Origin of the sequence: Brevibacterium moorei (assembly GCF_024580735.1) — a bacterium.
In the GTDB taxonomy this organism is placed as follows: Bacteria; Actinomycetota; Actinomycetes; order Actinomycetales; family Brevibacteriaceae; genus Brevibacterium; species Brevibacterium moorei.
In genome coordinates this window covers 1-57671 of sequence record NZ_JANIJX010000020.1, presented here as the reverse complement: position 1 = coordinate 57671, position 57671 = coordinate 1, and the positions used below count along the sequence as shown (strand labels likewise).

At 67.6% G+C, this 57671-nt stretch carries 45 protein-coding genes, 5 tRNA genes, 1 other RNA gene and 1 pseudogene (1 of these 52 running past the window's edge); 30 read left to right on the top strand and 22 right to left on the bottom strand.

Annotation, left to right across the window (positions count from 1 at the left end):
• Positions 1-1474, bottom strand: the 5' portion of a protein-coding gene (locus NQ034_RS12665) for an LCP family glycopolymer transferase (RefSeq protein ID WP_257049251.1). It extends 818 nt beyond the left edge of the window; 1474 of the gene's 2292 nt are visible here — the first part of the coding sequence; its start codon is at positions 1472-1474; its stop codon lies off the left edge, out of view.
• A 297-nt stretch (positions 1475-1771) separates the two neighbouring features.
• Here NQ034_RS12665 and NQ034_RS12660 point away from each other — a divergent pair.
• Positions 1772-1860: transfer RNA gene (locus NQ034_RS12660), tRNA-Ser, on the top strand.
• 241 nt (positions 1861-2101) lie between these two features.
• Positions 2102-2422, top strand: coding sequence for an XRE family transcriptional regulator (locus NQ034_RS12655; RefSeq protein ID WP_257049249.1), 321 nt, complete (start codon positions 2102-2104; stop codon positions 2420-2422).
• Positions 2423-2698: 276 nt separating this feature from the next.
• Here NQ034_RS12655 and NQ034_RS12650 read toward each other — a convergent pair whose 3' ends face one another.
• Complete coding sequence (locus NQ034_RS12650; protein WP_257049248.1) at positions 2699-4531, bottom strand: phosphoenolpyruvate carboxykinase (GTP); 1833 nt, start codon at positions 4529-4531, stop codon at positions 2699-2701.
• A gap of 353 nt (positions 4532-4884) precedes the next feature.
• On the opposite strand from NQ034_RS12650, the gene NQ034_RS12645 reads away from it, so the two are divergent.
• From NQ034_RS12645 to NQ034_RS12630, 4 genes are all read left to right on the top strand, one after another.
• Positions 4885-4957, top strand: a tRNA-Arg gene (locus NQ034_RS12645).
• Between the two features lie 98 nt (positions 4958-5055).
• Positions 5056-6378 carry an Nramp family divalent metal transporter gene (locus NQ034_RS12640; RefSeq protein ID WP_373456755.1) on the top strand — a complete coding sequence of 441 codons (1323 nt, stop codon included), beginning with the start codon at positions 5056-5058 and terminating at the stop codon, positions 6376-6378.
• 93 nt (positions 6379-6471) lie between these two features.
• Positions 6472-6544 (top strand) — tRNA-Arg (locus NQ034_RS12635).
• 147 nt (positions 6545-6691) lie between these two features.
• Positions 6692-8698, top strand: a complete 2007-nt coding sequence (locus tag NQ034_RS12630; protein WP_257049247.1) for an acetoacetate--CoA ligase — start codon at positions 6692-6694, stop codon at positions 8696-8698.
• A 122-nt stretch (positions 8699-8820) separates the two neighbouring features.
• Here NQ034_RS12630 and NQ034_RS12625 read toward each other — a convergent pair whose 3' ends face one another.
• Entirely contained in the window at positions 8821-11202 is a 2382-nt protein-coding gene (locus tag NQ034_RS12625; protein WP_257049246.1) for a hypothetical protein, read from the bottom strand.
• A gap of 288 nt (positions 11203-11490) precedes the next feature.
• Between NQ034_RS12625 and NQ034_RS12620 the strand changes: the two genes are divergently transcribed.
• From NQ034_RS12620 to NQ034_RS12610, 3 genes are all read left to right on the top strand, one after another.
• Positions 11491-12960: a malate:quinone oxidoreductase gene (locus tag NQ034_RS12620; RefSeq protein ID WP_257049245.1), complete on the top strand. Its 1470-nt coding sequence runs from the start codon at positions 11491-11493 to the stop codon at positions 12958-12960.
• Positions 12961-13122: 162 nt separating this feature from the next.
• Positions 13123-14751 (top strand): PrsW family intramembrane metalloprotease, encoded by a 1629-nt coding sequence (locus NQ034_RS12615; protein ID WP_257049244.1) that lies wholly within the window; start codon positions 13123-13125, stop codon positions 14749-14751.
• Positions 14748-15962 (top strand): MarP family serine protease, encoded by a 1215-nt coding sequence (locus NQ034_RS12610; RefSeq protein ID WP_257049243.1) that lies wholly within the window; start codon positions 14748-14750, stop codon positions 15960-15962. Before NQ034_RS12615 ends, NQ034_RS12610 begins: the two co-directional genes overlap by 4 nt.
• 42 nt (positions 15963-16004) lie before the next feature.
• Here the strand turns inward: NQ034_RS12610 and NQ034_RS12605 are convergent, their stop codons facing one another.
• The 3 genes from NQ034_RS12605 to upp all read right to left on the bottom strand — a co-directional run bounded on the left by NQ034_RS12605 (position 16005) and on the right by upp (position 18828).
• Positions 16005-16928, bottom strand: a complete 924-nt coding sequence (locus NQ034_RS12605; protein ID WP_257049242.1) for an endonuclease/exonuclease/phosphatase family protein — start codon at positions 16926-16928, stop codon at positions 16005-16007.
• 131 nt (positions 16929-17059) lie between these two features.
• On the bottom strand, positions 17060-17863 hold the full coding sequence (locus NQ034_RS12600) for a winged helix-turn-helix domain-containing protein (protein ID WP_257049241.1): 804 nt from the start codon (positions 17861-17863) through the stop codon (positions 17060-17062).
• 329 nt (positions 17864-18192) lie between these two features.
• On the bottom strand, positions 18193-18828 hold the full coding sequence (gene upp / locus NQ034_RS12595; RefSeq protein ID WP_257049240.1) for a uracil phosphoribosyltransferase: 636 nt from the start codon (positions 18826-18828) through the stop codon (positions 18193-18195).
• A gap of 73 nt (positions 18829-18901) precedes the next feature.
• Between upp and NQ034_RS12590 the strand changes: the two genes are divergently transcribed.
• The 3 genes from NQ034_RS12590 (at position 18902) to NQ034_RS12580 (ending at position 20183) form a co-directional block, all read left to right on the top strand.
• Positions 18902-19462, top strand: coding sequence for a tRNA adenosine deaminase-associated protein (locus NQ034_RS12590; RefSeq protein ID WP_257049239.1), 561 nt, complete (start codon positions 18902-18904; stop codon positions 19460-19462).
• Positions 19463-19497: 35 nt separating this feature from the next.
• On the top strand, positions 19498-19938 hold the full coding sequence (locus NQ034_RS12585) for a nucleoside deaminase (RefSeq protein WP_257049263.1): 441 nt from the start codon (positions 19498-19500) through the stop codon (positions 19936-19938).
• 157 nt (positions 19939-20095) lie between these two features.
• A tRNA-Ser gene (locus tag NQ034_RS12580) sits at positions 20096-20183 on the top strand.
• A 119-nt stretch (positions 20184-20302) separates the two neighbouring features.
• Here NQ034_RS12580 and NQ034_RS12575 read toward each other — a convergent pair.
• From NQ034_RS12575 to NQ034_RS12555, 5 genes are all read right to left on the bottom strand, one after another.
• A complete protein-coding gene (locus NQ034_RS12575) occupies positions 20303-21865 on the bottom strand; it encodes an acetolactate synthase large subunit (protein ID WP_257049238.1) in 1563 nt (520 codons plus the stop codon).
• Between the two features lie 180 nt (positions 21866-22045).
• Positions 22046-22531: a PadR family transcriptional regulator gene (locus NQ034_RS12570; protein WP_373456761.1), complete on the bottom strand. Its 486-nt coding sequence runs from the start codon at positions 22529-22531 to the stop codon at positions 22046-22048.
• A 345-nt stretch (positions 22532-22876) separates the two neighbouring features.
• Entirely contained in the window at positions 22877-24166 is a 1290-nt protein-coding gene (locus tag NQ034_RS12565; protein ID WP_257049236.1) for an aminotransferase-like domain-containing protein, read from the bottom strand.
• Between the two features lie 72 nt (positions 24167-24238).
• Positions 24239-25423, bottom strand: coding sequence for an alpha/beta hydrolase (locus NQ034_RS12560; protein WP_257049235.1), 1185 nt, complete (start codon positions 25421-25423; stop codon positions 24239-24241).
• Between the two features lie 48 nt (positions 25424-25471).
• A complete protein-coding gene (locus NQ034_RS12555) occupies positions 25472-25630 on the bottom strand; it encodes a hypothetical protein (protein ID WP_257049234.1) in 159 nt (52 codons plus the stop codon).
• Between the two features lie 267 nt (positions 25631-25897).
• On the opposite strand from NQ034_RS12555, the gene NQ034_RS12550 reads away from it, so the two are divergent.
• From NQ034_RS12550 to tgt, 3 genes are read left to right on the top strand one after another with little or no spacing between them, the layout of a single operon-like run.
• Positions 25898-27016 (top strand): histidinol-phosphate transaminase, encoded by a 1119-nt coding sequence (locus NQ034_RS12550; protein WP_257049233.1) that lies wholly within the window; start codon positions 25898-25900, stop codon positions 27014-27016.
• Positions 27016-28509: an FAD-binding oxidoreductase gene (locus tag NQ034_RS12545; RefSeq protein WP_257049232.1), complete on the top strand. Its 1494-nt coding sequence runs from the start codon at positions 27016-27018 to the stop codon at positions 28507-28509. The genes NQ034_RS12550 and NQ034_RS12545 overlap by 1 nt, the downstream gene beginning before the upstream one ends.
• On the top strand, positions 28506-29828 hold the full coding sequence (gene tgt, locus NQ034_RS12540) for a tRNA guanosine(34) transglycosylase Tgt (RefSeq protein WP_257049231.1): 1323 nt from the start codon (positions 28506-28508) through the stop codon (positions 29826-29828). Before NQ034_RS12545 ends, tgt begins: the two co-directional genes overlap by 4 nt.
• Before the next feature lie 92 nt (positions 29829-29920).
• Here tgt and NQ034_RS12535 read toward each other — a convergent pair whose 3' ends face one another.
• Both NQ034_RS12535 and NQ034_RS12530 read right to left on the bottom strand, forming a co-directional pair.
• The gene (locus tag NQ034_RS12535; RefSeq protein WP_257049230.1) at positions 29921-30766 is read right to left on the bottom strand and encodes a siderophore-interacting protein; all 846 of its coding nucleotides are present in this window, start codon (positions 30764-30766) and stop codon (positions 29921-29923) included.
• Positions 30767-30869: 103 nt separating this feature from the next.
• Entirely contained in the window at positions 30870-31700 is an 831-nt protein-coding gene (locus NQ034_RS12530; protein WP_257049229.1) for an ABC transporter ATP-binding protein, read from the bottom strand.
• Between the two features lie 98 nt (positions 31701-31798).
• On the opposite strand from NQ034_RS12530, the gene NQ034_RS12525 reads away from it, so the two are divergent.
• The 5 genes from NQ034_RS12525 to NQ034_RS12505 all read left to right on the top strand — a co-directional run bounded on the left by NQ034_RS12525 (position 31799) and on the right by NQ034_RS12505 (position 37743).
• The gene (locus NQ034_RS12525; RefSeq protein ID WP_257049228.1) at positions 31799-32656 is read left to right on the top strand and encodes a helix-turn-helix transcriptional regulator; all 858 of its coding nucleotides are present in this window, start codon (positions 31799-31801) and stop codon (positions 32654-32656) included.
• Positions 32657-32764: 108 nt separating this feature from the next.
• On the top strand, positions 32765-33631 hold the full coding sequence (locus NQ034_RS12520) for an ABC transporter ATP-binding protein (RefSeq protein WP_257049227.1): 867 nt from the start codon (positions 32765-32767) through the stop codon (positions 33629-33631).
• On the top strand, positions 33628-34761 hold the full coding sequence (locus NQ034_RS12515) for an ABC transporter substrate-binding protein (RefSeq protein ID WP_257049226.1): 1134 nt from the start codon (positions 33628-33630) through the stop codon (positions 34759-34761). The genes NQ034_RS12520 and NQ034_RS12515 overlap by 4 nt, the downstream gene beginning before the upstream one ends.
• Entirely contained in the window at positions 34761-37046 is a 2286-nt protein-coding gene (locus NQ034_RS12510; protein WP_257049224.1) for an iron ABC transporter permease, read from the top strand. Before NQ034_RS12515 ends, NQ034_RS12510 begins: the two co-directional genes overlap by 1 nt.
• A 109-nt stretch (positions 37047-37155) precedes the next feature.
• Entirely contained in the window at positions 37156-37743 is a 588-nt protein-coding gene (locus tag NQ034_RS12505) for a hypothetical protein (RefSeq protein WP_257049223.1), read from the top strand.
• Positions 37744-37846: 103 nt separating this feature from the next.
• Here the strand turns inward: NQ034_RS12505 and gnd are convergent, their stop codons facing one another.
• Together gnd and NQ034_RS12495 are read right to left on the bottom strand one after the other, a co-directional pair.
• The gene (gnd, locus tag NQ034_RS12500; RefSeq protein WP_257049222.1) at positions 37847-38854 is read right to left on the bottom strand and encodes a phosphogluconate dehydrogenase (NAD(+)-dependent, decarboxylating); all 1008 of its coding nucleotides are present in this window, start codon (positions 38852-38854) and stop codon (positions 37847-37849) included.
• Positions 38855-38858: 4 nt separating this feature from the next.
• On the bottom strand, positions 38859-39524 hold the full coding sequence (locus tag NQ034_RS12495) for a gluconokinase (RefSeq protein ID WP_257049220.1): 666 nt from the start codon (positions 39522-39524) through the stop codon (positions 38859-38861).
• Positions 39525-39699: 175 nt separating this feature from the next.
• Between NQ034_RS12495 and NQ034_RS12490 the strand changes: the two genes are divergently transcribed.
• The 3 genes from NQ034_RS12490 (at position 39700) to NQ034_RS12480 (ending at position 44270) form a co-directional block, all read left to right on the top strand.
• The gene (locus tag NQ034_RS12490) at positions 39700-41529 is read left to right on the top strand and encodes an ABC transporter family substrate-binding protein (RefSeq protein WP_257049219.1); all 1830 of its coding nucleotides are present in this window, start codon (positions 39700-39702) and stop codon (positions 41527-41529) included.
• Positions 41530-41539: 10 nt separating this feature from the next.
• On the top strand, positions 41540-43444 hold the full coding sequence (locus tag NQ034_RS12485) for an alpha/beta hydrolase-fold protein (protein ID WP_257049218.1): 1905 nt from the start codon (positions 41540-41542) through the stop codon (positions 43442-43444).
• Between the two features lie 118 nt (positions 43445-43562).
• Positions 43563-44270: a FadR/GntR family transcriptional regulator gene (locus NQ034_RS12480; RefSeq protein ID WP_257049217.1), complete on the top strand. Its 708-nt coding sequence runs from the start codon at positions 43563-43565 to the stop codon at positions 44268-44270.
• Between the two features lie 77 nt (positions 44271-44347).
• Here NQ034_RS12480 and NQ034_RS12475 read toward each other — a convergent pair whose 3' ends face one another.
• From NQ034_RS12475 to NQ034_RS12465, 3 genes are read right to left on the bottom strand one after another with little or no spacing between them, the layout of a single operon-like run.
• Positions 44348-45124, bottom strand: a complete 777-nt coding sequence (locus tag NQ034_RS12475; RefSeq protein ID WP_257049216.1) for an SGNH/GDSL hydrolase family protein — start codon at positions 45122-45124, stop codon at positions 44348-44350.
• A complete protein-coding gene (locus NQ034_RS12470; protein WP_257049214.1) occupies positions 45111-45671 on the bottom strand; it encodes a YbaK/EbsC family protein in 561 nt (186 codons plus the stop codon). The genes NQ034_RS12475 and NQ034_RS12470 overlap by 14 nt, the downstream gene beginning before the upstream one ends.
• Entirely contained in the window at positions 45671-47980 is a 2310-nt protein-coding gene (locus NQ034_RS12465) for a M3 family metallopeptidase (RefSeq protein WP_257049213.1), read from the bottom strand. The genes NQ034_RS12470 and NQ034_RS12465 overlap by 1 nt, the downstream gene beginning before the upstream one ends.
• Positions 47981-48050: 70 nt before the next feature.
• On the opposite strand from NQ034_RS12465, the gene NQ034_RS12460 reads away from it, so the two are divergent.
• The 3 genes from NQ034_RS12460 to NQ034_RS12450 all read left to right on the top strand — a co-directional run bounded on the left by NQ034_RS12460 (position 48051) and on the right by NQ034_RS12450 (position 51136).
• Positions 48051-49292: an MFS transporter gene (locus tag NQ034_RS12460; RefSeq protein WP_257049211.1), complete on the top strand. Its 1242-nt coding sequence runs from the start codon at positions 48051-48053 to the stop codon at positions 49290-49292.
• Between the two features lie 72 nt (positions 49293-49364).
• Positions 49365-50483 carry an AI-2E family transporter gene (locus tag NQ034_RS12455; protein ID WP_257049210.1) on the top strand — a complete coding sequence of 373 codons (1119 nt, stop codon included), beginning with the start codon at positions 49365-49367 and terminating at the stop codon, positions 50481-50483.
• Positions 50484-50509: 26 nt separating this feature from the next.
• On the top strand, positions 50510-51136 hold the full coding sequence (locus NQ034_RS12450) for a peroxidase-related enzyme (protein WP_257049208.1): 627 nt from the start codon (positions 50510-50512) through the stop codon (positions 51134-51136).
• A gap of 18 nt (positions 51137-51154) precedes the next feature.
• Here the strand turns inward: NQ034_RS12450 and NQ034_RS12445 are convergent, their stop codons facing one another.
• The gene (locus NQ034_RS12445; protein ID WP_257049206.1) at positions 51155-51895 is read right to left on the bottom strand and encodes an AAA family ATPase; all 741 of its coding nucleotides are present in this window, start codon (positions 51893-51895) and stop codon (positions 51155-51157) included.
• A gap of 213 nt (positions 51896-52108) precedes the next feature.
• Between NQ034_RS12445 and exaC the strand changes: the two genes are divergently transcribed.
• Positions 52109-53632, top strand: a complete 1524-nt coding sequence (gene exaC, locus NQ034_RS12440) for an acetaldehyde dehydrogenase ExaC (RefSeq protein ID WP_257049205.1) — start codon at positions 52109-52111, stop codon at positions 53630-53632.
• Between the two features lie 25 nt (positions 53633-53657).
• The gene (locus tag NQ034_RS12435; RefSeq protein WP_373567211.1) at positions 53658-54146 is read left to right on the top strand and encodes a DUF779 domain-containing protein; all 489 of its coding nucleotides are present in this window, start codon (positions 53658-53660) and stop codon (positions 54144-54146) included.
• Positions 54147-54323: 177 nt separating this feature from the next.
• On the opposite strand, the gene NQ034_RS12430 is transcribed toward NQ034_RS12435, so the two are convergent.
• The 3 genes from NQ034_RS12430 to ffs form a co-directional block, all read right to left on the bottom strand.
• On the bottom strand, positions 54324-55061 hold the full coding sequence (locus NQ034_RS12430; protein ID WP_257049203.1) for an SDR family NAD(P)-dependent oxidoreductase: 738 nt from the start codon (positions 55059-55061) through the stop codon (positions 54324-54326).
• Between the two features lie 190 nt (positions 55062-55251).
• Positions 55252-56622 (bottom strand): L,D-transpeptidase, encoded by a 1371-nt coding sequence (locus NQ034_RS12425; protein WP_257049202.1) that lies wholly within the window; start codon positions 56620-56622, stop codon positions 55252-55254.
• Positions 56623-56893: 271 nt separating this feature from the next.
• An RNA gene (gene ffs / locus NQ034_RS12420) (signal recognition particle sRNA small type) lies at positions 56894-56988 on the bottom strand.
• A 160-nt stretch (positions 56989-57148) separates the two neighbouring features.
• Between ffs and NQ034_RS12415 the strand changes: the two genes are divergently transcribed.
• Both NQ034_RS12415 and NQ034_RS12410 read left to right on the top strand, forming a co-directional pair.
• Positions 57149-57233: transfer RNA gene (locus NQ034_RS12415), tRNA-Ser, on the top strand.
• A gap of 196 nt (positions 57234-57429) precedes the next feature.
• Positions 57430-57606: pseudogene (locus NQ034_RS12410) on the top strand (IS1/IS1595 family N-terminal zinc-binding domain-containing protein); the annotation flags it as partial.
• Between the last annotated feature and the right edge of the window lie 65 nt (positions 57607-57671).

Sequence of the window (57671 nt, the reverse complement as noted above, 5' to 3'; positions counted from 1 at the left end):
CCTTGTTGTCGGTGCTCCAGTCCCAGACCGCGTTGATCAGGTCCTCGTCGGAACTGCCGGTGGGACGGAAGCCCTCGGGCCAGCGCTTGGCCAGCGGGCTGCCCTTGGGGAAGATCGGGAAGGCCAGGTTGCGGGGGATCGAGATGAGCGTCGTATTGCCCGTCTGCGTGTCGATCGAGGCGACCAACATGGTGTCGGGGCGCGTGCCCTCGCGGGTATCCGAGGAATCCCGGCCCATCAGGAAGACGTTGACGTGCTTTTTATCGGCCCACAGATCCTCAGCGCTCATCGCCGGTCCGGCATCGGAGCCGAAGATCTTGCTGTAGGTGGAGGCCGTGACGCGTGAATAATAGGCGCCCACGCCCATGGGCAGGCCGGTGATGAGGATGAGCGAGGCGACCAGCACTCCGCCCAGCAGACGGCGGCTGCGGGTCAGTCGGTGCCCCCGCCGCAGACTGAAGTAGGAGATGAGGATATTGATCGCATAGATGGCGATCAGTCCCATGAGCAGATAGGACAGCACCGTCATATCCGCGGCGCTGCCGATGAAACCGGTCAATGCCCGGGTGGGACCCTTGATGAGTGCATAGGCTGCGATCGCCACCAGAGTGAGGACGAATCCACCGAACAGCACCCAGCCGGTGGGGCTGCGCCGGTTCCGGTGCAATACGCCCAGTCCGGGGACCAGGGTGCCCAGGGCGGTCCACCCGACCAGTCCGGGGAAGCTGGTGTTCGCGCCCGCCCGGTAGCTGGGGTGGCGGCGTGCGTCTGTGTCGTCCTCGGGCCGGATGTGAATGGTGCCGTCGGGATCGCGGGCCGGGATGGGTGCCCGGGCTGCAGCGGTTGCCGCGGCAGCCGCTGCGCCGGTCGTACCCTGTGCAGCGCCGGCTGTCGCACGTGCATTCGTGGCCGCGGCAGCCCCGGCGGCAGTCGTCCCGGCCGTCTCTGCGGCTCCGGCGAGGCCGTTGGGGCCCGGGCGCGGAGTGCTCGACTCGTGTGCCCGGCGGGCGTGCCGTGGATTGCCGCGGCGTGCGCCGGGCCGGTGGTCTTCGGACTCGGCGTCCTCGTCGGTGGAGTCCGTCCCTGTGGCTGCCTCCCACGTGGCGGGTGGGGTTTCGGTGCTCGGCTCCATGGAGAAGGTGGAGGGGATCTGTGAGGTTCCGGGTTGGGCCGTGTCACCAGCCGCGTGCTGCTGGGAGGGCGCCGGGGGGATGCCATCGGCCGTATAGGCGCTTTCGGCCTCGCTGCGCGGGCTCAGATAGCGGTTGCCCATATGGGTCTGCGCCGCACGGGCACGGGCGGCCGCCTCCATGGCCTTGCGTTCGGCCCGGGTGCGCGGTACCTGTGAACTGCCGGGCGTTGCGGGCGCCGAACTCGCGCGCTCCTCGCCGCGGAAGCTGGGTTTGGCCGATGCGCGGCGGGGCTCAGCGGGCGAATCGGGCATCTTATCGCCCTTGTTGTCCTCTCCCGACAATCCGAACTCCTTGAAATCGTGCCCGGCTCCGGACGGGCCCACCGAGTGGGGTGGCCGCCGTAGAAGGCATGGGCGTAGTGCAAAACCATCCCGAGTTTATCGGTTCCGGCTGTGTAAACGTGCAGATCCGGACCCGTAGTGCCTGGACGGTCGGATGAGAGGTCGCCATGTGACCCTGTACAGGGCGTTGTACGGCAGATCCTGTGCGGCAGGGGAGCCGTTCGTTTTGCGAGGCCGTCCGTTTATCTGTAGGCTAGTGCTGGTTGTGTTCCCGCCCTCGGGTGGGAGGCGATCAGTGGAGTCGTGGCTGAGCGGCCGAAAGCACCACCCTGCTAAGGTGGAGTCCCTTGAACTGGGGACCGAGGGTTCAAATCCCTCCGGCTCCGCGTTGTATGAAACCCCCGTTTGCCCAGTGTTCGTCTGGGTGAGCGGGGGTTTCTGCATGCCCGGGGCCCGAACCCCGGATGATCCGAAACCGGGGGTACATCCCCGGTTTCGGGTCTTCTGCCGGGGTGAAGTCATGTGGAATCCACCTGGGGCACGTACGCTGGTGCTGAGGACATATTCTCAGGGCACAGTGACCTCGGATGCCGAGGCCGGCGGCCCACGATTCGAGGAGGAAACGAAATGGCTGCAGCACGACTGTTCTTCGACGGTTCGCTGGCGCGCTCTGCCCGAGCTCTGGTCCAGGTCGGCACCGGCACGGTGGCGGACCGCGCCGGCCTGTCCGAGGCCGAGGTCCTGGGCTTCGAACGGGGCATGCACTCGCTGACCGATGACAAGCGCGAGGCGATGATCTCCGCGCTCGAGGGCCTGGGCGCCCACTTCATCTCCGATGAGGCCGGCGGTTCGGGCCACGGGGTGCGGCTGAAGTTCAGCAAGGCGACCGCCGCCGAAGTCGAGGATATGGAGGGCCAGGGCGGGATCGTCGGCTTCGACGACATCTGATCCATGAACCCGGCGCGGGTCCGGCTCCGGACGGGCCCGCGGCCAACCGGATCGAGAACGGAATGATCGAAAAGAAGAAGGGCACGCACTCTGGCTCAAGAGTGCGTGCCCTTCCGGTTCATTGGCCTACATCGTTGTAGCCGGTTCTGGTGGGGACAATCTGTGGGTATTCGCGGTGCGGGGACACCGCGGGCTTCCCGGCCGAGGCCGCACGGACTCAGAGTGCGTGATGCACGTGGGTCCGTGTCGCCTCGGCCGGAGGTCGCCCGGCTGTGATCAGCGGGCGTTGATGCGTTCGCGCAGCGCGTCGACCTGGGCCTTGAGCTCGGCGGGGACGGCATCGCCGAGCTCGGCGTACCATTCCTCGATCGAAGCCAGTTCGGGCTCCCATTCCTCCGGCTTGACGGCCAGGGCCTTCGCCAGCTGCTCATCGGTGATGTCCAGACCGTCGACGTCCAGGGCGCCGGGGGCCGGAACCAGGCCGATCGGGGTCTGCACGGCCCCGGCCTTGTCGTCCAGGCGTTCGGCGACCCACTTGAGCACGCGGGAGTTCTCCGAGAAGCCCGGCCACAGGAACGAACCGTCCTCATCGCGGCGGAACCAGTTGACGTAGAAGATCTGCGGCAGCTTGGCGCCGGCGGTCGCTCCGATGTTCAACCAGTGCTGGAAGTAGTCGCCCACGTTGTAGCCGATGAACGGACGCATGGCCATCGGGTCGCGGCGGACCACGCCGACCTTGCCGACTGCGGCAGCGGTGGTCTCCGAGCTGAGCACGGAACCCATGAACACGCCGTTGGTCCAGTCCGAGGTCTGCACGACCAGCGGCATCGTCGTCTTGCGGCGACCGCCGAACATGATCGCGGAGATCGGCACACCGTTGGGGTTGTCGTACTCCTTGGCCAGCGTCGGCACATTGGTGATCGGAGTGCAGAAGCGGGAGTTCGGGTGGGCCGCCTTGGTCTCCGACTCCGGAGTCCAGTCGTTGCCGCGCCAGTCGGTCAGGTGGGCGGGGGCCTCATCGGTCATGCCCTCCCACCAGACATCGCCGTCGTCGGTCAGCGCGACGTTGGTGAAGACGTTGCCGCCCTCTTCGATTGCGCGCATCGCGGTGGGGTTGGTGCCGTAGCCGGTGCCCGGCGCCACGCCGAACAGGCCGAACTCCGGGTTGACCGCGTACAGCTGTCCGTCCTCGCCGAAGCGCATCCAGGCGATGTCGTCGCCCAGGGTCTCGGCCTTCCACCCGGGGACGGTCGGTTCGATCATGGCCAGGTTGGTCTTGCCACAGGCGGACGGGAAGGCCGCGGCGATGAACTTGACCTCGCCCTCCGGGCTGGTCAGCTTGAGGATCAGCATGTGCTCGGCCAGCCAGCCCTCTTCATGGGCGATGGACGAGGCGATGCGCAGCGCGTAGCACTTCTTGCCCAGCAGGGCGTTGCCGCCGTAACCGGAGCCGTAGGACCAGATGGCGCGGTCCTGGGGGAAGTGGGTGATGTACTTGGTCTCGTTGCAGGGCCACTTGACGTCCTGCTGGCCCTCGGCCAGGGGCGCGCCGACGGAGTGGACGCACTCGACGAAGCTGCCGCCGTTGCGGTCGATCGCGTCGAGCACGACATTGCCGGTGCGGGCCATGATCATCATGGACAGGACGACGTAGGGGGAGTCCGTGACCTCGACGCCGAACATCGGCTGCTTGGCCTCGGTGTGGCCCATCACGAAGGGGATGACGTACATGGTGCGCCCCGCCATGGAGCCGGCGAACAGGTCGTCGAGGATGGCCTTCATCTCCGTGGGAGCCATCCAGTTGTTCAGAGCGCCGGCGTCTTCCTCCTTCTCGGAGCAGATGAAGGTGCGGTCCTCGACGCGGGCGACGTCATTGGGGTCGGACGCCGCATAGAAGGAGTCCTTCTTCTTGTCCAGACGGACCAGGGTGCCCGCGGCCACCAGCTGGTCTTCGATCGCGTGCCGCTGAGCGGCGTCGCCGGTGATGAATTCGATGCGGGCCGGTTGTGTCTTATCTGCGATCCGGCGCACGAACTCCAGAACGTGGGCGTTCTTGGTCGGCGCACATGCGAGCTGGTCTTCGACTGAGCCAGTGTCGAGGACTGTCATCGGCGTTACTCCAAATCTTTTGACGGACTGCCGGGAACTGGCCCGATCCTGGTGAGGTTCGGCCCGCTGTTCCCGGCGGGTGATAATCACGGTAGGGGAGGGGCGAATGCCGATTCAGCGCGAAACCACCGGTTTTCCCTGTGCATTGACTCACAAGGGATGCAAAGAAGACGTCTTGTTGCAAATAGATGGGCGGATTTTTGTGCATGAAAGACGTATTTTTGATTTACGAGCCCTATGGGTTGCGGGGCGGGCGGTGTGCTTATGTGACGGCCTGTGTGACTCAGTCCATGTTCGCAGGACTGGCGGTACCCGCGGCGCCTGTGTATAGTTGAGTCCTGTCGTTAGGACATGCGCCATTAGCTCAACGGATAGAGCATCTGACTACGGATCAGAAGGTTGAGGGTTCGAATCCCCCATGGCGCACCGAAGGAAGGCCCGGAACTCTAGGTTTCGGGTCTTTTGCATGTGTGGGCATGCCGAGTCTTTCTGAAAAGATTGGTTGTCCGATAAACTTTTGAAGTGTGACTGAGAACACTCCAGACCCCCTGTCAGGGGAGACGACTGCGCATGACACAGCCGCCGCTGTGTCCTCGTCTTCCGAAGAACGACCCAAATGGAAACTGATCGGCCCCGGCCTGGTCGTCGCCGCCACCGGAATCGGTGCAGGCGACCTGGTCGCCACCCTGGTGGCCGGCTCGAAATTCGGCTACGCGCTCCTCTGGGCAGCGATCGCCGGCTGCATTATCAAGATCTTCCTCGTCGAAGGCGCCGGGCGGTGGACCCTGGCGACCGGCCACTCGATCTTCGAGGGGTGGCGGCGGCTGGGCCGTTGGACCTCCATCTACTTCGGTCCCTACATCGTCGTGTGGGGCTTCGTCTACGGTGCCACGGCGATGTCGGCCTCCGCCCTGCCGATCGCCACGGCCTTCCCGATCTGGGGCAACAACTACGACATCGTCCTCTACGGCGCGGTGTCCGGGCTCATCGGCGCGGCGTTGGTCTGGTCGGGGAGGTATCAGGCCTTCGAGAAGCTCGTGGCGGCCCTGGTGGGCCTCATGTTCGTCACCGTCGTGGGCCTGGCCGTCTACACGCTGCCCAACATCCCGGAGCTGGTCAAGGGCTTGGTTCCGCTGATTCCCGAGGGTGGGGTCATCTACACGCTGAGCATCGCCGGCGGCGTGGGCGGCACCATCACACTGGCGGCCTACGGCTACTGGCTCAAGGAGAAGGGCTGGTCCTCGCCGAAGTGGATGCGCGTGATGCGGATCGACAATTCGATGGCCTACGTCATCTCCGGTATTTTCGTGGTCGCCATGCTGGTGATCGGGGCGGAGCTGCTCTACACGGCCGGTATCGCCATCAAGTCCGGCGACCAGGGCCTGCTGGACCTGGCGAATGTGCTGGAGGATCGCCATGGTGCATTCCTGGCCAATGTCTTCCTGGTGGGCTTCTGGGCCTCCTCCTTCTCCTCCGTGCTGGGCGTGTGGAACGGCGTTTCACTCATGTTCGCCGATTTCTGGGGTCGGACCCGCAAGCTGCCGGAGGGCCACAAGGACCGTGGCCTGGGTGGCAAGTACTACAAGGTCTACATCCTGTGGCTGACCTTCCCGCCCATGCTGTTGCTGTTCATCGGCAAGCCGGTGGGCATCATCATCACCTACGGCGTGCTGGGCGCGTTCTTCATGCCGTTCCTGGCGATCACGCTGCTGTTCCTACTCAATGGCAAGCACACGCCAAAGGAGTGGCGCAACAAGTGGTACATCAACATCATCCTGGTCATCATCGCGGGTCTGTTCCTGGTCCTGGGCGTCAATGAGCTGATCGGCGCCATCACGGGAGGATGACGCCCACGTGAGGAGCGTCTCGGGGGATTCCGCCCGACGGCCTTTGCCGCTGGTGTGTCCGGAGTGTATAGTGGTGTCTTGTCGTCAAGACATGCGCCATTAGCTCAACGGATAGAGCATCTGACTACGGATCAGAAGGTTGAGGGTTCGAATCCCCCATGGCGCACTTTTCGTGCCATTGCACCACACGGGCCCCGGAGTTACGACTCCGGGGCCTGAGTGTTCTCCGGCTCCGGTGAGCCCGGTCACCCCTTCTGCATAGAATCGGGTACGGAACCGCGAAGCGAGCCCTACAAGGAAGTAGAGAGAACACATGGCAGATCGGACGAAACTCTGGACCCCGTCGCAGGAGAGGATCGGGCACAGCGAGATGCTGGCCTATCAGCGCTGGCTGGCCGACACCCGGGACGTGCACACCGCAGAGCAGGACTATCCGCAGTTGTGGAACTGGTCGGTGACGCACCTGCCGGAGTTCTGGGAGTCGATCTGGGAGTACTTCGACGTCCTGGGCGAGCGCGGCACCGGTCCCGTCATGTCAGGGGACACGATGCCGGGGGTGGCCTGGTTCCCGGGCGCGCGCATCAACTACGCGGAGAACATGCTGCGGCACGCGGCGGCCCGGCCCGATGCCGAGGCCCTGGTGGGGGTGCACGAGGACGCCCGCCGCGATTCCCTGAGCTGGAGCACCCTGAGCGGCAGAGTGGGCGCCTTGGCCCACTGGCTGCGTTCGGTGGGAGTGCGGCAGGGGGACACCGTCTGTGCTGTCCTGCCGAATATCCCCGATGCGGTGGTCGGATTGTTGGCAAGTACTGCGGTGGGTGCCGTGTGGTCGGTCGTTGGTGCCGACTTCGCGGCTCCCGGGGTTGCCGATCGGTTCGCCCAGATCGAGCCGAAGGTCTTGTTGACGGTCGACGGTTACCGGTTCAACGGCAAACTGCTGGACCGGCGTGCGGGCGTGGCCGAGCTGCTGGAACTGCTGCCCACCGTGGAACACCATGTGTTGGTCGATCAGCATCCGGACGAGCTGCCATGGGGCGAGGCCGCGGTGCCGGGCACAGAGGTGCCCAGCGTCCGGCTCTCGGACGTGGCCCGCGAGCCCCGTGTTCCCGAGTTCACCCGGGTGGAGTTCTCCCATCCCCTGTGGGTGCTGTACTCCTCGGGCACCACGGGCAAGCCCAAGGGGATCGTGCAGGGCCACGGCGGGATCGTGCTGGAGGGGCTGAAGAGCACTGCCCTGCAGACTGAGGGCCGGGCGGGCGACCGTGCGTATTCCGCAGTGGCCACAACCTGGATGGTGTGGAACAGCCTGGTGAACAACCTGCTGGTGGGTGGGACGGTCATCACCTATGACGGTTCGCCCGCGTACGAGGCCGCCGACAAACAGTTCCAGATCGTCGCGGCCGAGCGGGTGGCCCGTTTCGGTACGGGGGCCGCGATCCTGCAGATGATGGAGAAGTCCGGGCTGTCGCCTGCCGACCGCTACGATCTGTCGCATCTGGAGACCATCATGTCCACCGGTTCGACCCTGCCGGATTCCACCTGGCAATGGGCCGAGGACCACGTCGGAGCCGATATCCACATCGGATCCGACTCCGGCGGCACCGACGTCTGCACGGCCTTCATCGGCTCGAATCCCTATGACCCGATCTATCTGGGCGAATTGCAGGGGGCCTGGCTGGGCGTGGCCGCGGACTCCTTCGATGCGCAGGGCCGGCCGGTGGTCGACGAGGTGGGCGAGCTGGTCATCACGGAGCCGATGCCGTCCATGCCCGTGAAGTTCTGGAACGATCCGGACGGATCGAAGTACCGGGGTGCCTACTTCGAACAGTATCCCGGGGTGTGGCGCCACGGGGACTGGGTGACGAAGCTGCCGGGCGGGCAGTTCATCGTCCACGGCCGTTCCGATTCGACGATCAACCGGGGTGGCATCCGGATGGGCTCGGCGGATATCACCCAGGTCGTCGACCGTGTGCCGGGTGTGCTCACCTCGATGGTGATCGGTGCCGAGCTGGAAGCAGGGGACTATTACATGCCGCTGTTCGTCGTCCCCTCACCGGGCACAGTGGTCGATGATGCGCTGCGCGATGAGATCGTGCGTGCGATCCGCTCCGAGGTATCCCCGCGCTATGTCCCCGATGAGATCATCGAGGCCCCCGCCGTGCCGACCACGCGGACGGGCAAATTGCTGGAGATCCCCATCAAGCGGATCCTGCAGGGAGCCCCCGTGGAGTCCATCAACCGGTCGAGTGCAGCCGATTCCGCGGTGCTGGACTGGTATGTGGACTTCGCGAGGTCACGCAGGGCCCAGTCCGCGGACTGACGGGAGCCCTGCCACAGGCGGGCTCGGCCGTCGGTCGGAGATCCCACCACGTCGCGGGCGGCCCCGGCCCCACGTGGGGCCGGGGCCGCTGTCCGGCCTGGCCGGGTGCGCGCGGGCCGGACTCAGGCGCTCCGCCTCCTGCTCAGGTATAGGAACAGGATGCCCGTGCCCACCAGGGCCAGAGCGGTGCCGGCGGTGATGGCCGTCGTCGCCCCCGTCCGCGGCAGTGCCTGCTCCCGTGGTGCCGCTTGTTCCGGTTGCTCCGGCGCGGGTTGCTCTGGCGGGACCTGCACATCGCCTCCGGGTCCGGCCTCGTCGGCCGGCGGGGGCGGAGGGCTCGTCGGGGCCACCGGACCCGTCGGGGGAACGCCGGGTCCGGCCGGCTGTGAGGACACAGGTGGGCTACTCGGCACAGCCGGAGGTGTTGTGCTCGGCGGTGCCGAGCTGGGCGGAACCTCCGAGGGAGTGCTCGGTGGAGCAGCCGGTGTCGTGGGCGGGGCACTACTGGGCGGGACCACGGGAGGCGTGGTGCCAGGCGGCGCTGTCGTCACGATCGGCGGTGGGGGTGTACGGTGCACCGTCTCGGCCGGGATCCCGTAGTCGCTGTGCCAGGCATCCCAGCCCTCGCCCGCGGCCAACTCCACCACCCAGCTGGCCCAGCCGGGCTCGATCGCCACCGGCGCCGTCCGCGTACTGCCCGCGCCCGACTTGTCGACCCGCAACGTCACCTGCTGCTGCGCGACGCGCTTCCCCACCGGCTGCGCCGCCTGGCGGGGCTCGGCCTGCGAATGATAGAGGCTCGCCGTCAGCTGCAGAGTGCTGCCGGGCCGGGCATCCCGAACACGGATCGTGTCCGCCGTCGAACCGACCGGCACCGGCGCGGTCTGCGATGGACGCGCAGTGGCCGGCAGAGTCCCAGCGGTGGGCACGGCGACGGTGTCTCGCTTGGCCCACTTCTCTTGCGTCCCTCCGAAGGCGACGGCTTGGGGGATCTTCTGCCCGCCCAGGACCGCGGTGGTCTCGATGTGGGGGCGCCAGGGCACCAGTGCGGTTTCCCGGGCGATCCCATGGTCGGAGTTCCAGGCGATATGGTCTGGACCCGCCGCGATGGACTCCGTCCAGTAGACCCAGCCGCGGATCCCGGCCGGCAGGGTCAGCGTGGGCGAGGTGTGGGCCCCGTCGGCCACCGCCGCCGAGGTCACACTGCCCAGGCTCTTCGCCCCGGCCGGAGCGTCCTTGGTGCGCTTGGGCTTGGACTCCGAGTGCCACAGGGTGTGGACGACATCGGCGCGCAAGCCCTGTCCCAGTCCCGTGACGGTGAAGCGGTCGAACACCCGGGCGCCCGGCTCCAGGCGCTGCGCGTTGATCGTCGTCGTCACCGTGGGCCTGGTGGGGCCGTGCACGTTCAGGCCGGCCCGCGCGCTGAGGCTCATGGGGAGCCCGCGTGTGACGATGTTCTGCACCCGCTTGGATCCGCTGCCCTTCGGCTTGTACTGCAGCAGTCGATGATTGGGCAGGCCGCTGACGGTGGCGGTCACCGTGGCGCTCGCGGACTGAGCCGCCTTGGGCCTGGGGACCGTCAGCCGGGTGGTCGTGGGGGAGGTGCCGGTGGTCAGCGCTGCGGCTGCGAGTTTCCCAGCGCTGCTCGACAGCCGCACGGTATAGCCGGGCACGGCACGGCCCGATGCTGATTTCAGCACGACGCTCACCGGTGCCACGCGGTCGGCGGTGGGGCCGCCGCTCCCACCGGGGACAGGCGTCGGATCACCCACAGTGACCGTCAGCGTGTAGGGCCCCGCATACTTCTTGGCCTCGGCGCGCAGTGCGGCGTACTGCTTCGCGGTCCCGGCGAAGCGCTTGCCCAGTTTGCCGGGGGCCGCCACGGGCACCTGGTGGCGGTGGGCGATCTGCGGATCCAGTTTGACGATGGCCGACAGTGCGGCGTGGACATCGGCCTTCTTCGAGTCCGAATAGCGGCTTAGCAGATAGGCGCTGCCGGCGGATTCGATCTCGGAGCCCTTCGCCGCGGTGAAATAGCGGGCGTAGGGGGTGCGCAGGCCCGCATCGATGCAGTAGGCGTTGTAGCCGGTCAGACTCAAATAGGCGCCGTACCAGGTCTTGCCCGTTGGGGTGGAGTGCCAATGCCCCGGCCCCAGCACGGATTTCTCGTTCGTGTCCAGGGCCCGGCCCAGTTCGGCGGAGGCGCCGTTGCCCGCCAGGCCGGCCAATACGTTCTGCCCGCCGGCCGTCGGTATCTCACCGGTGCCGAGGGCTCGCCGGCTGTCTGCGCTGCCGGAACCACCGGTGCCGCGCAGTGTCACGAGCGCGGGCCCGGCCGTGGCCCCGGCACGAGCAGCGGGCGAGGTCGCCGCGGCAGGCGGTGGAGCCTCGGCGGCGCGCAGCAGGGTGTCGGCCGGATGCTGGGCCGTGGCCGGCAGGGCCAGGAGCACGGCCAGCGGCGCGAAGAGGAGTAGTGCGGTCAGGAACAGGATGCGTTTCTTCATGCCCTCATGTCACCGCCACTCCTGGGTGTACGGGAAGGGGTGGGCGCCGGGCTGTGGACGAAGGGAATCCATCCACAGGGTGCGGGTACGCACGCTCGCCGGAGCATCCACAGGGACAAGTGCGCCGGTGAGGGCTCCGTCTCCGGGAAACGCCCCAACGCTGGTGGGCTGCGCGGCGTGTCGTTACCGCCAACTGGCTCCCGCCTCGGTTAGTGGCGGTGCGGACGCAAGGGGTAGAGTGCCATACGGAAGGTACCCGCTTTGCGGCCAGACGACGCGAGGGAATTGATGGTTAACAAGGACACTGCCGACGTAGTGCTCATCGGTGGCGGCATTATGAGCGCCACCCTGGGCGCGATGCTCACCGAACTCCAGCCCGATTGGAATATCCGGGTCTACGAACGACTCAACTACGTTGCCAAGGAGAGCTCGGACCCGTGGAACAACGCGGGCACCGGCCACTCGGCCCTGTGCGAGCTGAACTACTCGCCGGAGAAGGCCAACGGTGACATCGACATCACCAAGGCCGTGAACATCGCCGAACAGTTCCAGGTGTCGCGCCAGTTCTGGTCCTACCTGGTCGACGAGGGCGTCATCACCGACCCCAAGTCCTTCATCAACTCCGTGCCGCACATCTCCTACGGCCGTGGTGAGAAGGGCCGTGACTACATCAAGCGGCGCTACGACACGATGGTCTCCAATCCGCTGTTCAAGACCATGGAGTACTCCGACGACGCCGCCACGCAGGCGCAGTGGCTGCCTTTGATGTTCGAGAAGCGCGGCCCCGGTCAGATCAACGCCGTTTCGAAGGTCGCTGAGGGCACTGACGTGGACTTCGGTTCGCTCTCGCGCCAGCTGCTGACCCACGTGGGCGCCAAGGGTGCCGACATCCGCACGGAACACCAGGTCATCGGCCTGGACCGCGCGGCAGACGGCTGGAAGGTCACGGTCAAGGACCTGACCTCCGGTGACGTCCACACGGTGGCAGCCAAGTTCGTCTTCATCGGCGCCGGCGGCGGGGCCCTGCACCTGCTGCAGAAGTCCGGTATCGCCGAGGGCCGCGGCTACGGCGGCTTCCCCGTCTCCGGTCTGTTCCTGCGCACCTCGAACCCGGAACTGGTGGCCCGCCACCACGCCAAGGTCTACGGCCAGGCCTCCGTGGGCGCCCCGCCCATGTCCGTGCCGCACCTCGACACCCGTGTGATCGACGGCAAGGAATACCTGATGTTCGGCCCGTACGCCGGATTCTCGCCCAAGTTCCTCAAGCGCGGTTCCTTCATGGACCTGCCCAAGTCCATCAAGGGCGGCAACCTGGGCGTCCTGCTCAACGTCGCCAAGGACAACTTCGGTCTGGAGAAGTACCTGGTCACACAGCTGGCCGAAACGAAGAAGGGCCGTTTCGCGGCGCTGGGCGATTTCACCCCCGAGGTCGACCCGAGCGATTGGGAGTTCATCACCGCAGGCCAGCGCGTGCAGGTCATGAAGCCCTCGTCCAAGGGCGGCGAACTGGGCTTCGGCACCGAACTGGTGGCCGCGGCCGACGGCTCGCTGGCCGCTCTGCTGGGCGCCTCGCCCGGTGCTTCGACGGCCACGCCGATCATGTTCAACCTGCTGAAGTCCTGCTTCCCCGCGCAGTTCTCCGGCTGGGAGTCCAAGATCAAGGCGATGGTCCCGTCCTACGGCCTGAAGCTGGCCGACGACGAGAAGCTCTACGACGAGCTGTTCGAGTACACCACCCGGACGCTGCAGCTGGGCTGAGCACCAAGCGGGTCGAGGCCCCGGCCCGGCTGTGTGCAGCCGGGCCGGGCGGCTCGCCGCTCCCGCCGTGTGGCTGGGATGGAACCACAAGGAAGTCGGAATAGGATCGACCTATTCCGACTTTCTTCGTCTAACGGCACAGATCGTGAGCAAAGGAACCGCATGAGTGAACAGCCTCCGAACCGGGTGCCTCCACAGCAGCAGGCACCGTCGCAGCCCGGTTATCCACAGGCGCCGATGCAGCGGAACTACCCGATGCCGCGCTATATCCCACCGGTCACATCGACGATGCGGGCCCAAGCGCCGGTGACGGCCTATCAGGGCGGTCCGGTGCAGGCGGGGTGGACGGCAGGCGCGCGGACCGCGGCTCGGCCGGGCTACGCCGGCCCGGGACGAGGGCCGGGTTATCCCGTCGCCAAGAAGTGGAATCCCAATGACGACGGCGCCCACCTGGCGCGTCTGATCATAGCGATCGTGGCCGTGTGCCTGCTGGGCCTGGGCCTGGCGGTCATCCTGCTCATCGCCTCTTTGAGCTTCCACGGCCTGGGCGTCATCGTGGTCATCCTGTCGTCCCTGCCCCTGCTGTTCATCGTCGGCATGGTGCTGTGGTTCGACCGCTGGAAACCCCAGCCCAAACTGTTGATGGCGGCCTGCATCCTGTGGGGCGCGGTGGCCGCGGTGGTGGGCGTCGTGGTCTTCCAGGCGCTGGGCATCGGGATCGCGAGCCTGTTCGGCCTGGACCTGACGGGCGACACGATGGGCGCAGTGGTGATGGCACCGCTGTTCGAGGAGTCCTTCAAGGGCGTCTTCCTGGTGGTGCTGGTGCTGGCCGGCCGCAAGTACTTCACCGGTCCCTTGGACGGCTGGGTCTACGGCAGCCTGTTGGGCGCCGGCTTCGCCTTCACAGAGAACCTGCTCTATCTGAGTTCCGGCCTGGCGGAGGGCTCGGCCGCGGGACTGGTCGGGACCTTCGTGATGCGCTGTCTGATGTCGCCGCTGCTGCACTCGACCTTCGTCATGTGCGCCGGCGTGTCGATCGGTCTGGCGTCCCGCCGCGGCCAGTGGTGGCTGACGATCGTCGCCTGGCTGCCTGGCATGTTCTGCGGCATGGTGCTGCACGGGTCGTGGAACGCCATGGCGACGCTGACGGGGGAGTGGGACAACGGCTTGGCGGCACTGGCCGTCACCCTGGCGTTCTCCCTGCTCATCTCCTGCCTGTGGTTCGGTACGGGCCTGTTCCTGCGCTCCGGCGAGGCGAAGGCCACCCGGAGGGCATTGGGCGACTATGCGAATGCGGGCTGGCTGACCCACGACGAGGTCTCGATGCTGGGCACCTGGGCCGGACGGCGCGCCGGCCGCCGTTGGGCCAGGCGGTTCCCAGGGGCCATCGCGAACATGAACCGGATGATCTCCCTGTCGGCGGATCTGGCGGCGATCCGGATGCGGCTGCTGGCGCAGGTCGCCGGTGCCAAGGAGGTGCAGGTGGAGCGCTTCGAGCTCGAGGAGTTCACCCGCAACCGTCGTGAGCTCATGCAGCGGGCCGAGGCCGGGCAGCGTCCCGGCGGGCAGTTCACCCAACAGCTCCCCGGCGTCCCGGGACCCGGCGTCCCGGGAACTCCCGGTCGCCCGCAGGCGGGCTATTGGCCGAGCGGGGTCGGCGGGCCGGGCACGGCCTCGGGACCGGGACAGCCGCAGGCACCCGGCTACCGGCCGCAACCCGGTCCCGGGATGAACCCGCCGGCCGGCGGTTACCGGCCCCAGTCCGGCGGGGGCTGGGGCCCGCCGCGATGATGCTCGTCGACTGGGTGCTGGTCCTGATCGCGCTGCTGTGCGCAGCGGTGGGCTACAGCCAGCGCCTGACCATGACCCTGGGCGGTTTACTGGGCTTCATCCTGGGCCTGATCGGCGGCCGCTTTCTGGGCGGCTGGCTGTTCGGCACGGGGCACGGGGAGGGCATCGTCGACCTGTCCGATCTGACCGGGAACACATCAGCCGGATTGCAGTTGGCGGTCCTGGCCGGGGTGCCGATTCTGTGCGGAATCATCGTATCCGCCATCGGCAGCTGGGTCGGGGCGCTGCTGCGCGAGAGCATCACCAGTCGCCTGGGCCGGGGGCTGGACGCCCTGGGCGGAGCGGCGGGCTCTCTGCTGGCCTTCGCCCTGGTCGTCTGGCTGGGAGCGGGTTGGATCCGGGTCTCGCCCCTGGTCGAGGCGAACCGGATGGTGGCCCAGTCGCAGATCGTCGCAACCCTCGACCGACTGGCGCCCTCGACCTCGGCGGTGGCCCTGGGCGAGATCGATTCGGTGTTGGCCCGCAATGGCTTCCCCCAGGTGTTCAGCGGCCAGACGGAGCGGATCCGCGATGTCGGTGTGCCGAACAAGGGCCTGGCGTCGGTGGGACGCCGGGCACAGGACTCGACGGTCAAGATCGTGACCGACCAGACCGTGTGTGGCACCCTGAGCGAGGGCACCGGCTGGGTGTTCAAACGGGGTTATGTCGCCACAAACGCCCATGTGGTCGCGGGTGCCCACCGGCTCAGCGTGCAGACCGGCGGCAAGGGCGCACCCTATGCGGCACGGGTCGTGGCCTTCGATGCGGACACCGACGTGGCCGTCCTCTATGCTCCACAACTGCCGGCGGCGGCGCTGTCCCTGGGCCAGGACCTGCGGTCGCGGGCCGATGCAGTGGTCGTCGGCTACCCGGAGAACGGGCCCTATACGATATCGCCGGCCCGGATCAGGGAGCAGCTCCCCGCCCGGGGCCTGGACATCTACGGTTCGTCCACGGTCACCCGCGATGTCTACTCCCTGCGCGCGGTGGTGCGCCACGGCAATTCGGGCGGACCCCTGCTGGACGCCCGGGGACGGGTCGTGGGCATGGTCTTCGCGAAGTCTGCGACCGACGAGGACACCGGTTACGCACTGACCCTGGGCGAGGTCCGGAAACACCTGGACGCCACGCGGACCACTCCGGTGGACACCGGGAGCTGTGCGGCTGACTGAACGGCTCCGGAAGTCGACCGAGTCGTCCTCCGGCACCGGGTGTTATTCGGACTGGTCGAGGCGCACGACCACAGCTCGGTGATCGCTGGTGCCGCGGTCGAGCACCTCATCGGACTTGACGTCGAAGCCGCGGGTGAGCACATGGTCCAGTCTGACCAGGGGGAACTGGGCGGGCCAGGTGGCGCCGAAGCCCCCACCGGTGGCAGCCCGGGAATCCTGCAACTCCGTGGTCAGGTTCCCCAAGTAGCGGTCGGCCCCGCCGGCATTGAGGTCGCCGAGCATGATGACGCGCCCGGCGGAGTCCTGCCGGACGATCTGCGCGAGCTTCTCCAACGCCGCATTGCGCAGATCCTCCTCGCCGATGCGCACCGAGGGGATGTGGACGGCGTACAGCGCGATATCGCCATTGGGCCCGGCCAGCACGGTGCGGAAGGCGCGCGGCCACTTCAGGCCCAGATCGATCACCTTGGATTCGCCCAGGGGGTATTTCGACCACAGGCCCAAAGAGTCCTCGACCCGGGAATAGGAGTAGGCACCATCGAGTTTCGACTTGATGATCTTGCCGGATTTACTGGCCAGCTCCTGTACCGCCAGCACATCGGGTTTCCGGTCGAGCAGATTCTGCGCGGTGGCGGTGGGCTGGGACAGTTTGGCCCCCACATTCTGGGTCGCCACCGTCAGCTGCCCGTCGGCGGTGCCGAAGGTCGGCCGCAGGTACCCTCCGAACATGGAGCACCAGACCACGGCCGGGATGAGAAAGCCCAGGATGCCCAGGAAGCTGAAGCGGATCAGGCCCATGATGATGAGCAGAACCACCAGGACCACGGTCCAGGGCAGGGCGGACTCGACCACAAGGGCCAGGCCCTTGGTCTCCGGCAGGCGGCTGTGGAAGAACAGCAGTAGAGCCAACAGCACGCCCAGGATGAAGACGATGATTCCGCGGGTGGGGGACTTTCTGCGCGTCATTCCCCCAATGCTAGGTGGCCACCCTGACCGTGCCCCTCAGATTGGGCGCAAGGTGGCAGGGAGGCGCGGATGAGGTGGCGAAGCCGGATCCGGGGAGCCGTGGCCCGTGGTGCCGACGCAGTGCAGCGGGCTCAGTGCAGTGCGGTGGCCGACCAGACCTCGACATCGGGGTGGGCGTCGTAGCGGTAGCCGCCGCCCCGGATGGTGCGCACGACATTGGCGTAGTCGCCCAACCGGCGGCGCAGGCGGCGCACGTGCACGTCCACGGTGCGCTCATCGGGTTCCTGGGCATCGGCCGACCACAGGGCCTGGATCAGGTGGGAGCGGTCCAGGGTTTCGCCCGGGTGGGACACCAGGGTGGCCAACAGGTCGAATTCCTTCGTCGTGACGTTCACCTGGACGTCGTCGATGTGGACCTCGCGGCGGGGGATGTCCACGCGCAGGCCCGCGGTGGTCCGCTGTGCCTCTGTATCCTCGGTGGGGCGCGGCGGGCGGATATGGGCCGGGATGCGCGAGCGCAGCGGTCCGTGGCGCACGGCCGAGCCGCCGGTGGCGGCGGGGGACCCGGTGGCCACGGCGCGCACGGCGTCGAGGTCCCTGCCGGGGCCCTCTGGCGCCAGGGCGATGACGGCCTGGGTTTCGGCCCGTGCGGCGAGTTCGTGCGCATAGGACTGCAGGGCCTCGGCGATGGCGGTGAGGTTGGTGCCGTCCTGCGAGGCCTTCTCCTCGTCCAGGCCGATGTAGAGCACGATGCCGCGGGCGGCCCGCGGGGTGGCCTGGACCCCGGCCGGGGCCAGCGTGCGGGGAGCCGCGGCAGGGTCAACGGCGGTTAGCCTGGCGCCCTGGCGGCGCGTCGCCGCCGCGGAGCGGGGATGGGGGGAGGTAGTACGGGCGGTCAGGTCCGTCGGGGTGGTGCTGCGCTGTGCGAATGGCATGTCGATCCTCGGGTTTCCGGTGCTGCGAGTGGGTGGACGATTCCCGCCGGGCGGGATGATTCGTGTGGTGACTCGTTCGCGATCATGCCGCACTCGGTGCGACGCAGGTGATCAGTGATCGCGAACGCAGAGCATCTGCATGCTCTGCGCGGATGCGCGGGGCCGGCGACAGCTGCCGCGCGGTGCGCATATGTGCATCGGGAGGATTCGGGTCATGACTGTCATTATTCTTCATGCAGGTGTCATATGGAAGAGCCGGGGCCCCAATGTGACGGAATATGACAGCGCGGGTCGTTCGCGCGCCGCGCCCGCTGGGCGTCGCGCGTCGATCACACCACGCCGTAGAGGCGATCGCCGGCATCGCCCAGCCCCGGCACGATGTAGCCGTTCTCGTTGAGCCGTTCGTCCAGGGCAGCGGTGTGGATCGTGATGTTCGCCTGCCCGTCGTACTTCGCCTGGATGGCCTCGACGCCCTCCGGGGCGGACACCAGGCACACGGCGGTGACCTCGTGCACCCCGCGTTCCAACAGGAAGTCGATTGCCATCTCCAGGGTGGCGCCGGTGGCCAGCATCGGGTCGATGATGTAGACCTGCCGGTGCGTCAGGTCCTGCGGCAGGCGCTCGGCGTAGGCGGTGACCTCCAGGGTCTCCTCATCGCGCATCATGCCCAGGAATCCGACCTCGGCGGTGGGCAGGATGCGCAGCATGCCCTCGAGCATCCCCAGTCCCGCGCGCAGGATCGGCACGACGACCGGCCTGGGGGTGGCCAACTGGACGCCGGTGGTCTGTGCCACGGGGGTGGTGATGACCTTGGGCTCGGTGCGCACATTGCGGGTGGCCTCATAGGACAGCAGCGTGACCAGTTCGTCGGTCAGCTGCCGGAAGCGGGCCGAGTCCGTGCGCTCATCGCGCAGGACGGTGAGTTTATGGGCGATGAGCGGGTGATCTGCCACGTGGAGTTCCATAGCAGAAGAATATCGCCTGAAAGGAGGGGTCTGAAAGGTGGTCGGAGCCGCTCGGAGGCTACACAATAGAGGCATGTCCTACTTCACCGCAGTACTGAATGAAAACGGCTCCACCTTCAAGCTGGTCGATATCGACGTCGACGACGCCTCCAGCCTGGACGACCTCATCGACATGATGGTCAACGCAGGCGAAGGGGACGGCGATTCGGTGGCGGTCGTCGAACACGAGGACGAATGGTTCGCCATCGTCCGGCTGTTGCCCAGCGATGAGATCAAGGTGTTCATCTCCGATATCGACGCGGCCGCAGCCAGTCCCTATGCCGAGCTCTTCGTCGACTACCTCGATTCGCCCAAGGACGAACAGTACGAGGAGGAGGATTTCGCAGAGGAGGACTTCGCGGACTCCGACGATTCCGATGATGAACCGGAGGACGACCAGGACGAGGACCTGGAAATGCTCGACTTCGAATCCGACGGCGAGACCGGTGGGGACTCCGATATCTTCGCCGACCGTGGGGTCGACGCTGCCGAGCTCCTGGAACAGGTCGAGAAGTACCAGTCGGACCCGGCGCGCATTGTGGCGCACATCGGCGAGGTCGTGGGCTTCGCGGATTCGCTCGAGGCCGCGCGCTGAGTCCCGTATCCGGTCTGAGTCCGCGGAGGGAGCACCTGGAGTGGATGGGCCGGGCCCTGCGGCTGGCCGAGCACAGCCTGGACTCCGGGGACGTGCCCGTGGGCGCCCTGGTCGTCGACTCCGCCGGCCGGGTGCTGGGCGAGGGGTATAACGAACGCGAGTTGACCGGCGATCCGACCGCCCACGCCGAGGTCCTGGCGCTGCGGCGCGCGGCCTCGGCCCTGGGGCGGTGGCGCTTGGAGGGCGCGACGCTGGTGGTCACGCTCGAACCGTGCCTGATGTGCGCGGGTGCCGCGCTGGCCGCGCGCGTCGACACCATCGTCTACGGGGCCCATGACGACAAGGCGGGCGCCTGCGGTTCCGTCTGGGACCTGCCGCGCGACCGTGCCGCCCTGCACCACCCCGAGGTCTACGCCGGCATCCGCGCCCCCGAGGCCGCGGCCCAGTTGCGCGACTTCTTCGCCTCCCGCCGCTGAGCAGGCGTTTTGGTCCGCTCCTGGGCCCAGACCCAGACCAAAGTGACTGCTCAGTGGAGCGGGTGCTGAGTGGGCGGAGCGCGGTGTGATGAAGCTCGCGTCGATGGAGTGGCTGCTGGTTTGCCCCGGATGGTCGAGTTGCCCTAGAGTATCTAGCGGTAGCGTGTCCGAGCGGCCGAAGGTGCAACACTCGAAATGTTGTGTACGGTAACCCCGTACCGAGGGTTCAAATCCCTCCGCTACCGCGTTTGATAGAAGGACCCCGTCTCGTTGAGGCGGGGTCCTTCTGTTTTGCCGACTGCGGCCAAAACCCGGATCCTGGTCCCGGGGACTTCCCAGTGGAAGTCCCCGGGAGGGCGGACTTCTAGAGGTCGACCTCGATCAGGGCCGGGCCGTCGGTGGCCAGCGCGGTGTCCAGGGCCGCGGTCAGTTCCTCCATGGTGGTGGCACGTTCTGCGTGCACGCCCATGCCGCCGGCCAGCTTGACCCAGTCCAGGTTCGGATCGGACAGATCCAGCAGGCGCTCGGAGCGCTCCCCGAAGGTCGCACCGACGTTCGCCATCTCATTGCGCAGGATCTGGTACTTGTTGTTCGAGAAGATCAGCGTGACGATGTTGAGGTTCTCGCGGGCCTGGGTCCACAGGGCCTGCAGCTGGTACATCCCCGATCCATCCGACTCCAGGGTGATGACCTGTGATTCCGGTGCGGCGATCGCCGCACCCACGGCGACCGGCATGGCGTAGCCGATCGAGCCGCCGGTGCCGCTGAGGTACTCGTGCGGACGGGCGGTGGCCGCCAGTGGCCAGTACCAGCCGCCGGAGGTGATCGACTCATCGATCAGCACGCTGTTCTCCGGCATCCGGTTGACGACGAGTTCGGCAACCGAGCGAGGCGTGATTGCTCCGGTGGTCGGGGGTTCGGGCAGCTTGAGTTCCGGCAGGTCCGGTTCGAGGTCGGTGGCGCCCAGTTCGGCGGCCAGTGCCTCGAGCGCACCGCGCTGATCCGAGACCGAGGTGGCCAGTTCCTGGATGAGTGTGCCCTGGGCGAACTGCTCGCTGGGCTTGTCCGGGTAGGCGAAGAAGGACACCGGCACTTTGGTGCCCACCAGCACCAGGTTCTGGAAGTCCGCCAGGAATTCCACAGCGTCGTTCACGGCGTAGGGGATCCGCTCGACGGCTACGCGGCCGGCCCCGTGGGATGCGACACCGGTCATGTTGAGCAGCAGCAGGCGGGCGCCGGTGGCCTTGGCGATCCGGCCCGCGATCTCGAGGGATTCGGGGTCGGTGACATTGCGCGAGAGGATGAGGCCGGCGCCCTCGCCGCGTTCCTTGGCGCGGGTCAGGATTTCCGCCACGGCCTTGACCTTGGACGGGTCGACCGGCTGCGGCCTGGGTACCACTGCGTCCGGCAGTGGGGCATCGACCTGGGGTTCGGTCCAGGCGGTGTCCGCCGGCAGGATGAGCGAGGCGATCTGGCCGGGCATGGTCTGGGATGCGGCGATGGCGGCCGCGGTGTCCGTGGCGATCGAATCGGCGGTCGGCGAGGTCCGGACCCAGTCGCTGAAAGGCCGTGCCGCACCTTCGATATCGCTGGTCAGCGGGGCGTCGTACTGGCGGTGGTAGGTAGCGTGGTCGCCGATGATGTTGACGATCGGCGAATCCGCGCGCAGGGCGTTGTGCAGGTTCGACATGCCGTTGGCCAGGCCCGGGCCCAGGTGCAGCAGGGTCGCGGCGGGCTTGCGGGCGACCCTGGCGTAGCCATCGGCGGCACCGGTGACGACGCCCTCGAACATCGCCAGGACGCAGCGGAGCTCCGGCACGTCCTCGACGGCGGAGACGAAGTGCATCTCCGAGGTTCCGGGGTTGGCGAAACAGACCTCCACCCCGTTCTTGACCAGAGTGTTGACCAGGCGATTTGCACCGTTCACGGGCGTCCTTCCATAGGCTGAATGCGATATACCGCACAGCCTAGTGAACGCCTCCATCCGGGACAATCCCCGGGTCACCTGCCGATACGAACGAGCCCGGGCGAACAGCGCCATTACGCGCCGAGGCGGTGCGCACCGGAAGCCATAGCCTCCCGGTGCGCACCGCCCCGGTTTGTTCGATCAGTCCTCGGCGAGAATGCGGTAGATGCCCTTGCGGGCATCGGCCAGCACGGTGGCGGCGGCCTCGGCCTGTTCCTTGGTTCCCCCGCGCATGATCTGGCTGGTCGCCTGTCCCAGCTTGGCCAGTTCCTTGCCCAGCTCCATCGTGAAGCCGGAGCCGAACCCGCGGCCCGCCGCCTGTTCCCATGGCTTGGGCTCGTCGGCCTCTTCCGCGGCGGCGGAGCGGCCCGCCTCGGTCAGGGAGTAGACCTTCTTGCCCGCGTCCTCAGCCGCCTCCAATAGGCCTTCATCGGTGAGCATCTGCAGGGTCGGGTAGACCGAGCCGGCGCTGGGCTTCCAGGTGCCGCCGCTGCGCTCCTCGAGTTCGCGGATGATCTGATAGCCGTGCATGGGCTCCTCCGCCAGCAGGGCGAGCACCGCCTGGCGGACGTCGCCGCGGCTCATCCGGCGCCCGTGTCCGCGGCCGCCCCCTGCCATCTTGCGCATGACATCGGAGATGCCGAAGGGGTCGAAGCCACCGTTGCCGTCCCAGGACCCGAAGCCGCCGAACCCACCGGGCCCGCCGAAGCCGCGGCCGCGTCCGCCGTGGCCCGCATGGGTGCGGGGGAAGTCGTCGTCATTGTCGTGGATGTTCATGGTTCCTCCTCTGTGACTGTATTGCGATCACTCACGACTGTATTACGACATATCGTTAAAGACAATGGGAGGGGGCTGGGCGTTTCGTGTGGGGTGTGCAGTGGGGCAGGGGAAATGGTTGGGCGGTTTGTTTCAGATTGGACCGGTTGAACAGTCCAATCTGAAACAAACCGCCCCATGTTCGAGGGCCGGGGCTCAGCGCACGGACTCGATGGCGCCCACCAGCCGGGCCACGCCCTCGGGCATCCGTTCGATCGGGGTGCGGGAGAAGGACATGCGCAGGTGCTCGCTGCGGCGCGCATCGGCGTAGAACGGTGACCCGGGGACGAATGCGACGCCGTGGGAGGCGGCGGCTGTGGCCAGTTCCTTGGTGTCGATGCCGGGCAGGCGCACCCAGGTGAAGAAGCCACCGGCCGGTTCGGTCCAGGTGGCGTCGGGCACCGCCGGGGCCAGGACCTGGGCGAATGCGCCGATGAGGGCCCGGCCGCGTTGCCCGTAGGCCTCGCGCAGGCCCGGCAGCGCCTGCGTGTAGTGGCCGGTGCGCAGCATGTCCTCCAGGATGCACTGGCCCAGGGCGCCGGCGCACTGGTCCGTGTTGGTCTTGGCCTCGGCCAGGGCCGCGATCACCGGTGCGGGCCCGGCCGCCCAGCCCATCCTGGTGCCGGGGGTGAAGGTTTTGGAGAAGGTGCCGATCTGCACGGTGACATCGGGGCCCAGCTCCCAGATCGACGGGCGGGTGGTGCCGTCGAAGGCCAGGTCGCGGTAGGCGACGTCCTCGATGATGAGCAGGCCGTGGCGGCGGGCCGCATCGATGATGGCCTGCCTGCGCTCGGTGGACAGCCACAGGCCCGAGGGGTTCTGGAAATCGGGGATGACGTAGAGCATCTTGGGTTCGGCTCCGCGGGCGCGGGCGGTCGCGACGGCGGGGCCGATGGAATCCGGGTCCAGGCCCGCGGCGTCGCCTGCCATGGGCACGCACACGCCCTCGTGGGTGCGGAAGACGCCGAAGGCGCCCAGATAGGACGGCGACTCGACCAGCACCGCGTCGCCGGGATCCAGCAGCGCCTTGCTCAGCAGGGTCATTGCGTCCACCCCGCCCGAGGTGACGATGAGTTCGTCCTCCTCGGGCACCCGGGACTGGGTGCGGGAGAAGTCCGCGCGCAGGGCCTCGCGCAGCGAGGGCAGGCCCAGATTGGAGGCGTACTGGAGGGAGACCTCGGGCCGGGTCTCGATCGCCTTGGCCGCGAGCTCGGCCAGCAGCCCGGTGTCGAACAGGGTGGGGTCGGGGAAGCCGCCGGAGAAGTCGACGAGGTCGCCGCCGGCTCCCGAGAGCGCGAGCACTGCGGCCAGTTCGCTGGGACCGCCCTGGGCGCGCCTGGCCAAGCGCGTCGCCCAGGCCGAGGCGGGGGTCGGGGACTCTGGCGCGGCGGCGGCGCCGGTCGGAGTGGGTTCGGCTGAGGTCGGTTCTGATGTGGTGTCGGTCATGCTCCGATGATAGGAGGTGTGCGAGCCGGCCGCACGGGTGTCCGCGGCCTGCGCGGTCAGTGCGGTCGTTGCTCAGGCGTCCAGATAGCCGGCGGCGAAGTGGGCGATACCGGCGTAGGCGCGGTGCAGTTGCTCCGGAGCCGAGGCGAAGACGTCGTGCACAGCGCCGGGAATCCGCTGGAGCACGACGGTGTCGCCGACCTCGGCGCCGGCGCGGCGGATCAGGTCCACGTTGAGCACGATGTCGGCGCGCGTCATCTTCGAGGAGTACCGCGGGGACTGGTAGGTCTTGGCCGAGGTCTGGATCAGCACCGGCACGCCCACGTCGATCCCGTCGTAGATGCGCTCCTGACCGGCGAAGATGCTGGAGAGCCAGTCGGGGTAGACGGGGAAGCTGCCGGCCGGTTTGAGGGCCAGATCGTACTGTGGGCGGCCATGCGTTTCCGCGGCGGCCAGGGTGTAGAAGTTCGGCATGTCGATCGGCAGCGGTTTGATGCGGTCATCGGGCCGTCGGGCGCTCAGTCGCATCACCGGCATCAGGATCTTGCGCACCGCCGTGGAGTACTGGAACTCCAGCCAGGGCGAGTTCAGGCACAGGCCCGCCAACTCGCCCAGGCCGCCCAGCGGGTCGGTTGCTGGGTCCGGGGTCGGGGTCCCGACGGTGGGTTGTGCGGTGTCGCCCGCGTGCGAGGTGGCGCGGCCCGCGTGCAGATCGGCGGCCCATAGTGTGGCGACCAGGCCGCCCATGGAATGCGCGGAGACGATGAGGCGCGCGCCGGGGTGCAGCCCGCCGATCACGCGCAGGGCGGCGGTGATGTCCTGGTTGTACAGCGCGATGCTGGAGGCATAGCCGGGGCGCTGGGACGGTTCCGGGGCGGCCTCGGCGAGTTCGCGGGTGCCGTATTCGTTCCACTGCGCGGCCAGGTAGGCGGCGATCTCCGGATCCTCATCCCAGGATTGGCCGAGCAGTGGCCAGGAGGCGTCGGGGATCAGATTGCGGCCGTAGTTGCGGAAGTCCAGGGCGAAGAAGTGGGTGCCGCGGCCGGACCAGAACTCGGCGAGTTCGCGGTGGAAGAAGTAGTCGGACCAGCCGTGCAGGTGCAGCACCACGGTGTCGCGGGGTGGGGCGGTGGCCGGTTCCGGTGCTGCGGGCACGTGCCTGACCAGGGTCGCGCGGGCCGCGTCGGGCAGGTCGAGCCGGGTGGCCTCGAAGTCCGGCCCCAGAATGTCCTCGCGCCACTGCCGCTGCTCATCCATGTGGCCCATCGTAGTGGTGGGGTGGACGGCGGTGGGTCAACGGAACCCTCAGCGCTTGTCCGGCGAATTGAAGGCGATGCCGAACAGGCAAGCGGCCACGGCGAATGTGGCGATGCCCGACAGATGGCTGACCTCGTCGAACAGGCTGTAGCCGACGATGAGGACGGCGAAGGCCATGATCAGTGGGGTGATGCGGGGCTTCTTCATGCGGGCCGCTCCTTTGCTGTCCTGCATTCAACATGTATAGGCCTACATCTGCGGGCGACCGTACAGTGGCGGCGGGGTCTTGCTTGCGAGTGTACGCAGAATCACCGGAGTCGTGGTGTGGAGTGCTGCTGAGGTTGCTTTCATGTTCCGCGGGCGCATGCGACTGTACAAACGCCTACATGTGCATTCCACCTGGCCTGGAGCGCGGTCCGGGGACTTGGTGGACTGAGTCGTCTCAGCAGGTGTGTCGTATGCGAAGATGGAAGAATGAGTCAAGTCCGACTGCGCTCAGCGCTGGAAAACACCCCCGCATATGTTCCCGGCAAGCCCGCCGCCCCCACTCCGGGCGTGCAGACCTACAAGCTGTCGAGCAATGAAAGCCACCTGCCGCCGCTGCCGCAGGTCGCCCAGGCCATGGTGGACGCCGCCGTCCTCCCAGCCAACTATCCCGACCCGGGGGTCACCGCCCTGACGGAACAGACCGCCGCGCACTTCGGCGTCTCCACGGACTCCGTCATCTTCGGTGCCGGAGCCTCGGAGATCCTTACCGCCCTGTTCCGCCTGGCCGCCGATGAAGACCACAATGTCGTCTTCCCCTGGCCGTCCTTCGAATCGTATGCGCAGCTCGCCGCCCTCTCCGGCACGCAGGCCCGTCCGGTCCCTCTGACCGCCGACTACCGCCAGGACGTCGATGCGCTCGCCGCCGCAGTGGACGAGGACACCCGCCTGCTGGTGCTGTGCAGCCCCAACAACCCCACCGGTCCCACCCTGCACCAGGACGAACTCGACCGCCTGCTGGCCGCCGTGCCCGATGACCTGCTGGTCGTCCTCGACGAGGCCTACATCGAATTCGCCAACGACCCGCAGACGGCCGACGGCCCCACCACCCTGCCCGCGCACAAGAACCTGGTCGTGCTGCGCACCTTCTCCAAAGCCCACGGCCTGGCCGGGCTGCGCATCGGCTATGCGCTCGCGGCCCCGGAGATCATCCACGAACTGCACAAGGCGATCCCGCCGTTCTCCGTCTCCGCGGTCGCCCAGGCAGCGGCATCCGCCTCGCTGGCGGCTCAGGGCGAGGTCGAGGTCCGCGCCAAGGAGGTAGCAGCACTGCGCGACGGCCTGGTCGACCGCCTCCGCCAACAGGGCTGGCCGGTGCCCAGCGCCCAGGGCAACTTCGTCTGGCTGCCCGTGCACGAGGACTCCGACCGGATCGAGGCCGCGTTCAAGGCCGCGGGTCTGGCCGTGCGCAATCTGCACGACGGCGTGCGCATCTCCGTGGGCCCCGAAGCCGCAATGGACCGGGTGGTCGAGGTCGCCTCGGGCCTGGAATCGAAGTACCGGACCGCGCCGGGCGCCCCGGCCGCCACCGATGGAGGTATTGCCTGATGGAATTGGTAGATCTGACGCAGCCGGAACAGCAGGGCCTGACCCCTGCGGCCACCCCCGTCGACCTGGGCCCGCTGCGCGCGGCCCTGAGCAGTGAGCACGCCCTGGTCACCGATGCCGACGTCGTGGCCTCGTACTCCATCGACCACGCCATGTTCTGCCCCTTCGGCACGGCCCGCGGCCTGGTCCGCGCGGAGACCATAGAGGACGTCCAGGCCACCGTGCGCTTCGCCGCGGCCAACCGCATCCCGATCGTCCCGCAGGGGGCGCGCACCGGCCTGGCCGGCGCCGCCAATGCCGTGGACGGCAGCCTGTTGCTGAGCCTGCACAAAATGGACCGGCTGCTCGACGTCAACCCCGTGGAATCGACGTGCACGGTCCAGCCGGGCATCATCAACAAGGACCTGAAGGATCAGCTGGCCCCGCACGGCCTGGCCTACCCGCCGGACCCGGGCTCGGTCGCGATCTCCACGATCGGCGGCAACGTCTCCACCAACGCCGGCGGCATGTGCTGCGTGAAGTACGGCGTGACCCGCCAGTACGTGCGCAGCCTCAAGGTGGTCCTGGCCGACGGCACGCTGACCACGGTGGGCCGGCACACGAAGAAGGACGTCGCGGGCCTGGAGCTGTCCCAGCTGTTCATCGGCGCCGAGGGCACCCTGGGCGTGGTCGTGGAGATCACCCTGGACCTGGTGCCGCTTCTGCCGGCGCCCCTGACGGCCATGGTGCTCTTCGATGACCAGGTCGCCGCCGTCGGCACCGTCACGGACTTCCTGGCCGCCGGCAACAAGCCGAACCTGATGGAGTTCATGGACGGCAAGACCGTCGCGATGGTCAACGACTACCAGGACTTCGGCCTGCCGGACGGGATCGCCGGGATGCTGTTGGTGCAGTCCGACGGTGACGGCTCGCTGGAGCGCGCCAAGGACGAACTGGCCCGCCTGGAAGAGGTCGCCAAGGCCAATGGCGCGCTGGACGTCATGTACTCCGACGACCCGGCCGACTCCGACATGCTGGTGGCCGCCCGCCGCGCAGTGTCGCCGGCCACGGAGAAGTACGTGAACAACCACGGCGGCGGTTCGCTGGTCGACGATGTGTGCATTCCGCGCGGGAAGATGCGGGAGTTCTTCGCCGCCCTGCTCGAACTCGACGCCCGCTTCACCGACGCCGAGGTCACCACCTGTGCCCACGTGGGCGACGGGAACATGCACCCCACGGTGCTGTTCGACGCCTCGGACGCGACCTCGACCGAACATGCGCGCGAACTGTTCGCCGCGATCATGCAGCTGGGCCTGGACCTGGGCGGCACCGTCACCGGCGAGCACGGCGTGGGCTACCTCAAGGCCAAGTGGCTGGGCGAGGAACTGGACCCGGCGAGCAAGCACATCCACGCCGTCATCAAGCACGGCCTGGATCCGCTGGGCATTATGAACCCCGGCAAGATGCTCTACCCCTTCGTCAACGAGCCCGTGAAGATCTCGGAGGACGCATGAGCGCGGACGCGCCCGCCGCTGCGGCGGGGACCCTCGCGGGCCCGGCCACCCTGGCAGGTGCCGCCGGCACAGTGCCGGCTGCGGCCTCGGCGGCCGAGGCCCCCGTCAACGACCGCGCGAGGTTCGGTTTCGAGGTGGGCGCCACCCTGCCCACCGGTGGGCGCACCGGCGTGATCCACACGCCGCACGGCGATATCCGCACCCCCGCCTTCATCCCGGTGGGCACGAAGGCCAGCGTCAAGGCCGTCCGCCCCGATGAGATCGAGGACCTGGGTGCGCAGGCGGTGCTGTCGAACGCCTACCACCTGTACCTGGAGCCGGGCCCGGACATCGTCGACGAGGCCGGTGGCCTGGGCCGGTTCATGAACTGGCACGGCCCCACGTACACGGATTCCGGCGGCTTCCAGGTGATGAGCCTGGGCGCGGGCTTCAAGAAGGTCATCTCGATGGAGGCGACGGGGGAGCAGAACGACGACGCGGTGGCCGCCGGCAAGGAGCGCCACAGCTTCGTTGACGACGACGGCGTGTGGTTCAAGAGCCATCTGGACGGCAGCCGCCACCGGTTCAGCCCCGAGGTCTCCATGGGCATCCAGCACAGGCTGGGCGCCGACATCATGTTCGCCTTCGACGAATTGACCACCCTGGTCAATACGCGCGGCTATCAGGAGGAGTCCCTGGAGCGCACGCGCAAGTGGGCCGTCCGCTGCGTGGCCGAACACCAGCGGCTCACCGCCGAACGCAGCCACCGGCCGTATCAGGCGCTGTTCGGGGTGCTGCAGGGTGCGCAGTACGAGGACCTGCGGCGCAAGGCCGCGCGGGACCTGGGCGCCATGGACTTCGACGGCTTCGGGATCGGCGGGGCCCTGGAGAAGGAGAACCTGGGCACGATCATCCGCTGGGTGTGCGAGGAGCTGCCGGAGGATAAACCCCGCCACCTGCTGGGTATTTCGGAGCCGGATGATCTGTTCGAGGCGGTCAAGACCGGTGCGGACACCTTCGACTGCGTCTCGCCCTCACGCGTGGCCCGCAATGCCGCGCTGTACACCAATGACGGCCGGTTCAACATTTCCGCTGCCAAGCACAAGCGGGACTTCGGCCCGATCGACCCCGAATGCGACTGCTATACCTGCCAGAACTATTCGCGGGCCTATCTGCGGCATCTGTACAAGGCCAAGGAGATGCTGTTCTCCACCCTGTGCACGATCCACAATGAGCGCTGGACGGTGCGCCTGGTCGATTCCATGCGGCAGGCGATCGAGGAGGGTCCCGACCGCTTCGCGGAACTCGAGGCCGAGGTCCTGGGCCGCTACTACGCCTAGGTCCCTTCTGCGTTTTCTACTTCTGCTCCCTTGGCACCCCTGATCTCAGCGGTGCCAAGGGAGCAGAAGTACAAAACGTGGGGTGATCGATTTCAGTCCAGGCGCCAGAAACCGGAGAAGGTGATCCGGTCCTTGCCCAGGCCTGCGGCCACCAGGGCGCGGCGGCCCCCGGTGGCCAGCTTCGATTCGCCCACCACGAAGCCATAGGCGCTGGGATTGATGGCGTCGATCTTCTGCATTTCGGCCAGGGCCAGGGAACCGGGGCGGATCGTGTGATCGTCGCGCGGCAGCCAGGTCAGCGACAGGCCCGCCGGGCGTTCCCAGGATTCGATGTCCGCGGCGTGGGCGACCTCGACCATTATTCTGCCGCGGGCCGATTCGGGCAGGTCGGCGACGATCTGCCGTGCCGCGGGCAGGCCGGTGTCGTCGACGGCGATGACGTATTCCTCCGTGTCCTCCGGCGGCAGGAACAACAGGCCCTGGTCCAGGATGGCGATGGGTGTGCCGGCAATGCAGCTGGTCGCCCAGGCCGAGACGGGAGCGGAGAAATCCCCGCGCTCATCGGGGTGGAGGGCCACGTCGATGTCCATCTCCGCATACCTCTCGGCCGGAGTGCCGGGGGCGGCCGGAGATTCGACGATGCGGAAGTCCGCCACCGTGTAATTGCTGATATAGGGGTAGTCGTCCGTGGGGAACTTCTGCAGCTTCTTCCACCAGTCGCGGCCGTGGATGCCGGGGAGCTCGAAGGCCTCGGGGCCCTGTCCGGTCCTGGGAATGAACAGGCGGAACCAATGGTCGAGGCCGAGCCAGTGGAAGTCGAGCATTTCGGTTGAGCGGACGGTAACGCGCTGGAACGTGGGCGAAAGGCGCGTCGTATAGGCGACCGTGCCGCGGAACAGTTGTGGATCGTCCGGGATTCCGTCGAGGGAGCGGGTCATATACCCCATATTAGCGGTTCCCTTTAAGGGAAACATAACCTTGTCGGTATATGGGAAGGCTCAGGCCCTGTGGGCCGGGCCCCGAGGCGTGTAGCCCTGAGGCTCAAGCCCTGTGGCGGACGGCCCGGGCCGACCAGCGGCCCTGTGTGCGGGTCACCGCGATCGGGTACTCGAAGGCGCGCGTGATGATCTCATCGGTGATGACCTCGTCCACCGCGCCCTGGGCGAGGACCGCGCCGTGGCTGATCACCAGTGCATGGGTGGTCGTCTCCGGCAGTTCCTCCAGGTGGTGGGTCACCAGCACCGTGGTCAGTTCCGGGCGGCGTTCGGTCAGCTCATCCACCGCTTCGAGGAACTGTTCGCGCGCCGCGACGTCCAAGCCGGTGGTCGGTTCGTCGAGCAGCAGCAGTTGTGGGTCGGCCAGGATCGCCCGGGCGATCAGCGCCTTGCCGCGCTCGCCCTGGCTGAGCACCGGCCAGGGTGCGTCGAGGCGTGCGCCCAGTCCGAACTCCTGCGCGAGTGCGCGGGCGGCGTCCACCTGTTCGGCGGTGGGGGTGAAGCGCGGGGGCAGTTCCACCGTGCCGGTCAGTCCGGTCAGCACGACCTGTGTGATCGTCAGCGCGCTGCGCACCGGATGACGCGGGTTCACGTGCCCGATGTCCCGGCGCAGGGTCTGCATGTCGACGCGGCCCAGGCGATTGCCCAGCACGTCCACGGTGCCGGAGCTGGGATGCGTCTGCGCGCCGGCGAAGCCCATGATGGTGGACTTGCCCGCGCCGTTGGGGCCCAACAGCGCCCAGTGCTCGCCCGGGCGGACGGTCCAGTCGATGCCGTGCAGGATGTGCGTCTGGCCGCGCCGGAACGTCACCTGCTGCAGGTCCAGGACGGGAGTGGTCGTGCGGATGTCTTCGGGTGTGGGGGTCGTGACAGTCATCGGAGTGCACGTTACTCCAGATGACCCGAAACCGGGGGAATGCCCCCGTGTACCGGGTCATCCCTCCGGTTTCGGGCCATCTGGCTAGACTGAGGGCCATGCCCCAGCCGACCGTGCCCTCATCGCCCGCAGCCCGGGCCGATGCGCAGGCGCAGCCCGGCCGCGGGGCTTGGCGGCGCGAGCGCAGGACCTTCGTGCTCGAGGAGGTCGATTCCCCCGAAGTCATCGCAGCGCCCTTCGCGATCTTCGCCGAGCAGGCACTGGCCCCGGTGCCACTGGAATTCGAACCGCATGCACACGCGCTGCACGAACTGGTGTGGGTGCGTGGGGGCACCATGACGGTCCGCCTGGCCGACCGGGTGTTGACCGTGCCGGAGGGACAGGGTCTGTGGATCCCCGCCGGCACTGTGCATTCGGGCCGGATGACTGCGCACACCGAACTGTGCGATGCCTATTTCGACACCGAGCGGTCCCCGGTGGTCTTCTCCGAACCCACCGGGATCCAGATGACGCCGGTTCTGGAGTCCCTGCTGACGCACCTGGAGGATCCCGACCTGGAGTCAGGTCCCCGGCTGCGGGCCGAGGCGGTGGTCTTCGATGTGCTGGCGCCGGCCACCCGGCAGATCTCCTTGCAGGTGCCGCGTGGCCGGCGCGTGGCACCGATCGTTGCGGCCCTGCTGGCCGATCCCGCCAATGACCGAAGTCTGTCGGACTGGGCGGTCTCACTCGATGTGAGTGAACGCACAGTGACCCGTGCGTTCCGGCAGGCCACCGGTCTGTCCTTCGTGCAATGGCGCCAGACCCTGCGGGTGCACCGGGCTCTGGAGTTGATCGCAGCGGGTCTGGAAGTCCAGGAGGTCGCCGAGCGCCTGGGCTACGCACAGCCCAGTACCTTCATCGCCTCGTTCAAGCGGGTGCTGGGGACGACTCCGGGGGCCTACGCTACCGGCCGCTGACTCTGTCCGAAACTCCGTATCGAATGTCTAGGCATCATGATTGCGGACATAGCGCGATCTTCTTACACTTGCCTAGGCACGGCTTACCTCACCAGCGATAGGCGATACATGACTGCACTCGAACCCTTGGACACGCGGACTCCGCAGCGCTTGGCGGGTCACGACCTGGTCCTGGGCTTCGGCCGCACCGAGGTGGTCCACGGTGTCTCCATCGAATTGGTCCCCGGCCGGGTCACAGCCCTGGTGGGTCCGAATGGTTCGGGCAAGTCGACGCTGCTGCGCACCCTGGCGCGCCTGCACTCCCCGGAATCCGGAGGTGTGAGCATCGGCTCCGGCGAGCGCGATGCGCTGAGCATGAGCCCACGCGAGTTCGCCCGCGAGGTCACGCTGTTCGCCCAGACCCGCTCGGCCCCGTCCGGACTGTCCGTGCGCGAGGTCGTGGAGTTCGGCCGCCACCCCTACCGCAAGCGCTTCGCCGGGCTGAGTCCCGCCGACCACGCAGCGGTGGACCGCGCCCTGGACATCACCGGGGTCTCCGCGATGGCGGAGCGCTCAGCCGGGGAGCTCTCCGGCGGGGAGCTGCAACGAGTCTGGCTGGCCTGCTGTCTGGCCCAGGAGACCGGCATCGTGCTGCTCGACGAACCGACGAATCACCTGGACCTGCGCTATCAGACGGAGACCCTCGACCTGATCCGCGATCTGGCCGAGGACTACGGGGTCGCCGTTGGAGTGGTCCTGCACGACCTGGACCACGCCGCGCGCGTCGCCGACGATGTGGTCCTGCTGCACGCCGGCCGGATTCTGGCGGCCGGCCCCGCCCTCGACGTACTCACCGCGACCAATATCAGCACCGCCTACGACTTGCGGGTCGACGTTCACCTGGACGAATCCACCGGACACCTGCGCATCGATCCGGTGAGCCGGCACGACCTGCGCGTAACCGAACACCACCAGTCAGAAGGAAACACACGATGAGAAGAATTCAGACCCGCCACGGCCTCGCCCTGGCGGCACTGGGCACGACCGCCCTGCTGCTGAGCGCCTGCGGCACCACCGATGTGGACGCCGGCGCAGATGCCTCGGCGAGCCCCGCCTCGGCCAACTGCGCCGACGACAAGACCCAGACCTCGACCGACCCGGTCGACATGACGGATATGCTGGGCCGCCAGGTCAAGCTGGACAAGCCGGCCAGCCGGGTCGCGGTCCTCGAATGGCAGCAGACCGAGGACCTGCTGAGCCTATGCGTGAACCCCGTGGGCGCGGCCAGCACCAAGGACTACACGACCTACGTCAGCGCGGAGAAGCTGCCGGATTCCACCAAGGATGTGGGCGAGCGCGGCGAACCGGACCTGGACGCCATCTACGGGACCAACCCCGACCTCATCATCGTCGAGGCGTACTCCAAGGACGACAAGATCCTCAAGAAGCTCGAGGAGCGCGATGTGCCGGTCCTGGCGACGGTGGGCGCCGACGCGAAGAACGGCCAGCTGGACAATATGCGCAAGGTCTTCAAGCAGGTCGCCGAGGCCACCGGCCGGACCGAGCGCGCCGACGCCGTGCTCTCGGACTTCGACTCCCACCTGGCCACGGCCAAGGAGAAGGTCGCCAAGGTCGATATGCCGGTGAAGGACTTCGTGTTCTTCGACGGCTGGAAGGAGGGCGGCAATGTGGTGGTGCGCCCCTACGGCAAGGGCGCGCTGTTCACCGAGCTGGGCGAACAGCTGGGCATGCAGGGGGCCTGGACCGACGAGGTCAACAAGGGCTACGGCTCCGGCGGCGTGGATCCCGCCTATGGCCTGGCACAGACCGATATCGAGGGCCTGACCGCCGTGGGCAGCGCCAACCTGTTCTACGGCGACGACGGCCAAGCCGACAATTACGTGACCGATCTGAAGAAGAGCAAGATCTGGAAGAACCTGCCGGCTGTCAAGGACAACCGCGCCTACGCCTTCCCGGCCGGTGTCTGGGGCGCCGGCGGTCCGAAGTCCGGCGAACAGGCCATCGACGCCTTCGTCAAGGTCATCCAGGACAACGCGGCCGGCGCGGGTGCCGATTCGGCCTCTGACTCCGCCTCCGATTCGGCATCCGGAGCCGCCTCCAAGTGATGCAGCGCAATGGGGCCCGGCCGGCCGGTCCGGAAAGGGCCGCTACCGACCGGGAGGGCGGCGCTGCACGGGCCGAGGCACCGGCACGGGGGATCGCCCCGGAACAGGGCGGGGCCCCCGAGCGGGTCGGCGCGGCCAGGGCCGCCGGCGGGATCGTCCTGCTGGTGGTCCTGGCCGTGGCCGTAGCGGCCACCGGACTGTGGCACCTGACGCAGGGGACCTCGGGCCTGGGCGCCGTGGACCTGGTGCGCGGGCTGTTCGGCGCGCGCGTCGAGGTGGGTGGCGTGGGCGCAGACGAGATCTTCTCCGGATCCCGGCTGCCGCGCCTGGCCGCGGGCGTCCTGGTCGGCTTCGCCCTGGGCGTGGCCGGCTGCCTGCTGCAGTCGATCACCCGCAACCAGCTGGCCAGCCCCGACACCCTGGCGGTGACCGCCGGGGCCTATTTCGCTCTGACCCTGGTCGCGGCCTTCGGCATCACGGTGCCGCTGCTGGCCTCCTCGGGGGTTGCCTTCGTCGGCGGTCTGCTGGCCGCCGCGCTGGTCCTCGGGATCACGGGCCGGACCTCGGGCACGGGGACCACCCGGCTGATCCTGGCCGGCTCCGCGATCGCCATGGCCCTGGACGCGGGCACTGCGATGCTGCTCATCCTGTTCAAGGAGAACACCACCGGCCTGTTCGCCTGGGGTTCGGGTTCCCTGGGCCAGCTCAACATCGACGCCTCGCTGCGCGCGGTCCCGCTGATCGTCGTGGTGCTCGTGGTGGCGCTGCTGTTCGCCCGCCGACTCGACGTGCTGGGCCTGGGCGAGGACAGCGCGGCGGGCCTGGGCGTGCCGGTGCGCTCCACCCGGATCGTGGCGATCCTGGCCGCGGTGTTGCTGGCAGCCGTGTCCGTCACCCTGGCCGGGCCGATCGCCTTCGTGGGTCTGGGCGCGCCCGTGCTGGCACGCCTGCTGGCGGTCAAGATCCGGGCGCTGAACCGGCACATCTTCCTCATTCCCGCCGCCGGACTGCTGGGCTCGCTGGTGATCCTGCTGGCCGATGCCGTGCTGCGCGGGATCCTGGGCGCCGAGGGCGCGACCTCGATCCCCACCGGCATCCCCACCTCGCTGCTGGGCGGGATCGTCATCGTGGTCCTGGCGCTGCGGATGCGCGACGCCTCGGCCGCGGGTTCCTCCGCCGAGGCCGCACCGGCCGGCCGCCCCGCACGCAGTGGCAGCCGCCCCACGCACGGTGGTGCTCGCCCGGGCGCGCGCCTGTGGGGGAGGGGACGGGCCTCTGCCGCTCGCTCGGGTCCCGCACGGGCCCGCCGGGTCTTCACCGCCGCGGTGATCGTCGCGGCGGTGCTGCTGGTGGCCTGCGTGCTCATCGCCCTGCTGGCCGGCAGCCTGTGGCTGAAGCTGGGCGATGTCTCCCTGTGGATCCAGGGCCGCGCGCCCGGGCTCATCGATTATGCGCTCGACGACCGCGCCGCCCGGATCGCCGCCGCCGTGTTGGCCGGTGCCGCCCTGGGCCTGTCCGGCACGGTGGTCCAGGGGACCGTGCGCAATCCGCTGGCCGAGCCCGGACTGCTGGGCATCACGGCCGGCGCCGGATTGGGTGCGGTCTTCGTCGTCACCACCGGATTCCTGGGCGGGGGACAGGGTGCGATGGTCCTCATGGCGGTACTGGCCGGTCTTGCCACCTTCGCGCTGATCACCCTGCTGGCCTGGCGCGGTGGACTACTGCCCGACCGCTTCGTGCTGGTGGGCATCGGCACGGGCTATGCGCTCAGCGCCCTGACGACCTATCTGCTGTTGAGCAACGACCCCTGGCAGACCCCGCGGATCATGACCTGGCTGTCGGGCACGACCTATGGTCGGACCCTGGCCGATGTCTGGCCGGTGGCCATTGTGCTGGTGCTGGCGATACCGCTGCTGGCCGGGCTGCGGCGGGACTTGGACCTCATGTCGGTCGACGAGGACACGCCCCGGATCCTGGGGATCCGTCCCCAGGCGACCCGCCTGACCCTGCTGGCGATCGCCGCGGTGCTGGCCGGGGTGGCCGTGGTGGCGGTGGGCACGGTGGGCTTCGTCGGACTGGTCGCCCCGCATTTGGCGCGCAGTCTGGTGGGCGCCAGGCATGGGAGGATCATTCCGGTGTCCATGCTGCTGGGCGGTCTGCTGGTGCTGGTCGCCGACACCCTGGGGCGCACGCTCATCGCCCCCTCCCAGCTGCCGGCCGGCCTGATGATCGCACTGGTGGGCGCGCCCTACTTCGTCTACCTGATGCGCCGGATGCGCGGGTAGCAGGGGCCCGTCGCCCAAACACGTCGTTTCCCCGTGAACACGCTGCTATAGGGGCGTGTTCACGGGGGAACGACGTGTTGTGTCGGAGGTCACTGTTAGTCTGAGGCCCATGATGTACGGAGGATATCCACAGCGGCCGCGAAAGAAGCCCTGGACACCGCTTGGCAAGGCGTCGCTGTGGCTGCTGGGGTCGGGCGTGGGCCTGTGCATCATCGGCGTCATCGTAGCGGTGGTCATGGTGGTGCTGACCCCCGGATTCGGAGTCCTGGGAAAACAGACGGATCAGGAGTTCACGGAGACGATCGAACTGCGGCTGGAGTCCGGCGACCGGTTCTCCGTATATGCGGACGAACGGACGGACGCGGATGAGTGCGAGGTGGTCGATACCAGGGAGCAGAAGCTCTCCCCGTTCGCCCGAGTCGACTCCTCGTACAGCTATGACGACGACTCCGGCACCCGGTGGTACGGCTCGGCCACCTACGAGGCCCCCGCGGACGGCACCTATATCGTGCGCTGTGACGGGGCCGGGACCTACAAGGTGGGAGAGCCCATCACCATAGGACAGACCCTGGTGGAGGGCCTGCTGATCGGCGGCGCGGTGATCCTGGGGTTCTGCGCGGCGCTGCTGGGCCTGGTGCTGTTCATCGTCTTCTGCGTCCAGACCGGCAGACTCAGGCCAGTGTCCGCCGGTCGCTGAGCGCGGTCCGTCACGAAAACACGTCGTTTCCCCGTGCACACGTCCCTATAGGGACGTGTGCACGGGGAAACGACGTGTTCAGGTGCTCAGGCCGGTTCCGGGCTCAGCGCTCGCGGTGGCCGCCGAACTGCTGGCGCATGGCCGACAGGGTCTGGTTCGCGAAGTGGTCCTGACCGCGCGATGCGAAGCGTTCGAACAGCGCGGCGGACAGGACCGGCACCGGCACACCCGTGTCCACTGCGGCCTGCACGGTCCAGCGTCCCTCGCCGGAATCGGACACCCGCCCGGCCAGGCCATCCAGCGTGGGGTTCTCCTGCAGGGCTGCTGCGGTCAGGTCCAGCAGCCAGGAGGACACGACGGAGCCACGGCGCCACAGTTCGGTGACCTTGGCGGTGTCGATGTCGAACTCGTAGAAGTGCGGATCGGCCAGGGGTGCGACCTCGGCGGAGTCCTCCGCTGTACGCAGGCCCGCATCCGCGTTCTCCAAGAGGTTCAGGCCCTCGGCGAAGGCGGCCATCATCCCGTACTCGATCCCGTTGTGCACCATCTTCACGAAGTGCCCGGCGCCGGCCTTGCCACAGTGCAGATAGCCCTGTTCCTCCGGGGCCCGCTCGCCCTCGCGCCCTGGTGTGCGGGGGATGTCGCCGGTGCCCGGCGAGATGGTGGACAGCAGGGGCTCGATCGTGTCGAATGCGCGATCCGATCCGCCGACCATCAGGCAGTAGCCGCGGCCCAGGCCGAACACTCCGCCTGAGGTGCCGATGTCCATGTACTCGATGCCGGATTCGGCCAGGCGGCCGGCGCGCACGACGTCGTCGCGGTAGTTCGAGTTGCCACCGTCGATCAGGATGTCGCCGGGCTCCAGCAACGCTGCGACCTGGTCGACCAGCGCATCGGTCAGCGAGGCCGGCACCATCAGCCAGACGACGCGCGGGCTGGGCAGTTGCGCGATGAGGTCGCCGAGGTCCGCCGCCGGTTGTGCTCCCTCACCTGCCAGTTCCGCGACGGCCTCCGGGTTCACATCGCTGACCACGCAGGTGTGGCCGGCGCGCATCACGCGCCGCACGATATTGGCGCCCATGCGGCCCAGTCCGATCATTCCAAGATGCATATCTCTATTCCTTCCGAGCGGAGAACGACGATGACGATGCTGTGGGGGCGGAAGCCGGTTCGTCCGGCGCGCTGTGACCGGCGGCCGCCAGGCCCAAGCGGGCCAAGACCTCGGCTGCCTGGGCATCCGGGGACAGTGCCAGGTCCACGACGATGCCGGATTCATCGGCGGCCAACTGTTCTAAGTCCGCGTACTGGGAGTCCAGCAGGGACTCGGGCATGAAGTGGTCGCGGCGCCGGTGCATGCGTTCGTGCACGGTGGCCCGCGGTCCGTGCGGGTGGACGAAGATGACGCCAGGTGCGCGCAGCCTGTCGCGGTAGCGGCGCTTGAGGGCGGAACAGGCGACGATTCCGGGTCGGCCGGCAGCTGTGTGCTCTGCGATCCAGGCGGCGATCAGGTCCAGCCAGGGCGCACGGTCGGCGTCGGTGAGCGGGTGACCCAGCGCCATCTTGTCGATATTGGCCTGCGGGTGCAGGTCATCGCCCTCGGCCAGGTCCCAGCCCAGGGCCGTGGCCAGGCGGGTGGCCAGGGTGCTCTTGCCGCTGCCGGAGACGCCCATCACCACGAGGATGGGCGGGGTGGTGGCGTCCGGGGCCTGGTCCGTTTCGGACGCAGTCGCCGGCACCGAGGTCCCGGCCGGGTCGCCGGGGACCATTTCAGTTCCGTTCACGTCCGTTTCCGTCCTTTGCTGGGCTGAGTTGGGGAGGGGGCTGCTGAGCCGGGCTGTCGGTGTATCGCATTCTGACTATGCCCTGTCCATCTGCCTATTCATAGAGTATGGTGACAATACTCATACTATTTAGAGATCCATGCATAAGTAATCATATGCAGGAGAGGTGGGAGAAGTGAAGAAGCACTTCTTGGCCCTGGGCGCGGCCGCAGTGACATCGGCGTTACTGCTGTCCGCCTGCACGCCCAACAACGGTGGAGGCGAAGCGGCCTCCGGCGGCAGTGGCGATGACGGCGAGATCAAGATCATGCAGAGCGCGGCGTTCTACTCGTCGAACCTGAACTCGACCACGGGCAACAGCAACTCGGCCAACGGTACGATCAAGTACTTCATGGACGACACCTTCAGCTACACGGACTCGGACCTCAAGGTGCAGCCGAACAAGTCCTTCGGCACGGTGGAGAAGGTCTCCGACAGCCCCCTGAAGGTCAAGTACTCGATCGCGGACACGGCCAAGTGGTCCGATGGCACGCCCTATTCGGCGGCGGACCTGGTCCTGGCCTGGGGTGCGCGCAGCGGTAACTTCAACACCAAGGACGCGGACAAGGTCGCGGACAAGACCGGTGCGGTCAAAGCGCAGAAGGGCGAGAACGTCGTCTTCAACGCCGGCGAGCCCAGCCTGGCGGTCATCAAGAAGTTCCCGGAGATCGCCGATGAGAACAAGACCCTGACCTTCGAATACGCGGAGCCCTTCGCCGACTGGCAGTTCAATCTGACCCAGATGGACTCCGGCCTGCCCGCCCACATCGTGGCGAAGAAGGCCCTGGGGATCGACGATCCGGCCAAGGCCAACGCCGCCATCCTCAAGGTATTCAAGGACGACGACAAGACCGCCCTGGCGAAGATCGCGAACTTCTGGAACACCGGATTCGACATGACCAAGATGCCGGACGATCCGGATCTGCTGGTGGGCACCGGCCCGTACAAGATGACGGAGTTCCAGGAGGGCCAGTTCCTCACCCTGACCCGCCGCGATGACTACGAGGGCGAGCGCAAGCCCGCGTTCAAGACCGTGACCTTCCGCTTCAACCAGGACCCGACCGCTGCGGTCCAGGCCCTGCAGAACGGCGAGGTCGATCTCATCAACCCGACGGCGACCGCCGATATCCGCAAGTCGATCGAGGCGCTCGACGGGGTCGAAATGCAAAACGGCGACAGCCCCGTCTTCGAGCACATCGACCTGGCCTTCGCCAATGGCGGGCCCTTCGATCCGAAGACCTACGGCGGCGACAAGGCCAAGGCGCTCAAGGTCCGCCAGGCCTTCCTCAAGACGGTTCCGCGGCAGAAGATCGTCGATGACATCATCAAGCCGCTCAACGACAAGGCCGTGGTCCGCGATTCGTACCTCAAGGTCCCCGGATCCGATGGCTACGATGAGATGGTCGCGGCCAACGGCCTGTCCAAAGAGTACAGCAAGAACGATCCCGAGGCGGCCAAGAAACTGCTGGCCGAAGCCGGCGTCTCCAAGCCCAAGGTGAGGATCCTCTACACCAAGGGCAATGTCCGCCGCGAGCAGCAGTTCCAGATCATGAAGGAGAGCGCGGAGAAGGCCGGTTTCGACGTCGTCGACGGTGCCGATGCGCAGGCCAGCGAGCACCTGTCGGACTCCTCGCGCTGGGACGCCGCCCTGTTCGGCTGGAGCGCGGACAATGCCGGCGCCACCCTGCCGGAGACCCGCCATATCACCACGGGTCAGGACAATTACACGAAGTACAGCGATCCGCAGGTCGACAAGCTGTTCGGCGAGCTGCACCGCACGCTCGACACCTCGAAGCAGGGCCAGTTCGAGGCCAAGATCGAAAAGCAGCTGGCCGATGACGCCTACGGCCTGCCCCTGTTCCAGGCCCCCGATCTGGTGGGCTACAAGAAGGGCCTGACGGGGATCAAGCCCACCACGGTGGCCCCCGGCATGCTGTGGAACTACTTCGATTGGAAGATGCAGTAGGAGAATGACAGTGACGAACAATCCCGCCGACGCGAGCGAGCTGCCCAGCGGAGTCGACCCGAACGCCCCTGCGGGCACGATCGAGGAGCGCACTCTGGCGCCGGGGAAGTACTTCCCCGGGGTTCCGCACGAGTACGCGATCTACCGCCCGGCGCCGCGGGCCGACGGAGTGCCCGACGGCCCGCTGCCCCTGCTCATCGCGCTCGACGGGACCTCGATCCGGAACAAGGAACTGGTGCCCCAGCGCCTCGACGCGCTCATCGCGGCCGGCGACGTGCCGCGGATGGCGGCGGTGTTCATCGACCCGGGCGTGCTGCCCACGCTGAGCGGCAAGCACACCGACGGGACGTACCTGGGCCGCTACGACCGGTCGTACGAGTACGACTCGCTGTCGCCTCGGTACGCGAACTTCCTGGCCGAGGAACTGCTGCCGGCCGTGCACGCGGAGATTCCGCTGTCGAACGATCCGAACGATCGCGCGATCATGGGCTCGTCGACCGGCGGCATCGCCTGCTTCCTGGCCGCCTGGCACCGCCCGGACCAGTTCCGGCGCGTCATCCCGCAGGTTCCGACCTTCGTCGCGATGCGCGGCGGGGACACCCTGGCCGAACTTGTCCGCAAGACCGAGGCCCGCCCGCTGCGGGTGCGGATCCTGGCCGGCGACGGCGACCACCTGTCCGCGGCACAGCCCTGGGGCACGTTCTACGCGGGCTCCTGGCCCAATGCCGCGCAGACCATGTACGAGGCGTTGAAATTCTCCGGCTACGATGCGGAACTCGACTTCTTCGAAGGCGACCACTCCACGGTGCTCGCCGGGGAACTGTGGCCCGATGCGATGCGCTGGCTGTGGCGGGACTACCCGGCCCCGCTGGAATCGCATGAGCCGCCGGCGCGCGGCCAGGCGGGCTGGGACACCCGCGGCAGCGTCTGGGAGACGATCACCGGCATCCGCGACTGGCAGCCGATGACCGGGCTGCCCGCTGGACGCGCCACCGGTCTGGCCCAGGCGAGCGACGGCAGCGTGTACGCGAGCCTGGACGACGGCGTGTACCGTGTCGCGCTCGGCTCCACCGGTGCCGGGAACGCTGCGTCTGCTGAGGCAGCCGAGGCCGCCGGCACCCGGGTGCTTCCGGAACCCGCCGCGGTACTCGCCGCCGCGGGAGCGGGCCGCCTGGTGACTGCGGACCCCGCACGCGGGGGCCTGACGGTCTGGGACCTCGGCACCGGCCCTGCTGCAGATAGCGGCGCCGAGGGCCCGGCCGGCCGGACGATCCTGCCGGATCTGCACGTGCGCGCGGCCTGCTGGCTGGGTGGCGGCGACCTGGCCGTGATCGACGAGGTGGCAGCGGACGCGGTCCGGCCCATCACCTCGACCGAGGCCATGACGCCGGGTTCCGCCGCCCCCGGAGCCAGGCGCGCGGGTAGCGTGACGGCGGTGCTGCGGGTCGTGAACCTGGACACCGGCGCGGTGCGCGGCGAGGTCGCGCTGCCGCAGAAGGAGGCCTCGGCCCTGGCACTGGGCGCGGACGGTTCGATGCTCATCATCGCCGATGCCGAGGACCGCAATCAGTGGATCTACCAGCTCGACGAGGCGCGGCTGCCGCAGTTCGGGGCGCCGTTCTTCCGCCTGGAGACTTATGACGATTGGGGCGGCAGCGCCTCGGCGACCTTCGACACCGCGGAATGGGCGTACTTCGCAACGCCCGCCGGAGTGCAGGTGTGCGAACCTATCGGGCGCGTGGCGATCTTCCTGGCCGGGCCGGTGGTCCACCACGGGGTCGACGCGGTGGCCTTCGGTGGCGCGGACCGGCGGGACCTGTTCATCGTGCAGGACGGCACGGTGTACTCCCGCCGGTTGACCACCCAGGGCGCCTCGGTGGACGATCCGTCGATCCTGGAGCCCCCGGGACTCTAAGGGGTCCTACCCGCTGCGGCCTCCGCGGCCGGACCCGCCGCCGATGGCGAGGGCCCTGCCGGTTTCGGTCCATAGCCACCCAGTTCGTATCCTTGAGCTATGACGACGATGGGTGGCTATGGCACTGACCGGTAGAGACCTCCACACCTCGGTGGTGGAGCAATGGGGCCAGGAGATCGTGTCCGGTGAGCGCCCGGTGGGGGCCATCGTGTCGACCGATGCAGTTGCAGCCCAGTTCGGGGTGTCGCGCGGGGTGATCCGCGAGGTCGTGCGGGTACTGGAGTCCATGGGCCTGGTGGCCAGCCGCCAGAGGGTGGGCATCACGGTGCAGCCGCAGGAGTCCTGGAGCCCCTACAACCCCGATGTGCTGCGCTGGCGGCTGGCAGGTCCGCAGCGCGCCCAACTGCTGGGGACCCTGGCCGAACTGCGCGCGGCGGTGGAGCCGAGTGCCGCGCGCCGAGCCGCTGAAAGGGCCTCGGGCGAACAGTGCGCGGCACTGGCCGCCGCCTATGTCGGCATGGTCGCCACCGCGCGCGATGCCCGGACCGAGGACTATCTGCGCCATGACATGGATTTCCACCGGGTGCTGCTACAGGCCTCGGGCAATGAGTTCTTCGCCGGCCTGACCGGTGTGGTCGATGCGCTGTTGGCCGGGCGCACCCATCACGACCTGATGCCGCAGATAGCCAATGCCAATGCCCTGCGCTGGCACGGTGACATCGTCGCGGCGGTGCAGTCGGGCGATGGGCAGTCGGCCTTCCGGGCGGCCCTGGCGATCGTGGAGGAGTCGGACAGTGCGGTGCAGGGGGCCGGTCCGGCTTCCTGAACACGTCGTTTCCCCACGAACACGCTGCTATAGGGACGTGTTCGCGGGGAAAGGACGTGTTCGCGTGCGGCTTGGACTCAGGGCTCGCGCAGGTACGCCCGGCGCACTGCCGGCCAGATCGCGTGGGTCCACAGGCGGTAGCCGGCCGCATTGGGGTGGAAGAAGTCGCCGCCCGTGCGGGCAAGATAACTGCGTAGATCCAGCGCCGAGGTGATGGCGAACAGATCTGCCAGCTCCAGATCGTGCCGGGCTGCCAGGGCCCGGATCACGGCGTTGGCGTCGGTCACCCTGCGGTTGACCAGGTCGAATCCGAAGCTGGGGATCGTCCCGACCACGGTGCCGGCGGGCAGCTGTGCGTAGAGCCGTTCGGCCGTCCAGATGAAACCGTCCAGCGTGTATTCGCGGCCGGCGATGTCATTGGCGCCGATGATGCACAGGGTGACATCGGCCGGGCCGACCCGCTCCCGCAGTGCGCGGAACCTCGGCAGCTGATGTTCCATGAGCAGCCACGAACTGGCCCCCGGGATCGCCAGGTTGGAGGTGCGCACGCGCCGGCCCGCCAGATTCTCCAGACGCTTCTCCACCAGGCCCACGTAGCCCTTGCGGGGATCGATGAAGCCCGGGCCCACCCCCGCAGCCGCAGAATCACCCACCACGTGCATGGTCACCGGTGCCGGGAGCCCCTTGGATCGTGGCTCTGGTCCCTCGGGATAGGGGTGGGTGTTCCAGTAATGGGGGTAGAAGCGCGATTGCAGTTGGGCCCTGGCCACGTCCAGGCCGTAACCGGCGGCCACTCCCGCAGCGAAGCCCGCAATCCGCAGAGCCAGGCGGCCTTCCCGATCAGGGCTCGACATCGATCTCCTCGCCACCGGTCAGGGCGAGCAGCTGTGCATAGCTCAGCGGGAACATCGCATCGGCGGTGCCGCCGGCGGCCCACAGCACATCATGGTCCCGCAGTGCCCGGTCGACGTAGATCGGCAGTGGCGCCGGGTGCCCACAGGGCGACACCCCGCCGATCACCTGGCCGGTCGCGGCGCGCACCTGTTCGGGCGTGGCCCGCTTGAGCCTCGCGACCCCCAGCCGGGCCGCCGCATAACCGGTATCGACCCGGTGCGCGCCCGAGGTCATGAGCAGCACCGCGAACGGCTCGCCGGCGCTGCCCGCCGGGTCGGTCGGCCCGGCCTCGTCGGTGGGAATCGGCTGCGCGCCGCCCGCGGGCCCGCAGGCGTCCGCGTTCGGCACCGCCATGAAGACGAGGCTGTTGGCTATTGCGCCGAGCTCGACGCCCAGTGCAGCGGCTGCGGCACGCGCCGATGGAGTGTGCTCGGAGAAGATCCTGATCCGCGCGTCAATGCCAGCCGCGCGCAGGTCGGCCTCGACGGCCCGATTGCGCGCGTGCATCAGGAGTCCCGTTCGTCCGGGCCCGCACCCGGGTTTCCCATCCTCGCGGCGTCTTCGGCCTGTCCGGCCCCGGTCCCGCCGCCAGTCCCGGCGACAGCGGCACCGTCAGCATCCGCATCTGCGTCCTCGACCGGAGCCAGGCCGCGGCTGCGCAGCAGCGGACCCACGCCCGGGTCCTCGCCGAAGAACTCGCGCACGTACTCGCTCGGATCAGCGGAGTAGCCGGGCGCCAGGATATGAGCGCGGAAGGCCTCGCCGGCCTCGGGGCTCAGACCGCGTGCGGTGAACCACTCCTGGGTGTAGGCGGCCAGCACCTCGGACCACAGATAGGCGTAGTAGCCGGCGGCGTACCCACCGGAGAAGATGTGGCGGAAGTAGGTGGAGCGGTAGCGCGGCGGAATGAGCGAATCGAATCCGGCGCTGTCCAGGACCGCGGCTTCGAAGGACAGTACGGCGTCGACCTGTTCGCCCGCCTGCAGCGAGTGCCAGCCCAGGTCCAGCAGCGCGGCGGACAGGAGCTCCACGGTGGAGAAGCCCTGCCCGAAGCGCTCGGCCGTGTGCAGGCGCTCCACGGTCTCCTGGGGCAGGCTGCGACCGGTCCGATGGTCCACCGCATAGTTCGGCAGCACCGCGGGGTGGAACATCCACATCTCGTTGAACTGCGAGGGGAACTCGACGAAGTCGCGTGGCACTGACGTCCCCGACCTGGTCGAGTACAGGGAATCGGAGAACAGCCCGTGGAGCACATGGCCGAACTCGTGGAAGACGGTGCGGACGTTGTCCACGCTCAGCAGCAGGGGCGCGCCCTCGGCCGGTTTGGCGAAGTTCGTCGACAGGGTCAGGATCGGTGCCTGACCCAGATAGCGGCCGGGGGAGACCAGCTGGTCCATCCACGCGCCGCCGCCCTTGATCGGTCGGGCATAGGGGTCGACACAGACCAACCCGGTGACGGCGCCGTCCTCCACCGCGGCGTAGACGGTCACATCGGGGTGCCAGCCGGACAGTTCGGTGCGGACGAATTCGACCCCGTAGAGCTGTGTGGCGGCATAGAACGCGCCGTCGACCAACACCCGGTCGAACTCGAAGTAGCTCCGCAGCTCCCGGGGGTCCAGTGCGAAATGGTCCTGCTTGTAGCGCGCCAGATAGTGCGTGACATCGGCAGGTCCCAGTTCGTCCAGGCCGTAGGCCGAGCGTACCGCGTCCAGTTCCGCAGCGGCCTGCGCCTGCGCGGGTTCGAGCATCCGGGACAACAGCGCCGAGGCCGCGTCGGGGGAGCCCGCGGCCTGTGTGGAAATCGAGTAGTCTGCGAAGCTGCGATAGCCCAGTTCGGCGGCCAGCGCGGCCCGCAGGGCGGTCAGGTCGGCGATGATGGTGCGCGTATCGTGCGCGCCCCCGCGACCGCCGCGGGACATGGAGCGCTCCAGCAGCGCGGCGCGGGTCGCCGGATCGTCCAAGTGCTCCAGGGCCGGCTGCTGGGTCGTGTTGACCAGCGGCAGGGTGTAGCCGGCTTCGGCTGCATCCCCCGCCGATGCCCCCGTCGGTTCGCGCAGCCCGGCCAGTGTCTCCGCGTCGAGGCCGGCCAGCGCCGCGGCCGCCCGGTCGTACGGCACCTGCAGGGCCAGGGAATCGGACTCGGCCAGGACCTCGACGTCGAAGTCCGTCTCCAGCCGGGTGATCTCCGCGGACAGGTCGCGCACACGGGCGCGGGCATCGGGGTCGAGTTTGGCACCGGCGTGGACGAAATCGGCGACCATGAGTTCGTGGTGGCGACGGTCCTCCGGGGTCAACGCGGCCGTGGGGACCTCGTCGAGCCTGGCGTAGAGGTCGGCGTCCAACAGCAGGCCGGTCTGCAGGGCGGCGAGCCGACGGAACACGGTGTTGACCGCGTCGGTGATGGCCTCGGTCATGATGTTCGAGCCGATGACGCGCGCCACCGCGGCCAGGCAGAACGCCGGAGCGGTGGCCTCGTCGATGCGCAGCGTGGTGTTGATGAAGGTGGGTGCGGCCGGATCGGCGAGGAGTTCGGCGAGGCGGGCGGCCTGGAAGGATTCGACGAACTCCAGGACCTCCAGCAGAGCCGCCGAGTCGATGCCGGAGAAGTCCGGCAGCGTCAGGTTCTCCGGGGCCACCACGAAGTCGTGCAGCGCCTGCCGGTGTCCGGGGAGCGCTGCCAGCGGGTCGGCGACTTCAGCGGTGGCTGGACCCTCGGCCACAGCCCCGGAAGCGGCCGTGGCTTCCTCCACCTGTGGGATCTGCGCGGTTGTGGCTTCCCCGGCCGGGCCCGGCGCGGGGGTGGAATCGTCGGTCACTCTTGTCTCCTCGATCGCGGCGCCCGGGTGCCCCCGTTGCGGGCGGGAGGCGGGCGCCTACCATGGACGTGTGAGCGAATTCGCCGGATACCTCAAGGGAGAACCCGCAACACGGAGAATCGAGGCCGGCCTGCTCATGGCTGGAATCGCGACCTTCGTCCTCCTCTACAACACTCAAGCCATTTTGCCGTATTTCGCGCGCGATTACAGCATCAGCCCCGCTACGGCCGCCCTGTCGGTGTCCGTGGCGACCGCAGGCCTTGGCATCGGCCTGATCCTGGCGGTGCCCGTATCCGAGCGGATCGGGCGGGTCCGGCTGATTCGCTGGTCCCTGGCCCTGGCGGTCGTGCTCAGCATCGTCGTTTCCCTCATCCCCAGCTGGCCACTGTTCCTGTGCGGGCGCTTCTGCATGGGCCTGGTGCTGGCCGGACTGCCCGGCACAGCCGCTGTCTACCTGCGCGAGGAGATCCACCCCTCCTATGCCACCACCGCCACCGGCCAGTACATCTTCGGCACCACGATCGGCGGCCTGACCGGCCGGTTGGTGTCCGCCGGGGTCATCGAACTGCTCGGCCGACTGGGAGTGAGCCACGTGGCCTGGCTCGACACATCCCATTTGGCGCTCGCGGCCACGGTTCTGGTGTCCGCCTTGTGCGCCGCCGGCTGCTGGATCCTGCTCCCGGAATCCCGAGGCTTCACCCCGCACCGCGATTCCGTCGCCGAGCTGGTGGCCAAGTTCGGTCGCGCCCTGCGCGACCCCGTGCTGATCGGCCTGTATCTGCTGGGCGCACTGGGCATGGGCGCCTTCGTCGGAACCTTCAACGTCATCGGCTTCCGGCTGGAACAGGCGCCGTACCTGCTCAGTGTGGGCGTGGTCGGGCTGTTCTACCTGGTGTATCCGATCGGGGGCCAGGCCGGGGCATTCGCCGGGCGCCTGGCGGATAGGACCAGTCTGCGTTCCGTCGTGGTGTTCGGACCGGTCGTCGCCCTATTGGGCGTGGCGGCCCTGGCCATGCGGCCCCTGTGGGTGATCATCCTGGGCCTGCTGCTGTTGAGTACCGGGTTCTTCATGGTGCACTCGCTGGCCTCGGCGTGGGTGGCCCAGCGCGGGGCCGCCGGAGCCGGGGTCCCCGCGCAGGCGGCATCGCTGTACATGCTGTTCTACTATGCGGGGTCCTCGCTGGCGGGCAATGTCACGCCGCGGGCCTGGGAGCTGGCGTCCTGGCCCGGCGTGACCTGGGTGATCGGCGCGTGCATGGTGATCTGCCTGGTCATCACGATTCTGTTGCGCCGCAGCCGCTCACTGCTGTAGCCGCTTCCCGCTGCGCCGCGGCTGCTTCCCACCGTAGCCGGGCACGGGCCGGGTCCGCCTATGCTGGGGTTCATGAGTGACGAATCGTCGGATTCCCCGCTGCCCGCGGCCGCGCGCCCGAAGAACCTCGTGGGCGCGGTGCTGGCCCGGCCGGGCCAGGCCTTCCTGGTGGGCTTCCTGCTGGTGCTCGGCGGGGGTATGGGCTGGTGGCTGCTGCAGGGCATCGACACCCTGTCCACCGTCGTCACCTATGTGGCCATCGCCTTCTTCATCACCCTGGGCCTGGACCCGATCGTGCGCTTCCTGGCCAAACGGGGGATCAAACGCTCCATTGCAGTGGTCATCGTGGCGGTGGCCTTCCTTCTGGTGGTCACCGGCGTCCTCCTGTTGATCGTGCCGACCCTGGTCGCGCAGATCCAGGCGTTCATCGGCAATCTGCCCACGATCATCGGCGATATCGCCGAACAGGAATGGGTCAAGGACCTGGAGAGCAGATTCGGCGGTTCGCTGGACGTCGACACGATGGTCGCCAACGCCACCACCTGGGCCAGCGATCCGCAGAACCTGGTGAGCGTGGGCGGTGGGCTCGTCAGCGTCGGCTCGACGATCGCCAACGGCACGACAGGCGTGATCATCGTGCTGATCCTGACCGTCTACTTCTCCGCGACCCTGCCGACGATCAAGGCCTGGGCGTTTGCGCTGGTCCCCGCGTCCCGGCGCACCGGGACGGAATCCGTGGCCGAGGAGATCATGCGCTCGGTCGGCGGCTACGTGCTGGGCCAGGTCAGCCTGGCGGCCATCAACGGAGTCCTCTCCGCGGTGTTCCTGGTCATCCTGCAGGCGCCGTTGCCCGCGCTACTGGCCCTGATCGCCTTCATTGGCTCGATGATCCCGCTGGTGGGGACCCTGTCGGCATCCGTCGTCATCGTCGTATCGTGCCTGTTCGTATCGCCGACCATGGCGATCATCGCGGGCATCTACTATCTGGTCTACATGCAGATCGAGTCCTATGTGTTCAGCCCCCGGATCATGCGCGCGGCCGTCAACGTGCCGGGTGCCCTGGTGATCATCGGGGCGGTCGCCGGGGCCACGATCGCCGGGGTGCTGGGCGCCCTGCTGGCGGTGCCGGTGACGGCCAGCCTGCTCATCATCATCCGGCGCGTGGTGGTGCCGCACCAGGCCGCGCGATAGGGGCCGGCAGGCGTTAGGGTTGGACCATGAATGCCAAAGACGACATCTCACCCACTTCGTTCCCACCTGTCGAATTCCCATTGCCGGACCCGGCCGACATTCCCGAGGACATCCGCGAGTACCTGGCTCAGCAGACCGAGAAGGCGGGCTTCACCCCGAACGTCTTCATCGCCCTGGCCCGGCGCCCGGCGGAGTTCTGGGCCTTCGTGAACTACTACGACGCGCTCATGACCAAGGAGACCGGCAACCTGACCAAGGCGGACCGCGAGCTCATCGTGACCGCGACCTCGGCGGCCAACGGCTGCCTGTACTGCGTCGTGTCCCATGGCGCCTTCCTGCGCATCTATGCGCGCGATAAGCACATTGCGGACAAGGTCGCGGTCAACCCGCGGCACGCCGGTCTGGCGCCGCGCCAGCAGGCGATCGTCGACTTGGCAGTCAAGCTGGCGCGCTCGCCCGAACTGGTGCGCCAGGCCGACTATGTCCCGGTGCTTCAACAGGGCCTGGACGCCGAGGACATCTGGGACATCGCGGCGGTCACCGGTTTCTTCGGCCTGTCGAACCGCATGGCGATCGTCGGCGGGATTCAGCCGAACCCCGAGTTCTACGTGATGGGGCGCGTGCCCAAGGACCAGATGATGGACCTGGCGTAGCCGGCCGCGCCCGAGGCCTCAATCGAGCAGGTGTCGCAGATAGCGTTCCGGGGCCTGAAGATAGCGACACCAGTGGTCGACCAGCTCGAGGTCGCGCCACTGCACCTGTCGCATGCCCCAGTCGCCCACCTCGATGACGGTGGCCCCCGGCAGCGAGGCCAGGATAGGGGAGTGGGTGGCGATCAGCGCCTGCCCGCCGGCGGATCTGATCTGGTCCAGGATGCGCAGCAGGCGCAGGGTGGAGCCGAAGGACAGCGCGGCCTCGGGCTCGTCCATGCAGTAGAAGCCGGGTCGGGAGAAGTAGTCGGAGAAGAGCTCCAGATACGATTCGCCGTGGCTCATCTGGTGCAGCCCAGTTCCGGGCGAGACCTCCTCCAGGTAGGTGTAGAGGGAATGGGTGGTCTCCGAGCGTAGGAAGAAGCCCCACCGTTTGGTCCCGATCCCCCGCTGGATGTACAGGCGTGTATACAGGTCGGACTCCGATGGCCAGGTGCTGTGCTGGGAGTGGATCGACCCACCCTCGGGGGCGAAGCCGAAGGCCAGGGCGATGCCCTCTAAGATCGTGGATTTGCCCGAGCCGTTCTCGCCGACCAGGAACGTCACCCCGGGGTCCAGGGTCAGGCCCTCGGTGAGCAGCTGGGCCACGGCGGGGATCGAATAGGGGTAGGCAGCGCCTGGTTCTGCCCCGGCCGATCCGTTCTCGGCGCCACCAGTGGTGTCCCGGCTGATGCGGACGACGGGCGGTTGCTTGAAGTCCATGCCCCGAGCCTAGTGCTTGAGCGCGCAGACACCACCTGAGCGCGGAAACGACTCACTACAGCCGGTCGTTCCCGCGCTCGCGTGGTGTTTACGCTTGTGTTGGGAGCCGGCCCTCCCAGAAAATCCATGCAACGCGGGTGCAACTGTGCATGAGCAGACTTACAGTGGACATACCCGCACAGCGGGACCACGATTACTCAACGAGGAGACATCATGGCGGTTTACGCAGCACCGGGCACGCCGGGCGCACTCATCGACTTCAAGCCCCGTTACGAGAACTACATCGGCGGCGAATGGGTCCCGCCGGTCAAGGGGCGCTACTTCGAAAACGTCAGCCCCGTCAACGGCAAGCCCTTCACAGAGGTCGCACAGTCCGATGCCGAGGACATCGAAGTCGCGCTCGACGCGGCCCACAAGGCGAAGCTCACCTGGGGCAAGACCAGCGTGGCGGAGCGCGCGGTGATTCTGAACAAGATCGCCGACCGGATCGAGGCGAACCTGGAGAAGATCGCGGTCGCCGAGACCTGGGACAACGGCAAGGCGATCAGGGAACCGCTGGCAGCGGACCTGCCGCTGGCCGTCGACCACTTCCGCTACTTCGCCGGCGCCATCCGCGCGCAGGAGGGCAGCCTGTCCCAGATCGACGAGGACACGGTCGCCTACCACTATCACGAGCCGCTGGGCGTGGTCGGCCAGATCATCCCGTGGAACTTCCCCATTCTGATGGCCGTGTGGAAGCTGGCGCCGGCCCTGGCCGCCGGCAACTGCGTGGTCCTCAAGCCGGCAGAGCAGACCCCGGTGTCCATCCTGGTGGTCATGGAGATCATCGGCGATCTGCTGCCCCCGGGCGTGGTCAACATCGTCAACGGCTTCGGCGTGGAATGTGGCAAGCCGCTGGCCAGCAATAAGCGGATCTCGAAGATCGCCTTCACCGGTGAGACGACCACGGGTCGCCTCATCATGCAGTACGCATCCCAGAACCTGATTCCCGTCACCCTGGAGCTGGGTGGCAAGAGCCCGAACATCTTCTTCGAGGATGTGGCGGCGAAGGACGATGCGTTCTACGACAAGGCACTCGAGGGCTTCGCGATGTTCAGCCTGAACTCGGGCGAGGTCTGCACCTGCCCCTCGCGTTCGTTCGTTCAGGATTCCATCTTCGACAGCTTCGTCGGAGCCGGCATCGAGCGCGTTCGCAATACCAAGATCGGCAACCCGCTGGACACGGACACGATGATCGGCGCGCAGGCCTCGAACGATCAGCTGGAGAAGATCAAGTCCTATTTGGACATCGGCAAGCAGGAGGGCGCGAAGGTCCTGATCGGCGGCGAACAGGCACACCTGGATGGGGACCTGGCCGATGGCTTCTACATCCAGCCCACGGTGTTCCACGGGGACAACAAGATGCGGATCTTCCAGGAGGAGATCTTCGGACCGGTGTTGGCGCTGACCTCGTTCACCGATTATGACAATGTGATCGCACAGGCCAATGACACCCTGTACGGTCTGGGCGCCGGTGTGTGGAGCCGCAACGGCAACACCGCCTACCGGGCGGGCCGGGACATCCAGGCCGGTCGTGTATGGGTCAACAACTACCACTCGTACCCCGCACACGCGGCCTTCGGCGGTTACAAGTCCTCGGGCATTGGCCGCGAGAACCATCTGATGATGCTCGACCACTATCAGCAGACCAAGAACCTGCTGGTCAGCTATGCCGAGGGCAAACAGGGCTTCTTCTAAACGGAAGGGATCGATCGGTGTCGTCATGAATACCGATTTCGGCGCAGCACCCGCGACGGGGGACACCCCCGCCGCGGGTGTCGGCGCATCTACGAACGAACAGGACACCGGCGTCGAGGCCGTGCTCGCCTCGGAGTCGGCGATCGAGGGTGAGACCCGGCCCCGGGTCGATATGACGGCTGCGGCACTGGAGCTGTTGCAGCAGCTGGTGGGGCAGTATGGGCAGCTGATGTTCCATCAGTCGGGCGGGTGCTGCGATGGCTCCTCGCCCATGTGCTATCCGGCAGGCGAGTTCATCACCGGCGATGCGGACGTGTTGTTGGGACGGTTCACTCTGCCGGGGGTGCCGGAGGATCAGGCGGAGCTGGAATTCTGGATGTCAGCCGAACAGTTCGAGTACTGGAAACACACGTACCTGACCCTGGACGTGGTGCCCGGGCGTGGTTCGGGGTTCAGTGTGGAGTCGCCCACGGGCAAGCGCTTCCTCATCCGTTCGCGGCTGATGGAGGCCTGAGCACCAGGGCCGTCGTGCCCGGACGCGAATCGGTCCCTGTGGGACGGAATCCTCGATGGATCCGTCCCACAGGGACCGATTGGCTTGGAGGGGCCGGTCGGCTGACCGGTCGGGCCGCTGTCTGGCCGGCCCCTCGCCCGGCCGATCCGCTGTAAACGGCACCGGCGCGGGTGTGTCTCAGATGCCGGTGGTCAGGTAGCCGCCGTCGACCGGGACCACGGTGCCGGTGACGAAGGACGCGGCGTCGGAGACCAGGAAGGCGATGACCTGCCCGACCTCTTCGGGGCGGCCGAAGCGGTTGGCCGGGGTGCGGGAGAGCAGGCGCTCCTTGCCGGAGTCGTCCAGGGTGGCCAGCAGCGGGGTGTCGATCCAGCCCGGGGCGACGGCGTTGACGCGAATGCCCTCGGGGGCCCATGCCTCGGCCAGGGACTTGGTGATCTGGGCGACGGCGCCCTTGGCAGCCGAGTAGGCGACGCGCTTGCCGCCTCCGAAGAACGAGTACATCGAGGCGATGTTGACGATCGAGCCGTGCGAGGCGGCCAGCAGATCGTGGGCCAGTTCGGTGATGCGGTAGACGGCGTTGAGCTGGATGGACAGGACCTTGTTGAAGGCCTCCCATTCGACCTCGCGGTCGCCCATGCTGATGCCGGCGGCTGGGACCAGGATGTCCAGGCGGTCCAGGCTGTCGATCAGGGCCTTGACGCCTGCATCGTCGGTGACATCGAGTTCGCGCAGGTCCAGGGTGACGTCCTCGGGAACCTGGGTCTTATCGGAGCCCAGGCCGACGGCGATGACGGTTGCGCCCAGGCGGGCCAGGGTCGACGCGGTGGCCAGGCCAATGCCCGAGGTGCCTCCGGTGACGACGGCGACCTTACCGGCGAGCATGTCGGGTGCGAATGACGGAACAGTAGTCATAGTATGTTTCCTTTGTCTTGTGGGCTGGGTGTCTAGGCGCAAGGCAGTATCGTTCTGACGATCTGTGCGTCTTCACTTGTTCCAACCAGAAAGTCATCGGATGTATTCCCAAAGTGGCCGAGGCCGCACCCGGTTGGGTGCGGCCTCGGCCACTTCTGATCCTGCGTTGTTCGGAGTGAGCGCGTGCTGCTTAGAGCGCGGACATCTCCTTGTATTCGTCCCAGTCGTAGACCCAGTCGATGACATCGCTATTGGACTTCGACAGCTTCACCGAGGAGCCCTTGATGATGACGGGGTCGCCATAGAGAGCCGACTTGTAGTACTTGTACGCGCGGCTGTTGGACAGGTTGATGCAGCCGTGGGACACGTTCGCCGAACCCTGCGAGCCCTCCGACCAGGGAGCCGCGTGGACGAATTCGCCGTTGTTCTGGATGCGCACGGACCACTGGGTGGGGGTCGTGTAGTTCCAGCGCTCGGACTTCATCGTGTAGTTCGCGTGTTTGGACATGACGACGTGGACGCCGTTGTAGCTGGGGGCGGCGGGGCGGCCCAGCGAAGCCGGCCAGTTCCAGATCTCCTTGCCGTTGCGCTCGACCTTGAAGCGGTGGGTCTTCGCATTGCCGGTGGCGATCTGCTCGCGGCCGACCTTGAAGCTGAAGTTCACGTCCTTCTTGCCGAAGCGATTGGCGGCGTACTGCACGTTCTTCAGCGGCAGCTCGACCTTGACGTTGGTGTGGGCCGGCCAGTATTCCTTGGGCCGGTAGTTCAGACGGGAGATGCCGTCCTCGACCGGCAGCCAGGCCCAGGTGCCCTCGACGTTGCGCTTCTTCCCATCCTTGTCCGTGGCCGTGACCTTGAGGCGGGATTCGACGGCGGCCTTGTTCTTGTCGGTGACGATGGTGTTGAAGTACAACAGGATCGGTGCGCCCACGCCCACGGTCTGGCCGTCGGAGATGATCGGGTTGATGCCGGTTGCCTCGCCCTTGGGCTTGGCGGTCTTGACGGTGCCGGTCTTCTCCTGGGTGTTGCCGTTGTCGTCGACGACGGTGGCCTTCCAGTTGTACGTCGAGCTACCGGCCAGGCCGTACTTCGAGCTCCACGTGGTGCCCTGTTCGGTGGGCTCCGCACTGGCCTGGGTATCGGAGAGTGAGCCGGAGTCGTCGGTGGCTGCACTGGATTCCGCATCCGAGGTGTCCGTCGGATCGGTGGCCGCTGTGGTCTGGTCGGTCGACGTCAGAGCGAGGTTTCCGCCGGCCTTGGCGGTTTCCGTCGCTGTGGCGGTCGACTTGGTCTTGGGGTTCATCACGCCGGTGTCGGCCGGGGCGGAGGAATGATCCGCATCGGTGACTTCGACCTTCTGGAACTTGCCATTGGCCACGCTCAGCTTGAGCTTGCCGCCTGCCTTGATGGTCTTATCGGGAGCGGTGACGCTGATTTCGGGGGCGTCCGCTTTGGCGCCGGCCTTCTTCGCATCGTCACCGCCAGGGGTCGTGCCGGTGCATGAGCTCAGGGCGACAACCGCCGCAAGGGCTGCGGCGATCGGGTAAAGACGACGTGACACGGGGGCCTCTCTCCAGAAGGTGCTCAGTACCTGCCCTCCACACGGATGTGCCCGGGTGGAAGAAGGCGATCAATTCATGTTAGGAGGCGGTCCTGTACGGCGATAGGTATTTGTGATGCGAATCTCCGACGTTTTCCAGTGAGAACTCGTGCATCCGACGCCTGGGGGCGGCAAACGTTCTCAAAGAGCAACGGGAACTGTTGCGGAATCGTAATATGCCGACGGGAGAGGCGGGGAAGGTGGTTACAGGGGCTGCCGCGGGGAGGGGAAAGTAAAGGACTCTCCGTGCACCCGCCAGAGCTTCCTTACCCTTGCTACCTTTCGGTCCTGGGGGATTCGCAAGATGACGCCGCACGAAGAGCCACTGACAAGTGTAGTGGATTGGACCGGTGGAAGCGAAACGGGGTGGAGCGCAGGAGGCGGGACGCGAGTCGACCACTGGGTGGTTGTGTGCATCGTTGTGTGTTGCCTCACGTGAGGCCTTTTCGATTCGCGCCGGGGTGTCGGGTCATGTAAAGTTATCTGCGGAGGATTCGCCTAGCGGCCTATGGCGCACGCCTGGAACGCGTGTTGGGTTAACGCCCTCAGGGGTTCAAATCCCCTATCCTCCGCAGTGAGGTTGAAGCCCGGAATCATTGAGATTCCGGGCTTTTCCCTTGTAAACACGGGGCAAAAGCGGCCCCTCGGCAACGATGCCGGGCTGCCGGAACGTTCGGGTTAGCGGCAAGAATGTGTGTACAGGATAGGGCGCTTGCCCAGTAGACAGACGGGCAAGACCGGGTTGAACATGGTCTGCAAGCATGTTCAGTGCCCAATCCAAGGAATCACCCCCACTGTGGTGTATGCGCAAACAAGCTCGTCAAAAACGGCAAGACCACCGCCGGGCGGACACGCTGGCGATGCAAACACTGCGGCGCCTCGACCACCCAGTCACGCATCGACATCACACGCAAGGCCGAGTTCACCGACTTCCTCACCTGGCTGACCGGCACCACACGACAAGGCGGCACCACCGAATCCGGCCGGACATTCCGCCACCGTGTGGCCTG

Coding starts and splice junctions, on each gene's coding strand:
- NQ034_RS12655 (WP_257049249.1), top strand. CDS start 2,102: ATGGCTGCAGCACGACTGTTCTTCGACGGTTCGCTGGCGCGCTCTGCC.
- NQ034_RS12650 (WP_257049248.1), bottom strand. CDS start 4,531: ATGACAGTCCTCGACACTGGCTCAGTCGAAGACCAGCTCGCATGTGCG.
- NQ034_RS12630 (WP_257049247.1), top strand. CDS start 6,692: ATGGCAGATCGGACGAAACTCTGGACCCCGTCGCAGGAGAGGATCGGG.
- NQ034_RS12625 (WP_257049246.1), bottom strand. CDS start 11,202: ATGAAGAAACGCATCCTGTTCCTGACCGCACTACTCCTCTTCGCGCCG.
- NQ034_RS12620 (WP_257049245.1), top strand. CDS start 11,491: ATGGTTAACAAGGACACTGCCGACGTAGTGCTCATCGGTGGCGGCATT.
- NQ034_RS12615 (WP_257049244.1), top strand. CDS start 13,123: ATGAGTGAACAGCCTCCGAACCGGGTGCCTCCACAGCAGCAGGCACCG.
- NQ034_RS12610 (WP_257049243.1), top strand. CDS start 14,748: ATGATGCTCGTCGACTGGGTGCTGGTCCTGATCGCGCTGCTGTGCGCA.
- NQ034_RS12605 (WP_257049242.1), bottom strand. CDS start 16,928: ATGACGCGCAGAAAGTCCCCCACCCGCGGAATCATCGTCTTCATCCTG.
- NQ034_RS12600 (WP_257049241.1), bottom strand. CDS start 17,863: ATGCCATTCGCACAGCGCAGCACCACCCCGACGGACCTGACCGCCCGT.
- upp (WP_257049240.1), bottom strand. CDS start 18,828: ATGGAACTCCACGTGGCAGATCACCCGCTCATCGCCCATAAACTCACC.
- NQ034_RS12590 (WP_257049239.1), top strand. CDS start 18,902: ATGTCCTACTTCACCGCAGTACTGAATGAAAACGGCTCCACCTTCAAG.
- NQ034_RS12570 (WP_373456761.1), bottom strand. CDS start 22,531: ATGCGCAAGATGGCAGGGGGCGGCCGCGGACACGGGCGCCGGATGAGC.
- NQ034_RS12565 (WP_257049236.1), bottom strand. CDS start 24,166: ATGACCGACACCACATCAGAACCGACCTCAGCCGAACCCACTCCGACC.
- NQ034_RS12560 (WP_257049235.1), bottom strand. CDS start 25,423: ATGGATGAGCAGCGGCAGTGGCGCGAGGACATTCTGGGGCCGGACTTC.
- NQ034_RS12555 (WP_257049234.1), bottom strand. CDS start 25,630: ATGAAGAAGCCCCGCATCACCCCACTGATCATGGCCTTCGCCGTCCTC.
- NQ034_RS12550 (WP_257049233.1), top strand. CDS start 25,898: ATGAGTCAAGTCCGACTGCGCTCAGCGCTGGAAAACACCCCCGCATAT.
- NQ034_RS12545 (WP_257049232.1), top strand. CDS start 27,016: ATGGAATTGGTAGATCTGACGCAGCCGGAACAGCAGGGCCTGACCCCT.
- tgt (WP_257049231.1), top strand. CDS start 28,506: ATGAGCGCGGACGCGCCCGCCGCTGCGGCGGGGACCCTCGCGGGCCCG.
- NQ034_RS12535 (WP_257049230.1), bottom strand. CDS start 30,766: ATGACCCGCTCCCTCGACGGAATCCCGGACGATCCACAACTGTTCCGC.
- NQ034_RS12530 (WP_257049229.1), bottom strand. CDS start 31,700: ATGACTGTCACGACCCCCACACCCGAAGACATCCGCACGACCACTCCC.
- NQ034_RS12525 (WP_257049228.1), top strand. CDS start 31,799: ATGCCCCAGCCGACCGTGCCCTCATCGCCCGCAGCCCGGGCCGATGCG.
- NQ034_RS12520 (WP_257049227.1), top strand. CDS start 32,765: ATGACTGCACTCGAACCCTTGGACACGCGGACTCCGCAGCGCTTGGCG.
- NQ034_RS12515 (WP_257049226.1), top strand. CDS start 33,628: ATGAGAAGAATTCAGACCCGCCACGGCCTCGCCCTGGCGGCACTGGGC.
- NQ034_RS12510 (WP_257049224.1), top strand. CDS start 34,761: ATGCAGCGCAATGGGGCCCGGCCGGCCGGTCCGGAAAGGGCCGCTACC.
- NQ034_RS12505 (WP_257049223.1), top strand. CDS start 37,156: ATGATGTACGGAGGATATCCACAGCGGCCGCGAAAGAAGCCCTGGACA.
- gnd (WP_257049222.1), bottom strand. CDS start 38,854: ATGCATCTTGGAATGATCGGACTGGGCCGCATGGGCGCCAATATCGTG.
- NQ034_RS12480 (WP_257049217.1), top strand. CDS start 43,563: ATGGCACTGACCGGTAGAGACCTCCACACCTCGGTGGTGGAGCAATGG.
- NQ034_RS12475 (WP_257049216.1), bottom strand. CDS start 45,124: ATGTCGAGCCCTGATCGGGAAGGCCGCCTGGCTCTGCGGATTGCGGGC.
- NQ034_RS12470 (WP_257049214.1), bottom strand. CDS start 45,671: ATGCACGCGCGCAATCGGGCCGTCGAGGCCGACCTGCGCGCGGCTGGC.
- NQ034_RS12455 (WP_257049210.1), top strand. CDS start 49,365: ATGAGTGACGAATCGTCGGATTCCCCGCTGCCCGCGGCCGCGCGCCCG.
- NQ034_RS12450 (WP_257049208.1), top strand. CDS start 50,510: ATGAATGCCAAAGACGACATCTCACCCACTTCGTTCCCACCTGTCGAA.
- NQ034_RS12445 (WP_257049206.1), bottom strand. CDS start 51,895: ATGGACTTCAAGCAACCGCCCGTCGTCCGCATCAGCCGGGACACCACT.
- exaC (WP_257049205.1), top strand. CDS start 52,109: ATGGCGGTTTACGCAGCACCGGGCACGCCGGGCGCACTCATCGACTTC.
- NQ034_RS12435 (WP_373567211.1), top strand. CDS start 53,658: ATGAATACCGATTTCGGCGCAGCACCCGCGACGGGGGACACCCCCGCC.
- NQ034_RS12430 (WP_257049203.1), bottom strand. CDS start 55,061: ATGACTACTGTTCCGTCATTCGCACCCGACATGCTCGCCGGTAAGGTC.